Here is a 55,424-nt window from a genome sequence, read left to right as displayed (position 1 = left end):
CCCGCCCGCTGAAAGAGGAGTAACCCATGCGCGCCGCCCTGATTTGCATCGACAAGTCCGACCACCTGCAAACCCGGATCGACAACCGCGCCGCCCATCTGGAGCATATCCAGTCCAGCGGAATCGTTGAAATGGCCGGTCCCTTTCTGGATGTGGCGGGCGGGATGATCGGCAGTCTGGTGATCCTGACCGTCGACTCGATGGATCAGGCACAGGCCTGGGCCGAGGCTGATCCCTATGCCAAGGCCGGGCTGTTCGAAAGCGTGTCGATCCGCGAGTGGAAAAAGGTCGTGGGATGAACTATTGGCTGTTCAAATCCGAACCTGACGCCTGGAGCTGGGATCAGCAGGTCGCCCGTGGCGACACAGGCGAAGAATGGGCCGGGGTCAGGAACTATCAGGCCCGCAACAACATGCGCAGCATGAAAATTGGGGACCGGGGGTTTTTCTATCATTCGAACGTCGGCAAAGAGATGGTTGGCGTGGTCGAGGTGGTTCGTGAAAGCGCCCCGGACAGCACTACCGATGATCCGCGATGGGATTGCGTGGTCATCAAGGCGATCGCCCCGCTCAAGCGTCCGGTGACGCTGGATGCGTGCAAGGTGACACCCGGACTGGAAAACATGGCGCTGGTCAAAAGCACCCGCCTGTCGGTTCAGCCCGTGACCGAAGCGGAATGGGAGATTGTCTGCAAACTCGGCGGGATAGACGCCTGACAGCGCCGGACGACAGGGCCCCGGATTGAGGACCAATGGAAATGGAGGGCCCCAGTCAGCAAAGGACCCTCCATCCGCCCCACGTGTCCCCTAGCACCACACGTGTTCTGAAAAAGGGTCAAGGCATGCTGCCCGTACGATTGACACTAAGCCAAACCGGGCAGAGGCCGCAACCGGCGCATGATTAAAACTGTCTCAGATATGGCAAGATCTTGAAAAGGCTCCGCAAAGCGAAGCCTTTCGTTCAGGACGATACGTCAGGCGTATGCGGCTTCCTTGCCGAAATGTTTGACCAGCATGTAGTAAACCACGGCGCGATACTTGCTGCGGTTCGACCGGCCATAGGTGTCGATCACGGCGTTGATCGCCTCCATCAGCCGGGGGCTGTCGTCTAACCCCAGCTTCTTGATCAGAAAGTTTTTCTTGATCGTTTCCAGCTCGGCCGGATCGCTGCCAGCGACGGTCGAGGCGTCATCATTGTAGATCGCCGGACCGCAGCCGATTGTCACTTTGGTCAACAACGCCATATCCGGCGTCATGTTGCATTTGCCGGAAAGCTCTTCCGCATATTTCGCAATCAGTTCGTCACGTTTGCTCATGCTTACTGTCCCTGTCAGGCTTGGATTATCATCACCAGGGTGCCCGATCCCTTGGCTGTGAAAACTCTAGCCAGAAACGGCGAGCTGGACCAAGGGAAAAGTGGCTGCGTTCTCCCCCCACAACCGGGGCTGAAATCTGCTGAACTGAAAGACTGGCCCCCAAGGGTATGGGGGCCAGTCGCAGATCCGGTCAGATCAATAACGGTAGTGATCTGACTTGAACGGCCCTTCGACCGGAACGCCGATGTAATCGGCCTGCTCACGGCGCAGTTCTGTCAGCTTCACACCAATCTTTTTCAGATGCAGGCGGGCCACTTTTTCATCCAGCGCTTTGGGCAGAATGTAGACACCCGGCTGATACTCGTCGCCCTTGGTCCACAGTTCGATCTGGGCAAGCACCTGATTGGTAAAGGACGCCGACATCACGAATGACGGGTGGCCGGTGGCATTGCCGAGGTTCAGCAGACGCCCTTCGGACAGCAGAATGATGCGATTGCCGTTTGGCATCTCGATCATATCCACTTGTTCCTTGATGTTGGTCCACCTGTGGTTCTTCAGCGCGGCAACCTGGATTTCGTTGTCGAAATGGCCGATGTTGCCGACGATCGCCATATCCTTCATCTCGCGGATATGCTCGATGCGGATCACGTCCCGGTTGCCGGTGGTGGTGATAAAGATGTCGGCGCTTGCGACCACATCTTCCAGCAACACAACCTCAAACCCGTCCATCGCGGCCTGCAGGGCGCAGATCGGGTCGACTTCGGTGACCTTGACCCGCGCGCCAGCCCCTTGCAGCGAGGCAGCAGAGCCTTTGCCCACATCGCCATAGCCGCAGACCACGGCAACCTTGCCGGCCATCATGGTATCGGTGGCGCGGCGGATACCGTCGACCAGCGATTCCTTGCAGCCATACTTGTTGTCGAATTTCGACTTGGTCACCGAGTCATTGACGTTGATCGCCGGGAAGGGGAGTTCGCCCTTTTTGTGCAGATCATACAGACGGTGAACGCCGGTGGTGGTTTCCTCAGACACGCCTTTGATGGCGGCTTTGGTCTTGGTGAAGAAACCGGGGGTTTCCTTCATCCGCTTGACAATTTGCAGTTTGATGACTTCCTCTTCCTCGGATTGCGGAACGGGGATGATATCCTCCCCCGCTTCGGCCCGTGCGCCCAGAAGGACGTAAAGCGTGGCGTCACCGCCATCATCGAGGATCATGTTCGCGCCTTCCGGGAACAGGAACGAACGGTCGAGGTAATCCCAATGCTCGGTCAGGGTCTGGCCCTTGATCGCAAACACGGGCGTGCCGCCTGCCGCGATGGCCGCCGCCGCGTGATCCTGTGTAGAGAAGATGTTGCACGACGCCCAGCGCACATCGGCACCAAGCGCGGTCAGCGTTTCGATCAGCACAGCGGTCTGAATGGTCATGTGCAGCGAACCGACAATCCGCGCGCCTTTGAGCGGTTGGCTGGCGCCGAACTCTTCACGACAGGCCATCAGCCCCGGCATTTCGGTTTCCGCGATGGTCAGTTCCTTGCGTCCAAAATCTGCAAGCCCGATATCCTTGACGATATAGTCAGCCATATCCAAAAATCTCCTGTCTGTTGGACGTGGCTTTACCATCGAAGACCGCTTGGAACAACGCGGGAAAAGCGAACAAAATTAGCTGATCGGCCGGTTCTGGACGATGCTTTCCGCTGTCATTTCCTCGGTCCAGCCAAAACCTGACGACACGATGCAGGTCAGACCATCACCTTTCACTTGAAGCAGGGTCCAGGTGCCCATCAGGTCAGAGGTCCAAAGCTCGACATTGACGCTCTGCTCCTGCACCCACTGGCCTTCCAGTGTTTCGGCGAAATCATCGGTTAGGGAAACGGTGATCACCTCTTTGGTGTCACACAGCGGATCCTGAACCGATTCCGGCAATTTGCCCACGAAATCATGAACCGACAAATCGGGCGTCGCGGTGTACGCCGCAACGGTGGGCGCGAGTGTCAGGTCAAAGCTCTGGTCCACGCGGTCAATCGCACCGGCATATCCGACAGCAACGGCCCCAAGCGCCAACAAAGGAAGCGGATTGAACATTTTGTCTCTTCCGTTCTACTTCAATCGCCAAGTCAACGAGGCTTGCGGGATAATAGTTCCCTTGCATTCCCTCATTTGAATTTGATCCCGCCGTGACGCTGCGTTACGACCGCCGAGATTACCAAGGAGACCGGACGTGACAAAACCAAAGCGTGCGTGGCAACGGATGCTGTCGGGTCGGCGGCTGGATTTGCTTGATCCGACACCGATGGATATCGAGATTGAGGATATCGCCCACGGTCTGGCTTTTGTCGCCAGGTGGAACGGGCAGACCCGGGGCGATTGGGCCTATTCGGTCGCCGAACATTCTTTGCTGGTCGAGGCAATTTTCAGCCGTCAGAACCGCGACATTGCGCCAAAATGGAAAATGGCGGCTTTGCTGCATGACGCGCCAGAATATGTGATCGGTGACATGATTTCGCCTGTAAAAGCTGCCATTGGCCCCGGTTACAGCGCGCTGGATGAACGCCTGACAGCTGCCGTGCATTTGCGGTTTGGCGTGCCTGCGATGTTGCCGGCCGTGATTAAATCCCAGATCAAGGCGGCAGATCGCATTTCCGCCTGGATGGAAGCGGTAAGCATTGCAGGTTTCTCTGAGGCCGAGGCAGACAAGCTCTTCGGTCGGCTGAATGAACCCCTGATCACCGGGCTGGCCATTCAGTTGCGCCCGCCCGCGGTTGTGCGGGCAGATTTCATCCGTCGCCACGCTGATCTGCTGGCGGAACTTGGCTGATGCACCAAATGAAAAAGCCATCCCGAGGGATGGCTTTTGGTTCAGATCGCCAGATCTTCGGGCTTTTTGCCGTCTTTCAGCGCAGCCTCAAACCAGCGCGGTTTGCGCCCGCGCCCAGACCAGGTATCCGTCGGATCGGTCGGGTTGGCATATTTCGCCGTCGCCGGCGAACGTTTGCGCACAGGTGCGATACCTGTCAGCTCCGCAAGCGAAAAGCCCCGGGCCCGCGCAGTTTCTTCAAGCTCTGCCAGAGCTTCTTTCTTACGGCGATCTTCGAAACCGTTGATCGCTTTGGCAACTTGTGACTGAAGATCTTTCAACTCTTTAAGGGACAGTTCATTCAGATCGATGTCCACATTTCATATCCTTATTGGAACTCGCTATGTTCCAATAATCCGAAAATTCTGAATGTTCAAGAAAAGGCGCACACGCGCGTTATTTTGGGCTGCGCTTTGCAAGAATCCGCTGAAGCGTGCGGCGATGCATCGAAAGTCTGCGCGCCGTTTCCGATACATTGCGGTCGCACATTTCATAGACCCGCTGAATATGCTCCCAGCGCACGCGGTCGGCTGACATCGGGTTTTCAGGGGGCGCGGGCATTGACGCGCCCCTTGCCAGCAGGGCATTGGTCACATCATTCGCGTCCGCCGGCTTTGACAGATAGTCGGTTGCGCCAATTTTTACCGCCGCAACCGCCGTCGCAATGGCACCATATCCGGTCAGCACGACAATGCGGCAATCGGGCCTGCGTTCGCGCAATGCCTCGACGACATCCAGCCCGTTCCCGTCTTCCAGCCGAAGGTCAACGACAGCATAGGCAGGCGGGCGGGTTTGCGCGATGGCCTTGCCCGCAGCGACGCTTTCGGCCGTCTCAGGGATAAATCCCCGGCGTTCCATCGCCCGCGCCAGCCGTTTGACAAACGGCTCATCATCATCAACCAGCAAAAGCGAGCGGTCAGGGCCCAGGTCTGCCGTCACGTCTTCTGCCATTGTTTTTCCTCTTTGAAGTCTGCCGTCCTGCGGGGAAGGTAGGGTGTATACGGGTCCGGGTCAATTTTTCCAGATCACGATGCATTTGACGCGAAACACGCCACACGCTCTGCCATCTGCTCTGCCGTATCTTCGCGCCGGAAAAAGTCGACAAAGCCAACTCCCGGCAGGGTGAGGTAGGTAAAGGTCGAGTGATCGACAAGATAGAAATCCGGGTCACCGTCCTGTTTGCGATAGAAGGTCTTGTAGGCTTGCGAGGCCGCTTTGACCTGTTCGGGCGATCCGGTCAGACCAACCATTTTAGGGTGCAGATTCTCGGTGAACTCGGCCATCACCTCAGGCGTATCCCGCTCCGGGTCGATCGAAATGAACACCGGGGTGACATCAACGCCGAACTCTTCCAGAATATCCACAGCCTCGGCGTTGCGGGCAGCGTCCAGCGGGCAGACATCGGGGCAGAAGGTATAGCCAAAATAGACCAGCGATGGTTTGGTCAGAACATCGGCATCGGTGACGGTTGCCCCGGTTTCATCAACCAGCGTAAAGGCCCCGCCGATATCCCCCCCGCCAACCTGCCCGCCGCGGCATTGGGCAAAGGCGTCGTCGCCCTGTTGGAGAAAAATATAAAGCGCGGTTCCACCCAAAAGCCCGGCAACAGCCGCGGCGGCCAGTGCTGCATATGTCCTGGTCATCTTCACCACCTTGTCCTGCCTGATCCCTGCATTGATCCCGCGACCATGCAGGCCTAACACTGGCGGTGATAATGCCTTTGGACGAGGGATGCCATGCTTTCCCCTGCTGCCGGACTGCTTTCCCGTGACACGCGCAGCGACTGGGTTCGCCTGCGTACGTTGATCCTGTTGCGATGGATGGCCATTGCGGGACAATTGGCCGCAATCACCGTGGCCGACCGCTACTACGAAATGCAGCTGCCGCTGGGCTTGTGTTACCTTGCGGTCGGCGCGTCGATCATTGCCAACCTGATCTCGGCTTTCGTCTTTCCCGAAAACAAGCGGCTGTCAGAGACCGAGGCGATGCTGACGCTGCTGTTTGATTTGTCGCAGCTGTCGTTTCTGCTGTATCTGACCGGCGGTCTGGCAAACCCGTTTGCACTGCTGATCCTGGCGCCGGTCACCATTTCTGCTTCAGCGCTGGAGCTGCGCACAACGCTGTTTCTGGGCAGCCTGTCGATCATCTTCATCACGCTGATCTCGTTTGTGCATGTCCCGTTGCGCTATGCTGACGGATCTGTGCTGTCGGTTCCGGTGCTGTTCGAATTCGGGTTCTGGCTGTCGATCGTGATCGGCATCCTGTTCCTCGGTCTCTATTCGCGCCGGGTGGCGACCGAGATCCGGTCGATGTCCGACGCCTTGCTTGCCACCCAGATGGCGCTGGCACGCGAGCAAAAGCTGACCGATCTTGGCGGTGTGGTGGCTGCGGCGGCGCATGAGCTGGGCACGCCACTGGCCACCATAAAACTGGTCTCCGCAGAAATGATGGACGAGCTGGAGGGCCAGCCGGAGCTGCAGGAAGACGCACGGCTGATCCGCGAACAGGCCGACAGATGCCGCGACATCCTGCATTCGATGGGCCGTGTCGGCAAAGACGATCTGCACATGCGCACCGTACCGCTGGCCATGCTGGTGACCGAAGCCGCCGAGCCGCATCAGAGCCGTGGCAAACATCTGGAGCTGACCTTTCTGCCCGGACCGGGGGGCAACGAGCGTCAGCCCACCGTCAGCCGCCGCCCCGAGGTGATCCACGGTTTGCGCAATCTGGTACAGAACGCGGTTGATTTTGCAAAAACCACCGTGTGGGTTCATGGCGAATGGACAGACGAGACCATAACCATCCGCATTGTGGATGATGGAGAGGGGTTCCCGTCGCATGTCATTGGCCGGATCGGTGATCCGTTTGTCCGCAGCCGGAGGTCTTCTCAGGATCTTGCGATGCGGCCGGAATATGAGGGCATGGGGCTTGGTCTGTTCATCGCCAAGACCCTGCTGGAGCGTACCGGGGCAGAACTGACCTTTGCAAACGCTTCCGATCCGTTTCTGACGCCCGAAGAGCGGCCCGAGCGCAGTGGTGCCATTGTCGAGGTCGTGTGGCCCATGGACCGCCTTGCACAGGTCGTCGAGCACGGGTTGGGGCAGAATGAGCCTATCCAGGTCTGAATAAACGCACAGCGGTGCCTGTCGGCGACACACATCCTTTGACACCCGCCTTTAAATTAACGTTGTGTTAACGAACTACACCCTAGGTTGACTTTAGGGCTGTTTGCAGCGGGACACATATGGATACGCATGTCGCTTTAGGTCTCGGTCTGGGTTTTACAGCGATATTGGCAGCACTGGGCGGGCTGCTGCTGACAATCGCGTTTCAGCTGAACCGGAAACCTGTGCGGGACAGTATTTTTGATGAACGTCAGAAAGGCACGCTGTTCCTGTTTGACGGGGAAACTCTGGTCGATTGCACGCCGGGCGGGCAGGCGGTTCTTGGGGCTTCCCATGTTCCGGGCACACCATGGGTCAAACTGCTCGCCTATCTCTCTGCTCCATTCCCCCAGATTGATCAGCAACTTGCCCGGCTTGAAGAGGAGGGGGTGGTCACCCTTGCGTCAGAAGATTCCTCTGGTCAGCCGCTTTTGTTGATGGCCGAACAGCGCGGCGGCTTGTCCCGCATTACCCTGATCGACGCCGAAACCAAGGACCGGAGCCTTGTCCACGATCCGTTGGCCCACAGATCCATGACCGAAGATCTGGCGTTTCTGCGCTCTATGCTGTCACAGGCCCCGTTCCTTGCGTGGCGGGAAAAGGACAACGGCGATATCATCTGGGCCAATACCGCCTATCTGCTGCGCGCGGGCGATCTGTTTCCCGGGAAAGAGCTGACCTGGCCCCTGCCACGGCTGTTCGAGCGCACCGCCACGGTGCAGGGCGCCAGTGGCCAGCGGCAAAAGCTGACGTTTCCTGACCGATCTGTGTCGTGGTTCGACCTGATCAGCATGCCCGATGGCGACGGTCGGCGGGTCTACGCCCTGCTTGCAGATTCTGCCGTGCAGGCAGAGGCCACCTTGCGCGATTTCATGCAGACACTGACAAAGACCTTTGCGCACCTTCCCATCGGGCTGGCGATCTTTGACAGCCGGCGTCAGCTCCAGCTGTTCAATCCGGCGTTGCTGGATCTGACAGGGTTGCCGCCGGATTTCCTGTCGTTGCGTCCCTCGCTGCTGTCGGTGCTGGATGCGCTGCGCGATCACAACATGGTGCCCGAACCAAAGGATTATCGCGGCTGGCGCAGGCAGATCACCGATCTGGAACGCGCGGCTTCGTCCGGGGTCTATGAAGAAACCTGGAACCTGCCGGGCGGACAGACCTACAAGGTGATCGGCAGACCGCACCCCAACGGTGCGCTGGCCCTGATGATCGAGGATATTTCGACCGAGATCACCCGCACCCGCCGCTACCGCGCCGATCTGGAGCTTGGCCAGTCCGTCATCGACTCGATGGATGAAGCGATGGCCGTGTTTTCGGAAACCGGGATTCTGGTGATGACCAACGCCGCCTATGTGCAGCTCTGGGGCCATGATCCCGCCGAAAGTCTGACCAGCGACGGCATCACCTCGCTGTCCCGTCATTGGCGCAGCCAGACCGCGCCAAGCAAACTCTGGTCCGAAGCCGAAGAGTTTGTCGGCACCATCGGCGACAAAGAGGTGTGGAGCGATGAGGTGCGCATGCTTGACGGACGGCTGATCATCTGCCGGCTTGCGCCGCTTGCGGGCGGCGCAACGCTGGTCGGGTTCCGGGTGCAACAGGCGACAAAAGAGCCGTCGCCACTTTCTGCAGCCGAACGACGCTCTGCCTGACGGGTTCAGCTTGCGGCGGCGGCCTGCGGCAGTAAAACTGCGCGCATGTTGCAGCCAGAGCGTCATACCCTGTTCCTGCCCTCGGAAGAGGCAACCGATGCGCTTGGCCATCTGATGGCCAGCCATCTGGTACCGGGTGATACGGTGCTGCTGACCGGACCGATCGGTGCCGGAAAATCCCACCTGTCGCGCGCCATCATCCGCGCCCGGCTGGGCCGGATGGAGGATGTGCCGTCGCCGACCTTCACACTGGTCCAGACCTATGAGGATCCGGCGGGCGATATCTGGCATGCCGACCTGTACCGCCTGTCCCACCCTGATGAGGTGCTGGAACTGGGGCTGGAAGACGCCTTTGCCACCGCAATCTGTCTGATCGAATGGCCCGAAAGACTTGGGGCCTATGCGCCGCAGGATGCCATCCGCCTGTCCCTGACCCCCGAGGATGAGGGTCGCCGGGCAACGCTGTGCTTTGCCGGGCGTCCCGCATTGGCCGGGGCTCTCAATGGGTGATCGCAAGACCCTGTCGCGCGCGTTTCTTGCCGCCCATGGCTGGGACGAGGCGGATCGCTGCTTTCTCGCGGGCGATGCATCGGACCGCAGCTATGACCGGCTGACCCGGGCTGGTGAAACTGCTGTCCTGATGGATGCCCCACCCGGCACGGGTGATGATCCGGCAACCTTTGTCGCGATTGCCCTGCATTTGCGCGGCATCGGCCTGTCCGCCCCCCGACTTCTGGCGCAGGATCTGGAGCATGGGTTTCTGTTGATCGAAGACCTTGGCGACGCCCTGTTCGCCCGCGTTCTGGAAACCGCGCCAGAGCGGGAAGCGGCGCTTTACCGGGCGGCCGCAGATGTTCTGGCGCATCTTCACGCCCACCCGGCACCCGATGGTCTGCCTGACCTGACAGCAGAAGACTGGGCCAAAGCAGCGGCCTTTGCGCTGGATTGGTATGCCTTTGGGGCCACGGGCCACCGACCGGAGACGGCAGGCTTTGTCGCGGCCCTGACCGAGGCACTCCTGCGCCATGCCGACGGGCCGCGGGTGATGATCCTGCGCGATTATCACGCAGAAAACCTGCTGGACCTGCCCGGACGGCAGGGGGTGGCGGCGGTTGGTCTGCTGGATTTCCAACTCGCCCAGATGGGGCAGCCGGGATATGATCTGGTGTCGCTGTTGCAGGATGCGCGGCGCGATGTCTCGGCCGATGTTGCCAGCCGGATCACCGCCCATTTTGCCGGGACCACTGGCCGCGACCTTGCGGCATTTCAGGCGTCCTGCGCGGTTTTGGGCGCACAACGGTCTTTGCGTATTCTGGGCATCTTTGCGCGGCTCTGCCTTGTTGGCGGCAAGCCCGGCTATCTGCGCATGATCCCAAGGGTCTGGGCGCAGCTGCAAGACAGTCTCGCACACCCTGCCCTGTCCGAGCTTCTTGCGGTCTGTGCGCCGCTTTTGCCCGCACCAACCCCAGCCATCCTGCAAACGATCGGGGACAAATGCGCCACCCTTTCCCCCTGATGCTGTTTGCCGCCGGTTTCGGCACCCGGATGGGGGCGCTGACGGCCAAACAGCCCAAACCGCTGATCAAAGTCGCTGGTCTGCCGCTGATCGACCATGCCCGCCGCATCGCAGCGCAAGCAGGTGTGACGCATCAGGTCGTCAACCTGCACTACCTGGGTGAACAGCTGGCCGATCATCTGGCAGGCAGCGGCGTGGCGCTGTCGTGGGAGCGGGAGCGTATTCTGGAGACCGGCGGCGGGCTGAAAGCCGCCTTGCCGCTGCTGGGCGATGGTCCGGTGCTGACGCTCAACACCGATGCGGTCTGGACCGGACAAAACCCGTTGACCCGGCTGATGCAGGTCTGGGACAGCGCACGGATGGATCAGCTGTTTCTGCTGCTGCCTGCCGCGCAGGCGCGTAGTGCCACGGGCCGGTCGGATTTCGTGATGGACGATCAGGGCCGGGTGGACTGGGTCAAGGGGCGCGACGGCTATCTTTACCTCGGGGCGCAGATCATCCATCCCCGACTGTTGACCGAGACCGAGACCGCGTTTTCCCTGCATGGGCCATGGACGCGGGCCATGGCTGCGGGGCGCGCTTATGGGGTCGTCCACAACGGCGACTGGTGCGATGTGGGCCACCCCGGCGGCATCGCCGAAGCCGAGACGATGTTGCGCGATGCAAAGGAATGGCCGGATGTTTGACCCCCACGAACCCCGGCTTTTCGCCCTGCCTCCGGGCGCCGATTTCCCGGCGGCGCTGGTTGCCGGTCTGCGCGCGCGGATGCAGGGCGCGCCGCCCGAGGCGATGGCGCGGGTCACGCTGTATCTGAACACCACGCGGATGCGCCGACGGGTGGTGCAGATCTTTGGCCAGCACGGGGCGGGCTTTCTGCCGCGTATCCGGCTGGTCAGCGACCTTGCGGCCGATATGGTGGTGCCGGGTCTGCCGCCCGCCATCCCTTCGCTGCGGCGCAAGTTGCAGCTGACCGTCCTGATCGGGCGGCTTCTCGACACCCTGCCCGATCTGGCGCCACGCTCCGCGCTCGCCGATCTGGCCGAGAGTCTGGCGGCGCTGATGTCCGAGATGCAGGGCGAGGGCGTGGGGCCCGACCGGGTGGCTGCGCTGGATGTGTCGGACCATTCCGAACACTGGGCCCGCACCCGCGAGTTTCTGACCATCATCACCCCGTTCTTTACCGATGCAGAGGAACCCGACAGTGAGGGCCGTCAGCGGCGTCTGGCGCTGCTGCTGTCCGATCTGTGGGCAACAGCGCCGCCGCAGGATCCGGTGATCGTGGCCGGGTCCACCGGGTCACGCGGGACGACGGCGCTGTTCATGCAGGCCGTTGCCCGCTTGCCGCAGGGGGCGATTGTGCTGCCCGGCTATGACTTCGACATGCCGGATCAGGTCTGGGCCGGGTTGGACGATGCCCTGACCTCGGAGGATCATCCGCAATACAGGTTCCACCGGCTGATGGGGCTAGTGGGCGCCACGCCGCCCGATGTGCGCCTGTGGCACGACGCCGCCCCGCCCAGCGCCGCGCGCAACCGGGTGGTGTCCTTGGCGCTGCGCCCTGCCCCGGTCACCGATCAGTGGCTGGTTGAGGGGCCGGATCTGCCAGATCTGTCCGCTGCCATGCAGGACGTGACGCTGATGGAATCCACCACGCCGCGACAAGAGGCGCTGTCGATCGCGCTGATCCTGCGCGACGCGGCAGAACACGGCACGCCCGCCGCCCTGATCTCACCCGACCGGGTGCTGACCCGTCAGGTCGCGGCGGCGCTGGACCGTTGGAACATCCGCCCCGATGACAGTGCCGGGATTCCGCTGAACCAGACCGCGCCGGGCCGGTTCCTGCGCCATGTGGTGCGGCTGTTCGGGCACAAACTGACCTCTGACACGCTGCTGACCGTGCTCAAGCATCCGCTGACCGCATCGGCGATGGACCGGGGCCAGCACCTGTTGCTGGCGCGTGATCTGGAACTGAAACTGCGGCGGGAGGGGCCAGCGTTTCCCACCGGACCGGACCTGATCGCTTGGGCGGGCGCGCATTCCAACGCGCATGCCATTGGCTGGGCGACCGCTTTGGCCGGGGCGCTGGATGGGCTGGAGGATACGAGCACCCTGCCGCTGACCGGTCACATCGCGCGCCTGCGCCTGCTGGCTGAACGTCTATCGCGCGGGCCTGCGCCAGATGGCACCGGTGAGTTGTGGCAGGAAGCGCCGGGTGAGGCTGCGCTGGCCTTTGTCACCGGGCTGGAGGCCGAAGCGGTGCATGGCGGCGATCTGTCGCCGGGGGAGTTCCGCGATCTGTTTGACGGGCTGATCTCGGGCGAAGAGGTGCGCGCGCCGATGATCGCGCATCCCGGTGTGATGATCTGGGGCACATTGGAGGCGCGGGTTCAGGGCGCCGATCTGGTCATTCTGGCCGGGCTGAACGATGGCACCTGGCCCGCGCTGCCGCCACCAGACCCTTGGTTGAATCGCAGGATGCGGCTGGATGCCGGGCTGTTGCTGCCGGAACGGCGCATCGGCCTGTCAGCACATGACTTTCAGCAGGCGGTGGCCGCCCCCCGGGTTGTCCTGTCGCGCGCCCTGCGCAATGCCGAGGCCGAAACGGTGCCGTCGCGCTGGATCAACCGGCTGACCAACCTGATGGATGGATTGCCCGGTCGTAACGGGCCAGATGCCCTGCGCCAGATGCGGGCGCGCGGGAAAACATGGCTGGACCTTGCCGCCGCGATGGACCGGCCCCTGCCTGCGCCGGATGCCGGGCTGATCCCGGCCACGCGCCCTGCCCCGCGCCCGCCATTGGCGGCCCGGCCCACCTCGCTGTCGTTGACACGCGTTGAGGTGCTGATCCGCGACCCCTATGCAATTTATGCCGACAAGGTGCTGAACCTGCGCCCGCTGGACCCGATCCGCCAGACCCCAGATGCCCGCGACCGTGGCACGGTGGTGCACACCATTCTGGAGCGGTTTGTGCGCGAGCGACCCTTGGAAGAAAGCCGCGACGCTGCCCGCGCGCGGCTGATGGCTCTGACCGCTGACGTGCTGGACGATCAGGTGCCATGGCCCGCCGCCCGCGCGCTTTGGGCGGCGCGGATGGAACGCGCCGCCGATCATTTCCTGACCATCGACGCGGCCGAAGGCGGGCAAAGCGTGCTGGTCGAGGGGCGGGGTGAGCTGGCGTTGCAGGGCCTGAACTTCACGCTGTTCGGCACCCCGGACCGAATCGACCTGCTGCCCGGCGGCAAGCTGCATCTGATCGACTACAAAACCGGCAGCCCGCCCTCTGACAAAGAGCAGAAATCCTTTGCCAAACAGCTGCATCTGGCCGCGCTCTTGGCGACCGAGGGCGGCTTCAAGGGGCTGGGGCCGCAACAGGTGGCAAAGATCACCTATGTCGGCCTTGGCTCTGCCGGGAAGGTGACCGAAGATGAGATTACACCGGAAAAACTGGAAGGCGTGCGCGACGGGCTGTACCACCTGATCGGCTCTTATGCCCGGCAGGGACAGGGCTATACCTCACGCCGGGCGGTGTTTACCGAACGGTTTCCCGGCGATTACGACCATCTGGCCCGCTTTGGCGAATGGGAGATGACCGACAGACCTGACCCGCAGGATGTCGGGCTGGGGGACACGCCATGACGCATGATGCCAGCCTTGCACAAAGGGCAGCGGCGCAGCCCGGCCTGTCGACCTGGTTGTCGGCCAATGCCGGATCAGGCAAGACCCGGGTGCTGACCGACCGCGTGGCGCGGCTGCTCCTCAATAAGGTGCAGCCGCAGCATATCCTGTGCCTGACCTATACCAAGGCCGCCGCGACCGAGATGCAGAACCGGCTGTTCCGCCGCTTGGGTGAATGGGCGATGAAACCCGATGCTGACCTGCGCGCCGATCTGACCGATCTGGGCGAGGGCGAGCCACTGGATGCCGAGCAGCTGGCACTGGCACGGCAGCTGTTCGCCCGCGCGATCGAGACGCCGGGCGGTTTGCGCATTCAGACGATCCACAGCTTTTGCGCGACATTGCTGCGGCGCTATCCGCTGGAGGCAGGCGTTACCCCCGGTTTCAAGGAAATGGACGACCGCACCGCCCGCACCCTGCGTGAAGACATCGTGCAGGATATGGCTGACCGTCTGGCACCGGGTGCGGTGGCCGATCTGGCACGCCACTACACCGCCGAAGATTTCGGCGCGCTGATGGGCGAAATCTGCAGCCGGGCCGATGAATTTGCGAGGCCGCTGTCACGCGCCGAGGCGCTGGCCCGCTTTGACCAGCCGGAGTCGCTGACGCTGGAGCGCCTGCTGAGCGCGGTGTTTCTGGGGGATGAGGGCGACATTCTGGCCGAACTGACAGCGCGGCTGGCGGGCAGCGGGGTCAATGACCAGAAGGCCGGCAACAAACTGTCAGCGCTCGACCCGTTCACCCCCGATCTGCGCAGCTTGCAAGTGTTGGAAGGCGTGTTCCTGTTTGCCACGGGCGCGCGGGCCAATCAGGCCAAGGTCAACGATTTCCCCGCCAAAGACCTGCGCAACGCGCTGGGCCCGCTGGGCGAGCGGTTGCAAAAGCTGATGGGCCGGGTGGAGGGCGCACGGGCGGCGCGGGTGGCGCTGGAGGCGGCGGAAAAGACCCTCGCCTTGCACCGCTTTGCCGGCGTTTTCCTCCAGCTTTACGTCGCCCGCAAAGCCGAGCGTGGCTATCTGGATTTCGATGACCTGATCCGCAAGGCCGGGCAGTTGCTGAACGATCCCGGCCTTGCCGCCTGGGTGTTGTTCCGGCTGGATGGCGGCATTGACCACATTCTGGTGGACGAGGCGCAGGATACCTCGCCCGCGCAATGGGCGGTGATCGAAAAGCTGACCGCCGAGTTTACTGCCGGGCGCGGCGCCAGCGACAAGACCCGCACGCTGTTTGTGGTCGGCGACAAGAAACAGTCGATCTATTCGTTTCAGGGTGCCGATCTGTCGGCCTTTGACACCAAGCGGCACGAGTTCAGCGCGAAGTTTGCGGCCATTGCGCAGCCGATGCAGGATCGCACGCTGGACTATTCCTTTCGCTCATCGCCCGCGGTGCTGGATGTGGTCGATGCCACCTTTGGCAGCGAGTTTCCGGCAGCTCTCGGCGATCCGCCGCGCCATCTGGCGTTCTTTGATGGGCTTCCCGGGCGGGTGGATCTGTGGCCGCTGATCGACAAGGCCGACACCACATCGGATGAGGATGGCTGGAACCCGGTCGATCTGATTTCCGACAGTCACCATACGGTGGAACTGGCCCGCATGATCGCGACCGAGATCCGGGCGATGATCGACTCCGGTGTGCATATCCCGACCGCGCCCGGCAAAAGCCGTGCGGTGCAGGCCGGCGATGTGCTGATCCTGGTGCAGACCCGTGGCACCCTGTTTTCGCAGATCATCCGGGCCTGCAAACAGGCCGGATTGCCGATTGCCGGGGCAGACCGGCTGAAGCTGGGCGAAGAGTTGGCGGTCAAGGATCTGGTGGCGCTGCTGTCGTTTCTGGCCACGCCCGAAGACAGCCTGTCGCTTGCCGCCACCCTGCGCTCACCGCTGTTCGGCTGGTCCGAAGACCGGCTGTTCCGTCTGGCGCATGGCCGGTCAGAGCGGCATCTCTGGGCAACCCTGCGCAATACGGATGAGCCGGAAACGCTGGCGGTGCTGACCGATTTGCGCAATCAGGCCGACTTTCTGCGGCCCTACGAGATGCTGGAACGCATCCTGACCCGCCACAACGGTCGCCAGCGCCTTCTGACCCGGCTGGGGCCAGAGGCAGAAGATGGCATCGACGAGTTGCTCAATCAGGCTTTGGCCTATGAAAACAACGATGTGCCCAGCCTGACCGGTTTCCTGATCTGGCTGGAAAGTGACGTGGTAGAGGTCAAGCGCCAGCTGGACAGCGAGGGCGCGAACATAAGGGTGATGACGGTACACGGATCAAAGGGGCTGGAAGCGCCGATTGTCATCCTGCCCGACACCGCCGACCGCAACCCGCGTGACCATGCCGAGGTGATCAAGCTGTCAGACGGTCTGCCGGTCTGGAAAACCCCGGAAAAGGACAGCCCGCCGGATGTGGCCACCGCCCTTGGCCTGCGCAAGGCCAAGGTGGCCGAAGAAAACCTGCGCCTGCTGTATGTGGCGCTGACCCGCGCACGGTCCTGGCTGATCGTCGCCGGGGCGGGAGAGGCGAAGGTGACCAGCGGCAAAGAGGCAAAGCCGCGCGAAAAATGGGCCTGGTACCGGCAGGTCGAGGCCGGGTTGCAGTCCCTTGGAGCCCGGCCCGATGCGGCAGGACGGTTGCGGCATGCTTACGGCCTGTGGCCCGCCAATGCCGCTGCGGAGCAGAAAGCGGTCGCGTCCCTCACCCTCCCCGGCTGGATTGCACAGCCCACTCCCGAGGTGCCGCGTGTGCTTGGCCCGTTGTCACCTTCTGACCTTGGCGGAGCAAAGGCGCTGCCCGGTGAGGGGGATCTGGTGGAGGTGGCCAAGTTGCGCGGCACTGTGCTGCATGAGCTGCTGGAGCATCTGCCTGCCCATGCGCCCGATCTTTGGCCTGCCATTGCCCGCACGGTTACGCCAGAGGCGTTTGACCCTGATCTGATGCTGTCAGAAGCGGCCGGAGTGTTGTCATTGCCAGAGTTGGCACACCTGTTTGCGCCCGGTTCGCTGGCCGAGGTCTCGGTCACCGCCACCCTGAACGGACGGCAGATCGAAGGCACGCTGGACCGGGTTGTGATCACGGATGAAAGGGTGCTGGCGGTCGATTTCAAATCGAACCGCGTGGTGCCGGACAGGCCGGATCAGGTGCCCGACGGGATCTTGCGGCAGATGGGGGCCTATGCGCATGCTCTGGGTCAGATCTACCCCGACCGTCGCATCGACACGGCGATCTTGTGGACCGCCACGCCAAAGCTCATGTATCTTGATCCCGATGCCGTGACATCGGCGCTTGGGCGGGCCCCGATCGCTTGACCTTTCCAGCCACAGTGCCTAGCTTTGATAGCTGACACATTCCATTCAGGAGATATGAAATGGGCGCTGCGACCATTGCCGTCACCGACGCCACCTTTGACGCCGAAGTCCGCAAGTCGGATATTCCTGTCGTGGTGGATTTCTGGGCCGAATGGTGCGGCCCGTGCCGCCAGATCGGCCCCGCACTGGAAGAGCTTGCCACCGAATATGCCGGCAAGGTCAAGATCGTGAAGATCAATGTTGATGAAAACCCCGAAAGCCCGGCGCAACTGGGCGTGCGCGGCATTCCGGCGCTGTTCCTGTTCAAGAACGGCGAAGTTGTCTCGAACAAGGTCGGCGCGGCCCCCAAGGCGGCCTTGGCGACCTGGATTCAATCGGCGATCTGATTGCGGTTGGGCAGACAACAAAGGGCGGTCCTGCGGGGCCGCCCTTTTGTTTTGCATCGCGGTCGCCATATAAGGGGGCAAGTGACGGAGGCTCTGTAATGGCAGACGAAAAATTCCCCGGCTGGCACGGGACAACCATTCTTGCGGTGCGCCGCGGGGGTGAGGTGGTGGTGGCGGGCGATGGACAGGTCTCGCTTGGCCAGACCGTGATCAAGGGCACCGCACGCAAGGTGCGCCGGTTGTCACCCGGCGGGCATGATGTGGTCTGCGGCTTTGCCGGATCGACCGCCGACGCCTTTACCCTGCTGGAACGGCTGGAGAAAAAGCTGGAGGCGGCCCCGGGCCAGCTGGCGCGCGCCTGTGTCGATCTGGCCAAAGACTGGCGCATGGACAAATACCTGCGCAATCTGGAGGCCATGCTGATCGTGACCGACGGGCGCGAGCTGTACGTGATCACCGGCGCAGGCGATGTGCTGGAACCGGAGCATGAGGTGGCAGCCATCGGTTCCGGCGGCAACTTCGCGTTAGCCGCCGCGCGCGGGCTGATGGAAAGCGACTTGACCGCCGAGGACGTGGCGCGCAAAGCGATGGCCATCGCGGCCAGCATTTGTGTTTATACGAATGGCAATCTGACGGTCGAAACCATCAGGGCACCTTGACCTTTTGCGCCTGAACATAGGCCCGCAGGACAGCGTTCATGCGGGTCTGATAGCCTTTGCCGTTTGATTTGAAAAATTCCAGAACATCGGCATCCAGCCGCAGCGAGACCATCTGCTTGTTTGCAGGCTCGACCAGAACGGCCTTGTCCCAATCGACAGCGAACTCTTCGGGGCCGTCATAGTCGCCAGCCTCTCTGAGATAATCCCAGTCAGTTTCATCTTTCCTCGCCCGGATTTCGGAAAGCGACATACGCTTCAAACTGCTCTCGCTCATGATTTCGTGCCCTTCTTGCAGTGATGATGCGGATTGTGCCCCCGCGACGCGTGTGAACAACAGCGAGGACTTTGCCTTTCATCAGTCCTACGGCAATTCTACGCTCCTCGATATCGCTTCGCGCCGGAAGAAGCAGATGAGCATTGAGGAAGATTTCCACAGCGGCGACGAAATCAATGCTGTGTTTTTCAAGTGTCGCGAGTCGTTTGGTTTCGTCCCATTCAAAGTCCTGCATCGTGATGCTCCACAGGCAGTTGAACTGACCAAGGTGCACTTCCTGCGCAGTCTCAGATGTGTTTAACACTTGTCATGTATATGCAAAATGTCAATACAAAATTCCCACCCTTGGAACGCCTGACCAGAATGGCTATCTGTTCCGCATGAACCAGCGGGACCGCAAATGATCGACCCACAAGACCTTCGCGCCGCTGTGCAGCGCGGGCTGATTACCGAGGCGCAGGCGGCGGGGCTGGCGGCGATGGCCGAGGCGCGCAGGCAGGCGGTTGCCGGGGTGGAGCCGGGGGAAGAGCCGTTTGTGCTGTTCAAAGGCTTCAACGAGATCTTCATCGTCATCGGCCTGTCGATCCTGTTCATGGGCTGGATCGGCATTTCTGCCGCGCTTGGGGCCGAGGTGTTCAGCCCCGGCGGGCTGGATACCGTTCTGGTCGCCCTTGTGACGCTCGGTGGGCTGGCGGCGGTGCAGCGGTATTTCACGCTGACGCGGCGGATGATTGCGCCGTCCATCGCCCTGGCGGTCATGACGGCGCTGACGGCCTGGGTGCTGGGGCTGGCGCTCGCTGGACTGGTGGGCATGCAAGAGCTTGCCGCCTCGGCCCTGTCTTCTGCGGTGATTGCCGGGGTGATGCTGCTGCATTACCGCGCCTTCCGGGTGCCGTTTGACGCGGCGATCATTGCCACGGCGGTGTTCTCAATGGTCTGGGCGCTGCTGGCAGGCGGTGGCATTCTGCCTGCCGATGGTCTGGGGCTGCTGCATCTGTCGGGGACCGGGCCGCTGTCGGCGCTGTCGCTGGTGTTTGGCCTGCTGACCTTTGCGCTGGCGATGCGGTTCGACATGTCGGACCCGCTGCGCGTATCAACCCGCAACACCACCGGGTTCTGGCTGCACGTTGTTGCCGCCCCCGCCATCGTGAACACCACAGCCCTGCACCTTCTGGCAAACGGGCAGGCCGGGCAGCTTTTGCTGCTGGTGTTCCTGCTGGCCATTGCCTGTGTGGCAATGGTGATCGACCGGCGGTCGTTTCTGGTTTCCGGCGCGGGTTATGCCGTCTGGCTGATCGTGACGCTGTTTGACGGCTCGGCGCTGGTGATCCTGTTCCTCGGCTTTGGCCTTGTTTTTCTGGGAGCGCAGTGGGATCGCCTGCGCTCTGCCCTGATGCGCGCCCTGCCGGAGTTTCCGGGCAAGGACCGCCTTCCTCCTTACGCGAGCATAAAATGACTGACCTGACCCCGCGCGAAATCGTCTCTGAACTGGACCGCTTCATCATCGGGCAGAATGACGCCAAACGGGCCGTGGCGGTTGCGCTGCGCAATCGCTGGCGGCGCAAGCTGTTGGGCGATGATCTGCGCGATGAGGTGTATCCGAAGAACATTCTGATGATCGGGCCGACCGGTGTCGGCAAGACCGAGATTTCGCGGCGGCTGGCCAAGCTGGCGAAAGCGCCGTTCCTCAAGGTCGAGGCGACCAAGTTCACCGAGGTCGGCTATGTCGGGCGCGATGTCGACAGCATCATCCGCGATCTGGTGGATGCCGCCATGATCGACACCCGCGAGCGCATGCGCGAAGACGTAAAGGCGCGCGCCCAGGCCGCTGCCGAAGAGCGGGTGATCGAGGCTCTGGCCGGCAAGGACGCCCGCGAACAAACCCGCGAGATGTTTCGCGGCAAGCTGCGCCGGGGCGAGCTGGACAAGACGGTGATTGAGCTTGATATCGCCGACACCTCCAGCCCGCTGCCGATGATGGGCGCGCCGGGGATGGAGATGCAGATGCAAGGGCTGCAGGATCTGTTTAAGGCGTTTGGCGGGCGAACCGTGCGCAAAAAGGTGACCGTGGCCGACAGCTATGATCTGCTGATCGGGCAAGAGGCTGACAAGCTGCTGGATGATGACGCGGTCAAGACGGCGGCGCTGACATCGGTGCAGGAAAACGGCATCGTGTTTCTGGATGAAATCGACAAGATCTGCGCCCGGTCCGATGCCCGCGGGGCCGATGTGTCGCGCGAAGGCGTGCAGCGCGACCTGCTGCCGCTGATCGAAGGCACCACGGTTTCGACCAAATATGGCCCGGTCAAGACCGACCATATCCTGTTCATCGCCAGCGGCGCGTTTCACATCGCCAAGCCCTCGGATCTGCTGCCCGAATTGCAGGGCCGTCTGCCGATCCGGGTCGAGCTGAAGCCGCTGACAGAGGGCGATTTTGTGCGCATTCTGACAGAGACCGAAAACGCGCTGACCCGGCAGTATTCGGCCCTGATGGCAACGGAAAAGGTGACAGTGACCTTTACGACCGAGGGCATTTCAGCCTTGGCCCGCATCGCGGCCGAGGTGAACCAGTCGGTCGAAAACATCGGCGCACGGCGGCTTTATACCATTCTGGAACGTGTGTTCGAAGAGCTGAGCTTTTCTGCCCCGGACCGCTCGGGCGAAGCCGTGACCATTGATGCCGATTTTGTCGAGGCAAATGTGGGTGCCCTCGCGCGGTCGGCCGATCTGTCTCGTTACGTTCTGTGACACCGATCGGCAAGGATTCGTCGGTGCCGGAAATCATCCCGCTTGACGCTTGACGGTTAAGCGTCAATTGGAGTGGGCGGGATCTGGCGTGGGGTGGTGTTGTGCTGCGATCGGTAAAGTTTTCACTGCTGATTTGCATGCTCGCCGCCTGTGCGCCGCGCGGGCAGATGGCCTATGCGCCCGACGCCGCCCAGATCGGCTCGGTGCGTGAGGTTTTTGTCGCCACAACGCGCGGTCTGGATGAAAACGGCAACTACTCCGGCAAGCGGGTCGAAGCTGTCAGCTTTGGCCGCTATGGCATTTCGGTTCCCCCGGTTCGCGAGGCCGGCGAAATCAAATGGCCGCCCCGGTCTGGAAAAATTGATGCAGAGACCCAGTTTCTGACAACCTATGCCGGTCGCTATCAATCCAGCGGTGACTTCCGCAGCGGCCTGAACAAAGAGCTGCGCGCCAATGGTGGTGAGGCAGTCATCTTTGTGCATGGCTTCAACAACACCTTTTCCGAAGGGGTCTACCGCATCGCTCAGATGGCGCATGACCTCGATCTGCCCGGGACCATCGTTCATTATTCCTGGCCCTCGGCAGCACAGCCGCTGGGCTATGTTTACGACCGCGATTCCGCGCTGTTTGCCCGTGACGGGCTGGAGCGTCTGTTGAACGAAGTCGAAGATGCGGGCGCAAAGCGTATTGTGCTGGTGGCGCATTCGATGGGCAGTACCCTTGTGATGGAGGCGCTGCGCCAGATCGCAATCCGGCAGCGAAGCGACGTGCTTGACCGCATTGGCGGCGTGATCCTGATTTCGCCCGACATTGATGTGGATGTGTTCCGCGCGCAGGCGCTGGCCATTCCCGAACTGCCACAACCGTTCATCGTCTTTTCGTCCGAGCGGGACCGGGTGTTGCGGCTGTCGGCCACACTGACTGGCCAGCGGGACAGGTTGGGTACGTTGAAAGACATCTCGCGTGTCGGTGATCTGCCGATCACCTTCCTCGATACGGCGGCATTCAGCAGTGGGTCGGGCCACTTCAATCTTGGCAATTCGCCCAGCTTGCTAAGATTGCTCGACGGTATCCTGTCGGTGGATGCGTCGCTGGACGCGGATCGTATTGCGCGGACAGGTCTGTTGCCGGGCGCGGTTCTGACCGTTCAGAGTGCGACGCAGATCATTCTGAGCCCGGTTGTCGCCATCGGCAACGAGCTGCAGCGCTGAACGCTATCTGCCACGCCGGAGATAGACATAATACGCACCCGCGCCGCCATGGCGCGCATGCGCCTCGGCCACCTGAAGCACCAGCGGGCCAAGCGGCGGCAGGCGCAGCCATTGCGGCACCTGATGCCGCAGCGCGCCGATGCGCGACGGGATCGGGCCGTGGTCGGGCTTGGCCTTGCCCTTGCCGGTGATCACCAGAACCAGCCGGAACCCCTGTGCGTGGGTGCCAAGGATAAACCGGTTCAGCTCGGGGTGGGCCTCGGCCAGCGTCAGCCCATGCAGGTCAATGCGCGCTTCGGGCAGCAGCTTGCCACGCGTCATCCGGCCATAGGCCTTTGCGTCCATCTGAACAGGCGCGCCCGCCAAAGCCTGTGGCGGGCTGGGGGCAAGTTTGTGCCCCGGGTTGCTGCGCGCCTTTTCACCCAGCCGAAACACCGGCAACGCCGGGGCAACGGGATCTTTTACCGGAAGGGTGCCGGTGACCTTTGGTTCATCCTTGCCATGCAGAACCGCTTCGCCATTGGAGTGCATGGCGCGCGCCGTACGGGCGACCGCATACCAAAGGGCTGCTTCATCCGGGCGAAGGGTGCGACGACGTGCCATGGCTCATCCGTCTGACAAAAGCGCATAGGCGCGGTCGATGGGCAAAAGCTGGATCAACCGGCCGCCATCCTTGATCTTTCCGGCCTCTTCCCCGGCGGCAAATCCGGTGCCGTAAAAGATGTCGGCCCGCTGCGCGCCCTTGATCGCGCCGCCCGTGTCTTGCGCGATCATCAGCCTGCGCAGCGGCTGGCGCCCCTCCTTCTCGACCCAGACCGGCGCGCCCAACGGCACATGGGCCGGATCAATGGCAACAGACCGCATGCCCGTAATCGGTCGCCCCATGGCCCCGATCGGGCCGCTTTCAGGCGGCAGATCATCGAGCCTGCGAAAGAACACGAAAGATGGATTAGAGTTCAACAAGGCCCGACCGGGGCCGGGATTGGACCGGACCCAGGCCTTTATATCCTGCGCCGAGACATCGGCCATCGACGCGCCCCGGCGGATCAGCTCTTGCCCGATCGAGCGGTAGGGATGGCCGTTCTTGCCGCCATAGGCCACACGCAGCACCCGGCCATCGGGCAGGCGGATGCGGCCAGAGCCCTGAACCTGCAGGAAATACACCTCAACCGGATCATCCAGCCAGACCAGCTCCAGCCCGCGCCCACGCAATGCGCCGGACTCGATGGCCTCACGCGCGTGATACACCTGACCTTCGGTCAGTTCCGGCGGTTTGCGATACAGCGGATAGGTGAACCGGGGGGTGCGGAGCAGTGACCCGTTCAGCTCGGGTTCATAATAGCCGGTGAACAGGGCAGGCGGGGTGCCGACGATGACCGGACGAAACAGCAGCTCGAAAAACTGCCGCGCACTGGTGCTGCTGTCACCCGCATCGGCGGACAATTTGCACAAGGGCGACCAGAGCGGATCGCGGAGCAAAGCACATGTGTTGCGGAAAACGGCCAGTGCCGCGCGATGATCTTCCTGCGCCCAGCCGTCAAGCTCTTGAAATTCCAGCACTTGCGCCGGGGCAGCAGGCGCGGCCATCAGAGCCGCGCCGAACAACAGGGCGTGAACTGCATTGCTGACCCACCCCACCGGAAATCTTAGTCGCCCGTGGCAACAAGTTGCCAGTTCGGATCGGACGAACCCATGACGCGGGCATAGGTCCAGATGTCACGCTGGCGCTTGATTTCCTTGTGGTTTCCTTCGACCACCTCGCCGGCCTTGTTGCGGATCACCGAAGTCAGCTCGCCGACATAGCGGACCGAGATTTCGGCCCGCCGGGTGTCACGGTTGAAGGTCGCGTTGTGGAGCGCCAACTCGCGCAGACCGACAAAGGTGGCCTCGACCGTCAGCCCCTCTGCATCGCGCGCGTTGATGGCTTGCGCAAAGGCCGCCTCGATCTCATCGTCGAGGAACGGGCGGATCTGATCCAGCTCGCCCCGTTCAAACGACATCAGGATCATCTCATACGCGCCGCGTGCACCTTGCAGAAAGGTGTTCACCGAAAAGCCCGGCTCTGCCAGCTTCATCGCTGCCAGTGCCTTGGCGGCATCGGAGCCGTCGGCGACGTGATCGGTGATATCGCGGTCCGGCCCGCCATCAATCACCTCGAAATCACGGTTGACCCGTGGCCGCACATCTTCCAGCGGAACCGGTGGTTTTTCAAAACCATCGCGTGTGCCCAGAACCGAACGCAGCTTCAGGATCAGGAAAATCGCGATCCCGGCGAGAACGAGAAGCTGGATCAGGGAAGAGTTCATTCAAAACCTCGATCAGACGCCGTGAAAGGGCCGGCATGTATTGGGGGTTGGTAACTTGCACACTCGGCTCTTATGTAGGGCTGGCAGGGGGCGGTGTCTACCGTCCCACCGCCCGCATTTACCGTTGAAGGAGGCCAAGATGTGGCTTTTCGCCCTGTTCCTCATCGTACCGCTGATCGAAATCGCGCTTTTCATCACCGTGGGCGGCTGGCTGACGCTTTGGCCCACGCTTGGTCTGGTGCTGCTGACCGGCATTGTCGGCACTGCCCTGATGCGATGGCAGGGGCTAAAAGTGCTTGCCGAATTGCGCGGCGACATGGGGCAGCTCAAAAACCCGCTGTCACCGCTGGCGCATGGCGCGCTGATCGTTCTGGCCGGATTGCTGCTGCTGACGCCGGGGTTCTTCACAGATACGATCGGGTTTTTGCTGATGGTGCCCAAAGTGCGTGAAATGGTGATCGCCTTTGTCGGATCGCGCGTGCAGATCCAGACGTTTGGCGGGCCACCACCGCAATCGCGCCGCGAGGGGCCGACCGTCATTGATGGAGAGTTCTTTGAAGTCGATGAAAACCCGACGCCAAAGGGCCCTTCGGGGTGGACCCGGCATTGAGAACGCTTCTGTGACCTGATAGGAACGCACCCGAACCGTTCTCAGGGAGACAAGAGAGTATGGCCGAGGAAAATGGCGCAGCCGCGCAGCCACAGGCCCAGCCGCAGGTCAAGATGCAGGTGCTGGCGCAATTCATCCGTGACATGTCCTTTGAAAATGCCGTCGCGCAAAAGGGCCTGAACGGGGGCGAGGTTCAGCCGGATATTCAGGTCGCGGTCAGCCTTGACGCGCGCAAGCGTCCGCAGGACCACCAGTTTGAGGTGATCCAGAAGTTCCGGGTGACCTCGAAAAACCGCGCCACTGACGAAACGCTGTTCCTGCTGGAGATTGATTACGGCGGGGTGTTCCATATCGAAGGCGTGCCGGATGAGCAGATGCACCCGTTCCTGCTGATTGAATGCCCGCGCCTGCTGTTTCCGTTCATCCGCCGCATCATCAGCGATGTGACCCGCGATGGCGGTTTCCCGGCGCTGAACATCGACACCGTGGATTATCTGGCGCTGTACCGTCAGGAACTGGCGCGCCGCGCCCAGACCCAGGCACCGCAGACCCAACCGAACTGAGCTGGCACGCTGGCTTTTGAGGCCGGTCCCTCGGGGCCGGCCTTTTGCGTTCAGCCCCGTTTGAGCCAGATTGCCCCGTCGCCCAGCTTGGCCACAAAAGCCGCGTGAGCGGCAATCTCTTCTTCAGTGATGCGGGCGGGGAGCGGCACGGGACGGGGCCGGGCGCGCCAGTCTGTGCTTGTGCCTGTGGCTTGGGATTTCTTGCTTTGCGCTGCATCCGCCGCCAGCATGAAATCCGGCTGACGACCACCGATCAGTTCGAGGTAAACCTCGGCCAGAATTTCGGAATCGAGCAGCGCCCCATGTTTTTCCCGTGCGGAATTGTCGACGCCAAAGCGGCGGCACAGCGCGTCGAGCGAAGCGGGAGAGCCGGGGAATTTTTGCCGGGCGATCTGCAGCGTATCTGTGGCCTGACTGTTGGGCAGGGGGCGAAATCCGGCGCGCTGCAGCTCGAAGTTCAGGAATTTCATATCAAAGGCAGCGTTGTGGATGACAAGCTGCGCATCACCAACAAAGTCGAGAAAGGCCCGCCCGATTGCCTTGAACAGCGGTTTGTCTTTCAGAAAGTCATCGCCCAGCCCATGCACCTCGAACGCCTCTTTCGGCATGAGACGTTCCGGGTTGATGTATTGGTGATAGGTCTTGCCGGTGGGCAGATGATTGAACAGCTCTACCGCGCCGATTTCGACGATCCGGTGGCCTTCTGACGGCTCAAAACCGGTGGTTTCGGTGTCGAGAACGATTTCACGCATGGCCGCTCCGCAAATGGGCAATCAGCGCCTGCACATAGGCGCGGGTCTGGTCGATGGACAGGGTCTCAACAATATGGGTGGCGCGCGCGCGTTTCTCGGCATCCGGCATCTGGCGCGACAGGATCAGGGCAAACTGCGCCTCGGTCATTCCGGGGCGGGACAGAACCCGATCGCGCTGAAGCGCGGCGGGGGCTGTGACCAGAAGCGTGGCATCCATTTGGGCTTCGGTGCCCTTTTCGAACAAGAGTGGAATGTCAAAGACCACAATCCCATCGCTGACCCGCGCCGCAAAGGCATCGCGGTCTGCCGCGACCAACGGATGCACCACAGCCTCGAGCCGGGGCAGGGCGGTGGGGTCAGACGCGATCCAGTCGCGCAGGGCTGTGCGGTCAATGCTGTCGCTACGCAGGGCGGCGGGGCAGAGCGCGGCAACCGGAGCCACCGCCATGCCACCCGGCGCATACAGGCGATGAACGGCGGCATCGGCATCCCAGACCGGGATGCCTTCGGCCGCAAACAGAGCGGCGGTCGTGGATTTTCCCATGCCGATGGAGCCGGTCAGACCCAGTTGAAACCTGCTCATGCCGACAGTACGGCGCGGCGGGTTTCGTCATCCACCTCGGGCCGCCGACCGAACCAGCGTTCAAAACCGGGGGCAGCCTGATGCAGCAGCATGCCCAGGCCATCGACCACGGTGCAGCCCCTGGCCTGGGCTTCGATCAGAAACTGGGTCATCAGGGGGGTATAGACCAGATCGGTGACCACGGCATCAGACCGCAACCCATCCAGCGGCACCCGGAAATCGGACTTTCCGGTCATGCCAAGCGAGGTGGTGTTGATCACCGTTGTGGCACCATCCAGCATATTTGCCGCCTGAATCCATTCGCTGACCACCAGCTTGGCCCCGAAATCCGAGCGCAAGGCATCGGCACGCGGGCGGGTGCGGTTGGCGATGCGGATTTCCGGCACGCCCACTTCGATCAGGGCAGCCACCACGGCACGGGCAGCACCACCCGCGCCAAACACCACGGCTGGCCCGGCAGCTGCGTTCCAGTGTGGCGCGTTCTGGCGCAGGTTGGCAATGAAGCCGGAGCCATCGGTATTGTCGGCCTGAATGCGGCCATCCTTGCGGAAAATCAGCGTGTTGGCGGCGCCGATCAGGGCCGCACGATCGGTGATGACATCTGCAATGCGCAGAATGGCCTCTTTATGCGGGATGGTGATGTTCACCCCGACAAAGCCCATGCGGGGCAAAGCCTCCAGCATCTGAGGCAGATCGGACGGCGCGATATCCAGCGGGACATAATGCCCCCGGATGCCATAGCGCTTCAGCCAATAGCCATGCAGCGCGGGCGAGCGGCTGTGCGCGATGGGGTGTCCGATAACGCCGGCAAGGGGGATGCGGGGATGATCTGTCATGTCGGAATGTGACCTCTGTCACCCAGATAGCCCAAAACCGGCAAAAGCGGAAGACCGAGCACCGTGAAGTGGTCGCCTTCGATTGATGAAAACAGGCGTGCGCCCTCTTCCTCGATCTTGTAGCCGCCGACACTGTGGCGGATACTGTCCCAGTTCCGGGAAACATAATCATCAAGGTAGTTGTCCGAGACCGGCCGCATCACAAGGCGTGCTTCGGCCACAAACCGCCACACCGGCTTTGCGTCGTGGTAGATCACCGCAGCGGACCAGAGCTTGTGCGATGTGCCCCGCAGAAGCCGCAGCTGGACGCGGGCAACATCGGGAGTTTCGGGTTTTGCCAGCACCTCACCCTGAAAATCGAGGATCTGATCACAGCCGAGCACCATGCTTTCCGGGTGCCGCTCTGCCACTTTGCGGGCTTTCATCTCGGCCAGGGTATCGGCCATGTCGCGCGGGCGTGCGCCTTCGACCTGCAACGCCCGGCGGATCATATCCTCGTCTATCCGCGCTGGCTGAGCCGTAAAGGGCACGCCAGCGGCGGACAGCATCTGCTGCCGGATCTGTGAGGTGGAGGCCAGAATGAGGGTCATTTTGCCGGGGACAGCTCTGTGGATATGCTTGCTTTGTTCACGCGGTGCCAATTGTGCGCAGGAGGTCTGATCCGGCAAAGGGTGGCCAGCGGTGCCCTTTTGTCAAGATGACCACGGGAGATATCCCGCTGTGCATGACGCAGACCTGGTGCTGAGGAAAGATGAAGATTTTGTAAATTCTGGAAAAAGGTGTACAAAGAGCCTGAGCGGCAAGTCTTTCTCAACTTACTGAAAATAATGTATTTTTATGTTTTTTTCCACAGGAAGCTGCAGTTGTCCCCCGTGTTATCCAAAGGCACTTTCATGTGGATAGTTTCCGGGAAAAGCGCGTGCATTCTGTTGTCCACAGGCCCTACAACTACATTCCTTTCTTATAATTCTTTATTTAAAGAAGAGGGCAGCAGGAGAACGAGATGAGTGAATTTCTGGCGGACTGGTATTTCTGGGTGAAATCCCTGCATGTGGTGTCGGTGATCGCCTGGATGGCTGGCCTGTTCTATCTGCCCCGGCTGTTTGTGTATCATGTCGAGGCTGTTGCAGCAGGAACTGATACAGACACCCTGTTTCAGACCATGGAACGCCGGTTGCTGCGGGCGATCATGAACCCTGCGATGATTTCGACCTGGGGAATGGGGCTGGCGCTGGTTGCAACGCCCGGCATCGTTGACTGGTCGATGGTCTGGCCCTGGGTGAAGGCCGGATCGGTTCTGGCGATGACCTGGTTTCACATGTGGCTGGCGGGTCAGCGCAAGGAATTTGTTGCTGGAACAAACGCTGTGACCGGTCGGCGGTATCGGATGATGAACGAAGTGCCGACGCTGCTGATGCTGTTGATCGTGGTCTCGGTGATCGTCAAATTCTGAATTCTTGACTTTTGCCGGTTCTGGCCTTATCTGGCGCGGAACGGGGCCGTCCGGCCTTTGTTTTTTCCCCCTGATGCTGTGACGCTGCCTGTCGATGAGACAGGTGGTCAAAGGACCATTCCATGACCGTAGAACGTTTGAATCTTGCCGATCTGAAAGCCAAGACACCCGCTGACCTGTTGGCGATGGCCGAGGAATGGGAGATTGAGAACGCGCCCAGCATGCGCAAGGGCGAGATGATGTTCCAGATTCTGAAGGAACATGCGGAAGAAGGGTTCGAAATCGGCGGCGACGGGGTTCTGGAAGTGTTGCAGGACGGGTTCGGCTTTTTGCGCAGCCCTTCGGCGAACTATCTGTCGGGGCCGGATGATATTTATGTCAGCCCCGAGATGATCCGTCAGTTCAGCCTGCGGACCGGGGATTCGATTGAGGGGGTCATTCAGGCCCCGCGCGAGAATGAGAAGTATTTCAGCCTCATCAAGGCGACCAAGATCAACTTTGATGATCCTGAGCGGGCAAAGCACAAGGTGCATTTCGACAACCTGACGCCGCTCTATCCGGATGAGCGATTCAAGATGGAGGTTGAAGATCCGACGATCAAGGACCGCTCTGCCCGGATCATCGACCTGGTGGCGCCGATCGGCAAGGGACAGCGGGCGTTGATCGTCGCACCGCCGCGGACCGGCAAGACGGTGCTGTTGCAGAATATTGCGCATTCGGTGGCGACCAATCACCCCGAGTGTTATCTGATCGTTCTGTTGATCGATGAGCGGCCCGAGGAAGTGACCGACATGCAGCGTTCGGTGAAAGGGGAGGTTGTCGCCTCGACCTTTGACGAGCCGGCAACGCGCCACGTGGCCGTGGCGGAAATGGTGATCGAAAAGGCCAAACGGCTGGTGGAGCACAAGCGCGACGTGGTGATTTTGCTGGATTCGATCACGCGGCTCGGCCGGGCGTTCAACACGGTGGTTCCGTCGTCCGGCAAGGTTCTGACCGGCGGTGTGGATGCTAACGCGCTGCAGCGGCCGAAGCGGTTTTTCGGGGCTGCGCGGAACATCGAAGAAGGCGGGTCGCTGACGATCATTGCAACGGCGCTGATTGATACCGGCAGCCGGATGGATGAAGTGATCTTTGAAGAATTCAAAGGCACCGGTAACAGCGAAATCGTGCTGGATCGCAAGGTTGCAGACAAGCGGGTGTTCCCGGCCATCGACATTCTGAAGTCGGGCACGCGTAAGGAAGATCTGTTGGTTGAGAAGATTGATCTGCAGAAAACTTATGTTCTGCGTCGGATTCTGAACCCGATGGGGACGACGGATGCGGTCGAATTCCTGATCTCGAAGTTGAAGCAGACCAAGTCGAATGCTGAATTCTTTGAATCCATGAACACCTGACGGCAGTATAGGCATAGCCATGACTGACACAATTTTCGCCCTTGCCACAGCGCGTGGCAAGGCAGGTATTGCTGTGGTGCGGGTCTCTGGCCCTTTGGCTTTGACGTCTGCCGAAGCACTGGGAGTTTCCGGTTTGACGGCCCGTCAGGTCGCGTTTCGCAAGTTGATTGTTGATGGCGAGATTCTGGACAGCGGAGTGGTGCTCTTTTTCGAAGAGGGCGCAAGCTTTACTGGGGAGAAAATCGTTGAGTATCAGATACATGGCGGTGAGTCCGTTGTAGCGGCCCTGTTGAGGTTTCTGGGCGGCGTTTCTGGATTGCGCCTGGCAGAGCCAGGAGAATTTACCCGGCGGGCGTTGGAAAATGGCAGGCTGGATCTGACACAGGTTGAGGCATTGGCAGATCTGATTGACGCTGAGACCGAGGCACAGAGGCGACAGGCGCAGCGGGTATTGTCCGGTGCGATCGGACGGCGGGCGGCGGAATGGCGTAAGGACCTGATTCGTGCAGCGGCCTTGATCGAGGCGACGATTGATTTTGCCGATGAGGAAATTCCTGAGAACGTGATTCCTGAAGTCCGTGACATTGTGATCCGTCTTTCAGATGCTTTCAGGTCGGAAATCGATGGCAGCCGGTCTGCCGAGCGCATTCGTGCTGGTTTTGAAGTTGCCATCATTGGTGCGCCAAACGTTGGAAAATCTAGTCTTTTGAATGCTTTGGTTGGTCGGGACGCTGCGATTACATCTTCGGTGGCTGGTACCACACGTGATGTGATTGAGGTCAGGATGGATATTGCGGGCCTGCCCGTCACCCTGATCGACACCGCAGGCTTGCGCGAAACGGAAGATGAAGTGGAACAAATTGGGGTCGCACGGGCAAAAGAGCGGGCCAGTCTTGCAGATTTGCGGGTCTTGCTGCTGGAGCCAGGCGGTTCGCCTGAGGCGTGGGATGTTGAGGATGGAGATATCATTGCGTGGAGTAAGGCAGATTTATTCCCGGTTCTGAATGGTGTTTCCGGCGTTTCAGGCCATGGTCTTGACTGGCTTCTGAATGAAATAAAACTGCGCCTTCAGGACCGCGTTTCAGGATCAGGAGTGCTGATCCGGGACAGGCAGCGGTCTGCTCTGACATTGGCGAGCGAATCCATGGCTTCTGCTCGGGGATGGTTGTATAATCAGGACGTGTCACTGGAGCTTGTAGCGGCAGATCTTCGCGCTGCGAGCCATTCATTGGACCTGTTGGTCGGCAAGATCGGGGTTGAGAGACTGCTTGATGAAATATTCAGCAGCTTTTGCATCGGGAAGTAGGGGTTGTTTCACGTGAAACATTTTGATGTTATTGTGATCGGTGGCGGTCATGCAGGCACCGAAGCAGCCTCAGCGGCAGCGCGGGCCGGCGCACGGGTTGCTTTGGTCACCCAGAAGCTCCAATCTATTGGGGTGATGTCATGCAATCCTGCGATTGGAGGTCTTGGCAAGGGGCATCTTGTTCGTGAGATTGATGCTCTTGATGGAGTGATGGCAAGGGCTGCCGATGCTGCAGGAATTCAGTTCCGCTTGCTGAATCGTCGGAAGGGCCCCGCTGTACAAGGCCCCAGAGCACAAACCGACAGAGCCCTTTACCGCGCCTTTGTGCAACGGGATCTGGCGGGTCAGAGCGGCCTAGTTCTGATCGAAGGCGAAGTTGTTGATCTGATCGTTATGCAGTCGCAAGTCTGCGGAGTCGTCCTTGCAGACGGCCAGGATCTGGCCGCGCGCGCTGTTGTTCTGACAACCGGAACTTTCTTGAATGGCCTGATACATATCGGGGAGGAGCGCCAATCTGGTGGTAGAATAGGCGACAGTCCTTCCAATCGGCTCGGACATCGCTTGCTTGATCTTGGACTGAAGCGTGGTCGGCTTAAGACCGGCACTCCGCCACGTCTGGATGGACGGACAATCAACTGGTCTGTTCTGGATGTTCAGGAGGGAGATGAAGCTCCCACGATGTTCTCCTTTTTGAATGACCGACCCGCAGTACGTCAGATTTCGTGTGGCGTTACCCGTACAAATGAGCGTACGCACGAGATCATCCGGTCAAATCTATCACGATCAGCAATGTATGGAGGCCTTATTGAGGGTGTTGGCCCTCGCTACTGCCCCTCCATAGAGGACAAGGTTGTCCGTTTCTCTGATAAGGATAGTCATCAGATATTCCTGGAGCCTGAGGGCCTTAACGACCACACCGTCTATCCCAACGGAATTTCGTCATCCCTTCCGATAGACGTGCAACGCGCTTATGTTTCATCTATCGAAGGGTTGGAGAATGCAAAAATTTTGCAGCCAGCCTATGCTATAGAGTACGATTATTTTGACCCAAAAGCGCTGTCTTCCAGTTTGGAGTTGGGTGATTTGGGGGGCCTTTTTCTCGCAGGGCAGATCAACGGAACCACCGGATATGAAGAGGCGGCCGCCCAAGGCCTTGTCGCCGGTTTGAATGCTGCCCATCTTTCCCAAGATAAAGCGCCCGTTCTCTTTCACAGATCAGAGAGCTATATTGGAGTTCTGGTTGACGACCTTCGTACCCGCGGCGTTACAGAGCCATATAGAATGTTTACGTCGCGTGCAGAATATCGGCTTTCTTTGCGAGCTGATAATGCAGATCAGCGCCTTACGGATGCGGCGATTGATCTGGGTATCGTGTCTGAAACTCGGATCACTGAGTTTCGCACAAAGATGGATAGGCTATTTTCTGCGAAGAATGCTCTGCGTGCCAGATCCTTTACTTCACATGAATTGTTGGAAAGGGGAATTCAGGTAAGTTCAGATGGGTCGCGTCGCTCAGGGCTGGACATTTTGGGCGCATTTGCGATCGGACCAGAGCAGCAGGAAGCGTTGCTTCCTGAACTGCTCGAAATGGATGCCGCGATACGTGCTCAGGTGATCTGCGACGCTATGTATAGCCGTTACATTGGTCGCCAGGATGAACAGATCGCCCAGCTGAAAAGAGAAGAGCATACGATTATTCCAAAGGATTTTTGTTATGCCGGTCTTTCCGGGCTCTCAGGAGAACTGAAAGCAAAGCTGGAAAAGCTAAGACCTTCGTCGCTCGCGATGGCGCGTGAAATCGAAGGGATGACGCCTGCTGCTTTGGCGCTAATTCTGGCAAATTTGCGTAAATCCGCGTTGCTCCAGGACGCGGGTTGATGTGGTCAGAGGCAGGTCATCACGAGGTCTCGGGTGTTTCACGTGAAACATCTGACCGCATCCTTTTGCTTGAGCACCTTGTACGTAAGTGGAATCCAAAAATTAATTTGGTGTCCAATGACAGTTTACGTCACCTCCGAGACCGTCATATCCTCGACTCCATGCAGATTTTCGAGTTGGCAAACTTTGATTGTGGAAGTTGGTGCGACCTGGGCAGTGGCGGAGGCTTTCCTGGCTTGGTGGTGGCAATACTCGCCCACGAGGCCAACACGCAGGGTGATGTCAAACTTGTTGAATCCGACGGACGCAAGGCGGCGTTTCTCCGAGAGGCTGTAAGACAGCTTGATGTTAGGGCGAACATTATTCAAAGCAGAGTTGAAGACCTGCCGCCTCTTTGTGCCACTGTTTTGTCAGCCCGGGCACTTGCTGCGCTGCCAAAGCTCTTCTCATTTGCAGAGCGCCATTTGGCCCCTGGGGGCGTCGCGTTGTTTCCAAAGGGAGCGACCCACCAGCGCGAACTCGAGGATGCCAGACAAGAGTGGTCCTTTGACGTAACTTTACACCCAAGCAAAACCGAGCCGACTGCCGCAATACTCGAGTTCAGGAATATTCGCCATGTCTGATACGCCTCCATGGCAGCGCCCTAGAATTATTGCTATTGCGAATCAGAAGGGGGGTGTCGGGAAGACCACGACCACCATCAATCTTTCCGCGGGACTCGCAGAATTTGGGTATAAAGTCCTGGTTATCGATATCGATCCTCAGGGCAATGCGTCTACAGGGTTGGGTGTGCTTCCGGAGGCGCGCAGGCGGACGAGCTATGACCTTCTTTTAGATCAGGCTATGCTGATTGATCTTATTCAGGACTCGTCGGTGGCAGGAATATCAGTATGCCCTGCGAATGCTGACCTCGCATCAGCGGATATTGACCTTGTCAGTAGCGAGAAACGATCCTTCCTGCTGTCTGATGCGGTCCAGGAGGCGAGCTTTCTGGCCGCTGGCTTTGACTTTGTTCTGATTGACTGCCCTCCGTCACTGTCTCTTTTGACGGTCAACGCCCTCGTTGCCGCAGAATCAGTGCTTATACCCCTTCAAAGTGAGTTTTTTGCACTTGAAGGGCTTTCGCAGTTGATGCTCACAATCAGAGATATCCGTAAATCCGCAAACCCACGTTTGAGAATTGAAGGTGTCCTCGTTACCATGACGGACAGCCGAAACCGGCTCTCCCAGCAGGTAGAGGCCGATGCCCGCGCAAATTTGGGCGACATGGTGTTTTCTACGACGATTCCGCGAAATGTAAGGGTGTCCGAGGCGCCGTCATATGCGCTTCCTGTCTTGCAGTACGATCCGACATCGAAAGGGGCGGATGCCTATCGGCGTCTTTCGCTTGAAATCATAGCCCGCAGATCCACCGGGCAAGCTGCCTGAAGAGAAAGAAAAGTCATGGAAAGAAATCAGGACCGTAAGGGTCTGGGAAGAGGCCTGTCGGCGCTTATGGCGGATGTGAACCTTGCAAAGGGCGACGTCGATCAGAGTGATGGCCGTCCGGTCCAGGCAGACACCATGATGCCGATTGAGCGTGTACTTCCGAATCCCAACCAGCCAAGACGCGACTTTGATCCCGTCCTTTTGGAAGAGCTTGCAGCTTCAATCAAAGCGAAAGGAATTATTCAGCCTTTGGTGGTCCGCGCCATCAGCGGCGGTCGAACCTATCAGATTGTTGCGGGTGAGCGCAGGTGGCGTGCGGCTCAGATGGCGCAGCTGCACAGTGTTCCGGTGGTCATAAGGGACTTTTCTGATGAGGAAGTTCTTGAAATCGCTATCATCGAGAACATTCAGCGCGCCGATCTGAATGCTGTGGAAGAAGCCCTGGGGTTTCGCCAGCTGATGGAAAATTTCGGTCATACCCAGGAAAAATTGGCAGAGGCTTTATCAAAAAGTCGTTCTCATGTCGCGAACACAATGCGATTGCTGAGTCTGCCAGACGATGTTCTGACGATGATTCGTTCTGGGAAGTTGACGGCAGGACATGCCCGCGCCCTGATAGGGTCTCCTGACCCTCTGACCCTCGCTCTGAAGGTCGTTGGCGCCGGTCTCTCAGTCCGGGAAACAGAAAAGCTCACGCGAAATGTTGCGAATGCGGCCGGGCGGCAAAAAAAGCCCTCGAAGCCGGAAAAGGATGCTGACACACGCGCCATCGAATCGGATATCAGCGCCAATCTCGGCATGATGATCAATATTGACCACGACCCATCGGGAGAGGGCGGTACGCTTCGCATTCGCTATAGAGATTTAGACCAGCTCGACATGCTCTGCCAGGTGCTCTCGGTGGTGCCCAGGGATTTTGCGAAATAGCAAAGACGACTATCCCACCAAAAGCTGTTTCAGGATCCAGTTCAAAACCAGCCGCCCTGCTGGAGTTGTTTTAATCCTGCCACCGCTGACGTCAACGAGCCCTTGGTTGGACAAATTGCTGATGCGCAAAGCAGGGAGAGGTTCACCTGCAATGCGCTCGTATTCCATAAGGTCAGCGCCGGCGTTTACCCTAAGACCCATGATCAACAATTCGGTTGCCTGATCGTCGGCAGACAGGGCTTCCGGCTTCAGGTGCGTGCAAGACTGCACGGCCTTCAGCCATTCTGTCGGCATGGCGGGACTGTTGGTCGAGATTCTTCGCCCACTTTCATCGGTCAGCCTGCCGTGCGCGCCCGGACCGATGCCAACGTAATCTCCACAGCGCCAATAGATCATATTGTGACGCGATTCCTCGCCTGGTTTAGCGTGATTGGAAATCTCATAGGCCGACATGTTCGACGCGTCACACAAAGCCTGAGTGATTTCGTACATGTCCACCGCCAGATCTTCGTCAGGCAATCCAGGCAGTAGCCCCCGATCAAAGCGGGCGCCAAAGGCGGTGCCCGGTTCAATTGTTAGCTGATAAAGGGAAAGGTGATCCCCGGCCAGTGACAGCGCTTCGCGAAGCTCAGCCTCCCACGCACTTAAACTTTGGTCCTGCCTCGCATAGATCAGATCAAAGCTTGTCCGGTCGAACACTGTCTGCGAAACGCTGATCGCCGCGCGTGCCTCACTTGAATCGTGCAGGCGGCCCAAACGCCGCAAGTCGATATCGTTCAACGCCTGAATCCCGACGGAAACCCGGTTAACACCGGCCATCCGGAAATCACGGAAGCGCCCGATTTCCACAGACGTAGGATTAGCCTCAAGGGTGATTTCAATGTCGTTTGCGGGCGTCCAGAGACGCGTCGCCTCATCAATTATGGCTGCGACCGTCGCTGGCGGCATGAGAGAGGGCGTGCCTCCGCCAAAGAAGATGCTGCTCAGAACGCGGTTTGGTGTCTCCTCAGCGTACCGTCTCAGCTCCGAAAGGTAAGCCTCGCGCCAGACATCCTGATCAATCTGTGCTGTTACATGACTGTTAAAGTCGCAGTATGGGCATTTTGACTGACAAAACGGCCAGTGGATGTAGAGGCCAAATCCGGCAGATTGCCAGCGTTGCATCAGATCATCTCCGTATTTTGGCGCTCTGCCGGGGAAATCAGGGTGTTTCACGTGAAACAACTGGCCACAAGCTTGCGAAAGGCATTCGCGCGGTGGCTGATCTGACCCTTTTCTTCGACGGCCATTTCCGCAAATGTAAGGTTGTAACCGTCTGGCTGAAACATAGGATCATATCCGTGACCCTTGCTACCACGCATCGGCCACACCAGCCTCCCCGCAACGCTGCCCTCAAAGACCATGTCCCTGCCATCCGGCCAGGCGAGGACCAATGTGCAGCAAAACTGTGCCGCACGCGGGTGAGCGGCGCCCGCTGTCTCGCAGGCCTCCCAGGTGCGCGTCATTGCCATTTTGAAATCGCGACCGTCGGCCGTTTCGGCCCAATCTGCGGTGTAAACGCCGGGCGCACCCCCAAGGGCATCGACGCAAATACCCGAATCATCCGCAAGTGAGGGAAGGCCGGTTGCGCGTGCTGCAGCATGCGCTTTGATCCGTGCATTTCCGACAAAGCTGCTCTCGGTTTCTTCCGGTTCGGGCAGGCCAAACGCGGCCGCAGACACCACCTCGATGCCATAGGGCTGCAAGAGATCAGATATCTCTTCCAGCTTTCCCCTGTTGTGGGTCGCTATCACCAATTTAGGACCAATTTGAACACTCATGCTATGCACCCACGGCAGCTTTCTGGGCCGATACGAGCAGACCAGACCCGATCTCAGCCAGATCCAGCAACTGCAGCATTTCATTGCGTGAAAATGATGCTCCTTCCGCCGACATCTGAACTTCAATCAACCGGCCACGCCCGGTCAAAACAAAGTTTCCATCTGTACCCGCAGCTGAATCTTCCGGATAATCCAGATCCAACAGGGGCTGCCCTGCATAAATCCCACAGGATACGGCAGCCACGTGGTCAATGATCGGGTCGCTGATGATTGTGCCGGCCTTCAACAGCCGGTTGACCGCCAGACGCAAAGCCACCCAGCCGCCCGTAATTGACGCGCAGCGCGTCCCGCCATCCGCCTGAAGCACATCGCAATCGACAACGATCTGTCGCTCACCCAATGCGCTCCGGTCAACGCCAGCGCGCAAAGATCTGCCGATAAGCCTTTGAATTTCCTGCGTTCTTCCGCTCTGCTTGCCTGCCGCCGCTTCACGACGCGTCCGAGTGTTTGTCGCGCGGGGCAACATTCCGTATTCCGCGGTCACCCACCCCAAACCGGTATTTTTCAGAAAAGAAGGCGCCTTGTCCTCGATCGTGGCAGAGCACAACACATGCGTATCCCCCATCTTGATCAGGCAAGAGCCTTCGGCATGCAGCATCACACCTGTTTCAATCGAAATCGACCGCATTTGGTCAAGTTGCCGGCCAGAGGGGCGCATAGATATTCCTTTCCATGGATTTGAATCAGATATGCGTGGCGGTGGTCCCGATGCAACCCCGATTGACCCCCGCGCTGATCGGAATACTCTGGCCCGACAAAAGGAGTCACAAATGACCGACGGCACAAAGCTGCTTACCGAGATGAATGACCGCTCTCGTGAAGTATTCCGGCGTGTGGTCGAAGGGTACCTGAGTTCGGGTGAGCCGGTCGGCTCGCGCAGCCTGTCGCGCAGCATGACAGATAAGGTATCTGCGGCCACGATCCGCAACGTCATGCAGGATCTGGAGTTTCTGGGCCTTCTCGACAGCCCGCATGTCTCTGCCGGTCGCATCCCGACGCAACGCGGATTGCGGATGTTTGTTGATGGTCTGCTCGAAGTCGGGACAGTGGCTCAGGAGGACCGCGAAAAGATCGACGCGACACTGGGGGAGTCCGACCGCGATGTGGCCTCTTTGCTCGATCAGGTCGGCTCTGCCTTGTCCGGCATTACCCGTGGGGCAAGTCTGGTCCTGTCGCCAAAGCACGAAGCGCCGATCAAACATATCGAATTTGTCAGCCTCTCGCCGGAACGCGCCCTTGTTGTGCTGGTGTTCGCCGATGGCCATGTGGAAAACCGCCTGTTCACGCCTCCCGCCGGACAAACGCCGTCTTCGATGCGCGAAGCTGCAAACTTCCTCAACGCGCTGGCCGAAGGCCGCACCCTCTCGGACCTGCGCCGCACCATGACCCAGGATATCGCCCGCCATCGTCAGGAAATTGACGTGCTGGCGCGCGAACTGGTCGAAAGCGGCCTCGCGATCTGGGAAAATGGCGGCGAGCGGGGAGAGCGTCTGATCGTCCGCGGCCGCTCCAACCTGCTTGACGCGGCGACGGATGGGCTGGACGTTGACCGGATCCGCAGCCTCTTCGATGACCTTGAACGCAAGCGTGACATCGCCGATTTTCTTGAACTGACCGAAGCAGGCGACGGTGTACGCATTTTTATCGGTTCAGAGAACAAGCTTTTCTCACTTTCGGGTTCCTCTCTGGTGGTCTCTCCCTATATGAACGCTGATCGTAAGATCATCGGTGCCGTTGGCGTCATTGGTCCGACGCGGCTGAACTATGGCCGTATCGTTCCGATTGTAGACTACACGGCACAGCTTGTCGGGCGGATGGTGTCCGAACGCGGCAAGGGGTGATCACTGACAGGTTTGTGTAAGGAAGACGAAAAATGGCGCAGGAAAACCCGAGCCCCGAGAATACAGAGGTCGACGAGATCGAGGAGTTCATCGAAGCAGAAGAGCTGGACGCTCTGCGCGCCGAACGTGACGAGCTGCGGGATCGTTTCATGCGCGCCCTTGCGGATGCCGAAAACTCGCGCAAACGCGCCGACCGCGACCGGCGTGAGGCTGAGCAATACGGCAGCACCCGGCTTGCCCGTGATCTTTTGCCGGTATTCGACAACCTGAAACGGGCGCTGGACGCGACAACCGATGACACCCGCAGCCAGGCTTCCGCCCTGATCGAGGGCGTCGAGCTTACCCTGCGGGAACTGACACATGTGATGACAAAGCATGGCGTAACCCCGATTTCCCCCGCTCCGGGCGATGCCTTTGATCCGCAGCTGCATCAGGCCATGTTCGAGGCGCCGGTTCCCGGCACCAAGGCAGGGCATATCATTCAGGTGATGACCGAAGGCTTCATGCTGCACGACCGCCTGCTCCGTCCGGCCCAGGTTGGCGTGTCCTCCACGCCTGCCAACTGATCTGCTTCAATCTCGGGTGGCCGGCCCCTCAGGCCACCCGCTTTGCCACAGCCATATGCCTGCCGCTTATAACCAGCGCCGCCACTTGAAGAACAGATAGGTGCCGACAGCCGAGGCCAGCATCATGCCCAGTGCCATCGGATACCCCATCGCCCATTTCAGCTCCGGCATCACCTCAAAGTTCATGCCATAGGCACTCGCGATCACGGTCGGGGGCAGAAACACGACCGCCACAACCGACACGATCTTGATGGTCTGGTTCTGGCTCAGGTTGATCATGCCCATCGTCGAATCGCTGGCCAGTGCAACCCGCGCTGACAGGTGGTCGGCATGAACTTCCAGTGCATGCAGATCGCGCATCAGCCCTTTAACTGTGGTTTTCAGGGCGGTCCCCCGATGCTCCGAAATAAGGCTCTGACCAAAATAGCTCACCGCCCGCTCGATGGTCAGCAAAGACAGCCGCACCCGCGCAATCTGCTCCCCCTCACGCCCGGTCCGGCGCAGGGCGGCCTGTAGTTGTGTGCTGTCGGTGGTTCCGTTCTCGCTATAGACTTCCCGCGCCAGTCCATCCAGCGCCCGCCCTGAGCCTTCCAGCAGATCAGCCAGCCGGCCGGTAATCTCTTCGATCAGGCTCAGGAACAGCTTTGCACTGTCAGTGCAGCCGGGCCCAACCTTGTTTGCCCGCTCAGGATAGGTCTCAAACGGGCGCGGCGCATGGTGGCGCACCGTAAACAGCCGCTCGGGCGTCATGATGAACGTCACCGGCCCTGAAACCGGCTCATTGCTTTCCGACATCCCCGGCAGCACCACTGTCATGTAGTCGACGCCTTCTTCGCGATACAGCCGGTTTGAGATTTCGATCTCTTCCATATCGGCCAGCGTGGGCACCTCTACCCCCATAGCCTGCACAGCCTGAATCTGGCTGTCCAATGGCCGGTAAAGATCAATCCAGACCGCCGCGTCCAGCGGCTGACCATTTGCCAGCTTGTCCAGTTTCATATCAATCGCGCGATAGGCAAACAGCATGGATCACTCCTGCAAAATCGAAAATATCAGCCTCTGTGTACTGCCATCCTGCGGATCGTCCAGCACCTGATCTGCCACGCTTCGGGCGCCGGCTACAGCAGCTGTTTCAGATCATAAACCAGCCGCAGCGCGTCGATCGGGCTCAGCTCGTCGGGGCGGATGTCCTGCAGCCGCGCCTCCACCGCCGAGGCTTTGGCAGCTGGCCTCGGGGCGGCACTGGGCACTGCTGCACGGAACAGCGGCAGATCGTCGATCAGCGCCATCTGCTTGCCGCCGTCGCGGTCACCCTTTTCCAGCGCTTCCAGCACGGTCTTGGCGCGGTCCACCACCGATTGCGGCAGACCGGCAAGCTTTGCCACCTGCACGCCATAGCTGCGGTCGGCGGCCCCCTTGCGCACCTCGTGCAGGAAGATCACGTCGCCTTCCCATTCCTTGACCGCGACGGCGGCGTTTTCCACGCCCGCCAGCTTACCCGCAAGCGCGGTCATCTCATGGTAATGCGTGGCGAACAGGGCGCGGCAGCGGTTGGTCTCGTGCAGATGCTCCAGCGTGGCCCAGGCAATCGACAACCCGTCATAGGTCGCGGTGCCACGCCCGATTTCATCGAGAATCACCAGCGCGCGGTCGTCAGCCTGATTGAGGATGGCGGCGGTCTCGACCATTTCCACCATAAAGGTGGACCGCCCCCGCGCCAGATCATCGGCGGCGCCCACGCGGCTGAACAACTGGCGGACCAGCCCGATATGGGCGCTGATGGCGGGCACAAAGCTGCCCGCCTGCGCCAGCAGGGCGATCAGCGCGTTCTGACGCAGGAATGTGGACTTACCCGCCATGTTCGGGCCGGTCAGCAACCAGATCGCCGGGGTAGAGGCATCGGTCAGCGCACAGTCATTGGCGACAAACGGGCCAGCGCCTTGCCGCTTCAGCGCACGTTCAACAACCGGGTGCCGCCCGCCGGTGATGCGAAAGGCGTGGCTGTCATCGACGGTGGGCTCAGACCAGTCTTCGGCCATCGCCAGATCGGCAAAAGCGCTGGCAAGGTCGATTTCGGCCAACGCACGGGCAGTCGCCCCGATCGGGCCGGATTGGGCCAGAATAGCGGCTTTCAGCCCATCATAGTGTCGTTTTTCAATCTCCAGCGCGTGGTTGCCCGCATTCAGAATCCGGGTTTCCAGCGCATTCAGCTCCACCGTCGTGAACCGGACTTGCCCTGCCGTGGTCTGACGGTGGATGAACAGATCGGGCTTGGCGCGCATCCGGTCTTCATGCGTGGTGGTCACTTCAATAAAGTAGCCCAACACGTTGTTATGCTTGATCTTCAGCCCCGGCACGCCGGACGCCTCGGCATAATCCGCCTGCATCTTGCCGATGACAGAGCGGCCCTCATCCCGCAGCGCCCGGGTTTCATCCAGCTCGCTGTCGTAGCCGGTGGCAATAAACCCACCGTCCCGGGCCATCAGCGGCGGTTCAGCCACCAAGGCGGCCTCCAGCAAATCCACCAGCTCCTCATGCCCCAACAGCGCCGTCGCGGCTTCAGCCAGCAGATCCGGCGCATTCTGGAGCAGGGGCTGCATCGCGCTGGCCTGCGCCAGCCCGGCGCGGATCGCGGCCAGATCGCGCGGGCCGCCCCGGTCCAGCGCAAGGCGCGACAGGGCGCGGTCAATGTCGGGCACCCGGCGCAGATGGCTGCGCAGATCCTCGCGCAATCGACCCTGTTCCAGCAGAAACCGCACCGATTCATGACGCGCGCGGATGGTGGGCAGATCGCAGGACGGGGCCGAAATGCGGCGTTCCAGCAGCCGCGCGCCTGCCGGGGTCACGGTGTGATCGACAGCGAGCAAAAGCGAGCCTTCGCGCCCGCCCGACAGCGCTTGTGTCAGTTCCAGATTGCGGCGGGTGGCAAAATCAATCTGCATCGCGCCGCCCGCCGCTTCACGCACGGGCGGGCGCAGCAGCGGAAGCTTGCCGCGCTGGGTCAGATCCAGGTAATCCACCAGCGCGCCCATCGCCGACACCTCGGCCCGGTCAAAGCTGCCGAACGCATCGAGGGATGACACGGCAAACAGCGCGCAAAGCCGCTTTTCCGCCGAAACAGAGTCGAAACTGCCACGTGACAGCGGCGTCAGCGCCGCGCCCATATCCGCCGCAATCGAGGCAAGCTCGCGGTCGTGGCTGTCGCTGACCAGCACCTCACGCGGCGCAAGCCGCGCCAGTTCCGGCGACAGCCGCGACAGCGGGCAGGGGGTCACGCGCAGCTCACCCGTGGAAATATCGGCCCAGGCGAGGGCCGCAGACTCGCGCACCTCGGACCAGGCGCACAGGTAATTGTGCCGCCGCGCGTCCAGCAGCGCATCTTCGGTCAGCGTGCCGGGGGTCACCAGACGCACCACATCGCGTTTCACAACCGACTTCGACCCGCGCTTTTTCGCCTCGGCCGGGTCTTCGAGCTGTTCTGCAATGGCGACGCGAAAGCCTTTGCGGATCAGCGTCAGCAGATAACCTTCAGCGGCATGCACCGGAACGCCACACATCGGGATCGGCTCACCCTGATGAAACCCGCGTTTGGTCAACGCAATATCGAGCGCCTGCGCTGCGGCGAGGGCGTCGTCGAAGAACATCTCGTAGAAATCGCCCATGCGGTAGAACAGCAGGGCCCCGGGATTGGCCTGCCGGATCTCCAGATATTGCGCCATCATCGGCGTCACTTGATCGTCTTGCGCCACGCACGGCCCCCCTGCTGCGGGCCTGACCCTACAAAACCGGGGCGGTGGGGGAAAGGCCTATCCCGACTGGACCTGTCTTGCGCCCGTGCTAGGGTGCGGCTGACGGTGGAGGGCAGGGTGCGCAATCAGGTAGATCACGCGACAGAGCCAGAGGCGCTGTTTCTGGACCCGGCGCGCGATGCCGGCGTGGGCTTTGTCACGGCCCCGGCATACTGGTGGCGGCTGCGCCCGGCTGCGGTGATCGAAGGCTTTGCCGCCTCGGGCTCGGACGCGATGAATGCGCGGATAGAGACGCATTTGCGGCAGGTGAAACGGCACCGGACCTTTGCGCGGGTGGCCGAATTCAACGTGGTGCCAGTGGTGCTGACCGGGGCGGCGTTCCGCAAGTCGTTTGCGATGGCGGGCGGAAAGTGTCTGCTGAACGGCGCTGCCGGGGCGCGGCTGCTGAACCGTTTTGGCTATGAAGCGCGGGCAGGGCAGGATGCCGAGGCGGTTCTGGCGCGGTATTTCTCCGGGTGTCGTGCGGCCAATGGCGCCGCGCGTTTGCCTTTGGCTGCGGTGCCACAAGGGGTGGATTTTGCGGTCGAGTGTCGCAATACCTTCAACTACTTCCACTTCCTGACCGAAACGCTGCCTCAACTGACGGTGCTGGATGGTATGGATTTCCGGGGCAGGGTCTTTCTGCATTTCCCCAACCATCCCGACAAGACGCGCGCCTTTGTGCGCGGGTTCATCGAGGCGCTGTTTCCTGAACTGGCCGCGCGGCTGGTGCTGGAGCGGGCACCGAAAGACTACGCGTCGGTGCTGTCGGCCTACAGCTTTCAGTGGACCTATTTCCAGATGCCGCCTGCGGTGATCGGCTCGCTGGATGGGCTGGCCCCGTCGGATCTGTCCTGGCACGGGCATGGCGGGTCGCGCACCACGCGGGCGGTGCTGGCGATGAATTCGGTGGAAAGCAGCCTGCTGGCTTTGCGCGCGCGGGCGCTGCGGGCGGTGGCGGATGGTGATTTCAGCCATCTGCCCAAGCGGGTCTATATCGCCCGCGCGCCGGGGCAGGCCCGCGACCGGCAGATGCAGGGCGAAGCAGAGCTGGTAGAGCTGCTGGAGGCGTTCGGTTTTGTCCGGTTGGCGTTCGAGGATCTGACTCCGCTGGAGCAGATCGCGCTGATGGCACAGGCCGAGGTGGTGGTGTCGGCGCATGGGGCGGGTTTTGCCAATATGCTGTTCGCCAACCCCAAGGCGACGGTGATCGAGATCGGCACCTTGCAGACCGCGCAGATCAGGGGCGGGGATTTCTGGCCGCTCGCCCATGCCTCTGGCTGCCGCTATGTCTCATTCATTGCTGATCACCACAGCGATGCACCCGAAGAAATGCCCGAGTTTACGACCGATGGCATCGTGCCGGTGCATCTGACCGAGCGCGGGCTGGGCCGGATCATGGCGTTCGTGGCGGCACTGTGTGGTCATGTGCCCCGGCTGAACCGGGCCGAAGACGTGGCGCGACTGGCCGGGCAATTGCTGCGCAGCGGGCACCTGACTCCAGCAGAGGCGGTTCTGAACCGGCATCGCGATTTGGTGTCAGCCAGCGCAGATCTGTGTCTGTTGCAGGCCGATCTGCACAAGGCGCGGGCGGAATGGGGCGCCGAGCTGGTCGCACTCTATGCGGCGCGGCAGGCCGACCCCGGCCGCTGGCAAACGCTGGCGCAGGTGCTGTGGTGCGCCCGTCGTCTGGGCAAGACCGAGGTGCAGGTCTGGGCCATCCGCTTGTTGCAGGCCGAATTCCCCGACCGGATCGCAGGGCTGGCCAAGGGGCGCGACTGGGTGCAGCAACTGCTTTGACCGCGCCACGTGCCGATTGTGCGGTGCGCTTCGCCCCGTTATGACGGAACAGACCCATCAAGGAACATATGGCCCATGTCCTCGAAAAACCGTGTTACCCCCGAAGAAGCGCTTGCCTATCATCTCGAACCGCGCCCCGGCAAATATGAGGTGATCGCCTCGACCCCGATGGCAACGCAGCGCGATCTGAGCCTCGCCTATAGCCCCGGTGTGGCTGTGCCGGTGCAGGCCATCGCCGACAATCCGGCACTGGCTTATGACTATACGGTCAAGGGCAATATGGTGGCGGTGATCTCGAACGGCACCGCCATCCTGGGTATGGGCAACCTTGGCGCGCTGGCCAGTAAGCCGGTGATGGAGGGCAAGGCGGTGCTGTTCAAGCGCTTTGCCGATGTGAACGCCATCGACATCGAGCTGGATACCGAAGACCCGGAAGAGATCATCAAGGCGGTGTCCTTGATGGGCCCGACCTTTGGCGGCATCAACCTTGAAGATATCAAGGCGCCCGAGTGTTTCATCATCGAACAGCGGCTGAAAGAGATCATGGACATCCCGGTGTTTCATGACGACCAGCACGGCACGGCGGTGATCTGTGCGGCGGGGCTGATCAATGCGCTGGAGATTTCGGGCAAGAAGATCGGCGATGTGCGGATCGTGCTGAACGGCGCGGGGGCGGCGGGCATCGCCTGTCTGGAGCTGCTGAAATCCATGGGCGCGAAGCATGACAACTGCATCATGTGCGACACCAAGGGCGTGATTTATCAGGGCCGAACCGAGGGCATGAACCAGTGGAAATCGGCCCATGCCGCCAACACGCCCTTGCGCACGCTGGAAGAGGCGATGCGGGGCGCCGATGTGTTCCTTGGCGTCTCGGCCAAGGGTGCTGTGACGCCGGAAATGGTCTCGAACATGGCGGAAAACCCGGTGATCTTTGCCATGGCCAACCCCGACCCCGAGATCACGCCGGAAGAGGCGCATGCCGTGCGGCCCGATGCAATCGTGGCCACCGGGCGCTCGGATTACCCAAATCAGGTCAACAACGTACTGGGCTTCCCCTATCTGTTCCGGGGCGCTTTGGACATTCACGCTCGTGCCATCAATGACGAGATGAAGATCGCCTGCGCCCGCGCGCTGGCCGCGCTGGCCCGCGAAGACGTGCCGGATGAGGTGGCGATGGCCTACGGGCGCAAGCTGTCGTTTGGCCGCGATTACATCATCCCCACGCCGTTTGACCCACGGCTGATCTATGTGATCCCGCCCGCCGTGGCCAAGGCGGGGATGGATACCGGCGTGGCGCGGCGGCCGATCATCGACCTGAAAGCCTATGAACAGAGCCTGAAATCGCGGATGGACCCGACCGCCAGCATCCTGCAGGGCATCCATGCCCGCGCCAAACAGGCGCAGGCCCGGATGATCTTTGCCGAGGGCGATGACCCGCGCGTGTTGCGCGCCGCCGTCGCCTATCAGCGCGCCGGTCTGGGCAAGGCCATCGTCGTCGGGCGCGAGACCGATGTGCGCGACAAGCTGGAGGCGGCGGGTCTGGGTGACGCGGTGCGCGAGCTGGAGGTGGTGAACGCCGCCAACACCCGCCATCTGGAGACCTACAAGGACTTTCTCTACAAACGCCTGCAACGCAGCGGCCATGACGGCGAGGATATCCACCGCCTTGCCGCCCGCGACCGGCATGTGTTTTCGGCCCTGATGCTGCAACACGGCCATGGCGATGGGCTGGTGACCGGCGTGACCCGCAAATCCGCGCATATCCTGTCACTCATCAACCATGTGTTCGATGCAACCGCCGCCGACGGCGCGGTCGGAGTGACAGCGCTGCTGCACAAGGGCCGCATTTTGCTGATCGCCGATACTTTGGTGCAGGAATGGCCGGAACCCGAGGATCTGGCGACCATTGCGATCCGCTCGGCGGGCGTGGCGCGGTCATTGGGGCTGGAACCGCGCGTGGCCTTTGTGTCGTTCTCGACCTTTGGCCATCCGGTCTCGGAACGGGCGACAAAAATGCACGCAGCGCCGCGTGTGCTCGACCAGATGGGCGTCGACTTTGAATACGAAGGCGAGATGACCGTCGACGTCGCCCTGAACATGGAGCAGATGAAGAATTACCCGTTCTGCCGCCTGAGCGGCCCGGCCAATATTCTGGTGGTGCCAGCGCGGCATTCGGCCAGCATCTCGGTCAAGCTGATGCAGGAAATGGCAGGGGCGACGGTGATCGGGCCGATCCTGACCGGCGTGAAAAAGCCGATCCAGATATGTTCCACGAATTCGACGGTGAACGACATTCTGAACATGGCGGTGATGACCGCCTGCAAGATCGGCCAGTAAGGCAAAAGGCTCGCCCTTTCGGGCGGGCCTTTGATCACTTGGCAAAAGCCGCCTGATTGCCCCAGATCTGTTTCACGCGCGCATCGCGGCCGCAGGCCTGACGGTAAAACGTATAGGCGTTCTTTTTCTGCTTCGGCCCGGCGCGGGTCAGGATAATGTCAGAGCTTTTGTAGTAATCCTGATGATAGGCCTCGGCCTTCCAGAAGGTGCTGGCGGGCAGCACCGGGGTCACGATCTTTTTGCCCAGAACACGCCCGGCCTCGGCCACCGCCGCCTCGGCAGCGGCCTTTTGCGCATTGTCAGAGACGAAAATCGCCGTGCGGTAAGCCGGGCCACGGTCACAGAACTGGCCGCCATTGTCGGTCACATCGACAGATCGTAGGAACAGCGCGATCAGCTGGTCATAGCTGATCTTGCTGTTGTCAAAGGTGATCTCGACTGCCTCATAATGCCCCTCATGGTTCGGATAGGTCGGGTTCTGCATCGTGCCGCCGGTATAGCCCGACACCACAGACCGCACCCCCGGCACCTTTTCAAAATCCGACTCGACGCACCAGAAACAGCCCCCGGCCACAATTGCCTTTTCCGTCGCGGCGCGGGCGGTGCCGGTTGCTGCCAGCATCACCATCAGGCCCACGCCTGCCAGAATGGATATCACCCGTTGCATCGCACTCTCCATTATTCTGCGCTGACAGGATCATCCTTGCCCCCCTGCGTCCACACACCGCCGCGTGATGTCACGCATTGGTGATCCTGCCCCTTCCCCTTGCCGCGCGCCCGCCGTAGCCTGAGCGAAAACCCGGAGAACGCGATGACAGATGACGTGTCCACCCATCAGGCCGAAGATGACGCCCGCAACGAAGAGATCCTGATCTGGGTCAACGGCACGCTGAAGCCACGCGCGCAGGCGCTGGTCTCGGTCTACGATTCCGGCTTCATGCTGGGCGATGGCGTGTGGGAGGGGATCAGGCTCTATTATGGCCGCTGGACCTTTCTCGACGAACATATGGACCGGCTGTTCGAGGCGGCAAAGGCGATCGACCTTGATATCGGCATGACCCGCGATCAGATCATCACCGCCGTGCTGGAAACGCAAACAGCCAACGCAATGACCACCGATGCCCACGCCCGGCTGATGGTGACGCGGGGGGTAAAGACCCGGCCATTCCAGCATCCGAAACTTTCACAGCGCGGCCCCACGGTGGTGATCATCATGGAGCATTCGCGCCCGAAACTGCCGCGCCCGATCCGGCTGGCCACGGTGCCGCATCTGCGCGGGCTGCCGATGACCCAAGACCCAAAACTCAACTCGCACTCCAAGCTGAACTGCATCCTCGCCTGCATCGCCGCCGAAAAGGCCGGCGCGGATGAGGCGCTGATGCTGGATGTGCATGGCTTTGTGAACACCACCAACGCCTGCAACTTCTTTGTCGTGAAAAAGGGCCAGGTCTGGACCAGCACCGGCGACTATTGCATGAACGGCATCACCCGAGCCAAGGTCATCGACCTGTGCCGCGCCAATGGCATCCCGGTGTACGAGCGCAACTTCAGTCTGGTCGATACCTACTCCGCCGATGAAGCCTTCCTCACCGGCACCTTCGGCGCGCAAACCCCGGTCGGTGTGATAGATGGTCGGCAGATCGGCACCGGCCAGATCGGCCCGATGACCGAACGCATCCGCGCGTTATACAAGACCCTGGTCGGCGCATGAACGTATGGCTGCAAGCCATACGCGGGCCACACATCAACCATACGGAAACCAGCCATGAAAATCGCGATGTGGTCCGGGCCACGCAACCTGTCCACCGCCATGATGTACGCCTTCGCCGCGCGGGGCGATTGCGCGGTCTGGGATGAACCGTTCTACGCGGCCTATCTGCGGGAAACCGGAATCGACCATCCGATGCGCGACCAGATTGTCGAAGCGCATGAGGATGACCCGGCCCTGATCGCCGCCGCCTGTATTGGCGAAATTCCGCAGGAACAGAGCCTGTTTTACCAAAAACACATGACCCTGCACATGATCCCGCAGTTCGACCGCCAGTTCATGCGCAGCCTGACCAACGTGTTCCTGATCCGCCACCCGGCGCGGGTGGTCGCGTCTTATGCGAAAAAGCGCGAGGGGCCGACGCTGGCGGATATCGGCTTTGTTCAGCAGGCAGAGCTGTTCGCGCAGGCCGCAGACTGGCTGGGCGAGCCGCCCTTGGTGATCGACAGCGCCGACATCCGCGCCAACCCCCGCGCCGCCCTGAGCCGGCTCTGCGCGGCGCTGACAATTCCGTTTACAGACAACATGTTACACTGGCCCGCCGGACCAAAACCGTTTGACGGCGTCTGGGCCCCGCATTGGTATGGCGCCGTCCATCGGTCAACAGGGTTCGAAGACCCGGAGGGATCCTTGCCGGAGTTGCCCCCCGAGTATCAGGCCATCGTCGATGAAGCGCTACCGTTTTACGAAAAACTAACCGCGCATAAGATATGAAAAAGGGCCGGATGACCGGCCCTTTTCGCGGCAAGAGAGCCGGTTTTCAGCCCTTGTCCGCCACCCGTGCGTTCCGTGTGGCAATCAGTTTCAGGCGCAGCGCGTTGAGGCGGATGAAGCCAGCGGCGTCTTTCTGATCGTAGGCACCGGCGTCGTCTTCAAAGGTCACATGTGCCTCGGAATACAGCGAGTGGTCCGACCAGCGGCCAACGCAGGTGGCGGAACCCTTGTACAGCTTCAGCCGCACGGTGCCGGACACATGTTCTTGCGATTTGTCGATCAGCGCCTGCAACATCTCGCGTTCCGGGCTGAACCAGAAGCCGTTGTAGATCAGTTCCGCATAGCGCGGCATGATCGAGTCCTTCAGATGGCCCGCACCGGCATCCAGCGTGATCTGTTCGATACCGCGATGCGCCTCCAGCAGAATGGTGCCGCCGGGGGTCTCGTAGATGCCACGGGATTTCATGCCGACAAAGCGGTTTTCCACGAAATCGAGCCGACCGATGCCATGCTTGCCGCCCAGTTCGTTGAGCCGGGTCAGGACGGTGGCGGGCGACAGGGCTTCACCGTTGATGGCAACCGCATCGCCCCGTTCAAACGAAACTTCAATGTATTCAGGTGTATCCGGCGCAGCCTCGGGCGAAACCGTGCGCTGATACACATATTCCGGCGCCTGCTCGGCCGGGTTTTCCAGCGCCTTGCCTTCGGAGGAGGTGTGCAACAGGTTGGCATCGACCGAGAACGGCGCTTCACCGCGCTTGTCCTTGGCGATCGGAATCTGGTTCACCTCGGCAAACTCGATCAGCTTGGTGCGGCTGGTCAGATCCCATTCGCGCCAAGGGGCGATGACGCGGATCGACGGGTCAAGCGCATAGGCCGACAGCTCGAACCGGACCTGATCATTGCCCTTGCCGGTCGCGCCATGGGCCACCGCTTCGGCCCCATGCTTATGGGCCAGATCGACCAGATGTTTGGAGATCAGCGGCCGCGCAATCGAGGTGCCCAGCAGATACAACCCCTCGTACAGCGCATTGGCGCGGAACATCGGGAACACGTAGTCGCGCACGAATTCTTCACGCACGTCAACAATGTGGATGTTCTCGGGCTTGATGCCCAGCAACTCTGCCTTGGCGCGGGCAGGCTCCAGCTCTTCGCCCTGACCCAGATCGGCAGTGAAGGTGATGACCTCACAGCCGTATTCGGTCTGCAGCCATTTCAGGATGATCGAGGTATCCAGACCGCCGGAATAGGCGAGGACGACTTTTTTGGGCTTTGCGATGGGCTTGGTGGTCGACATGGGCACGCTCCCTTGGGGATTTGCGCGGGCATAAGGCGAAATGCAGGAAAGGGCAAGAAACATGACAGAGTTGGGCTGATGACGGGGCACCTGATTATGTCGCCGCAAGGTGGTATCAGAATGAGCGGGTCAGGCCGATGGATGCGGTCAGGTTCTGATAGCTGTTGATAACGATCGAAGATCGCCGCCGTTCGACTCCGATCTTCAAAACCGGCGAAAAGCCCCGATGCGACCAATTCTGATTGTTGATCTGCACCATTGCCGCCGACTTGTGGTCTACCCGACGCACCCCGAACAGGGGATGAACCCCGACAAAACTGTCGTGTTCATAGCTCAGCATCAGGCCAGCCCGCAGTCCGCCCGAAAAGCTGTATTGCCCGCCAAGACTCAGGCCAAAGGCCTGTCCGGCGGCGAGCTGATTTGCGCTATGCCGCCGTTCGGCGCGGGCGGCGGCCAGAAGCTGGATTTGAGGCGTTGCGATGTGGCTGACCTGAAAGCTGATCGCGGTTCTGTTCACATCATAGCTTGGCTGAACATAGCTGAGCCGTTCGTGTACGAATAAGGTTGTCACATTGGTCTTGGCACCAACCAGCCGTGAATGGCGCAGGTCTATGCCATGACTGCGGGAATACACCGACGTGTCCAGCCAGCGGTGAGCGGCAAATACGTCTGCCGAAAACTGTCGTCCACGGTCCCCGAAATGCAACAGGCCGGCCCCGATACGCAAGGTCACATCCTCGGGCGCGCGGCCGTCAAATGTACGTCCCTGAACGTCAAAGGCCAGACGTGCGCGCAGATTGTCAGACAGTTTTGGCAAAGCGGCAAGGCCAAAGCCCAGCTCGGCCCCGACCGCCGATTGCGCTTGTGCGCCGGGTTGCAGGCGAAAGGTCAGCCCGCCCAACGAGACCGTCTCGGCTGCGGTGCGGCGCGCAGCGTTGCTTTCCGGCACGAGCGCAAAGCGAAGGTAGCCCTGCCAGTCCTTGCTGGTGTCGATCTTGTCAATTTCAGCCTGAACACGCGCCTGCAGGGCCGGCTGCAACCCGGCCCCGCTGGCAAGCGTAAAATGATAACGGGCTCGATCTGACTGCCCGGCGCGCAGCAGCGCAAGGGCAAGTTCAAGCCGGAAATCAGCCTTTGCCGGCGCCAGGGCAACCAGTCTGTCGAGCGGCGCGATGGCGGCGCGGGGGCGATTCAGGCGGTTGTAGGCAACACCCAGAACCCAGAGCTTGCGGATTGACCCGGCCCGATCTGTCGGCTGGTAGGCATGAACCAGTGCCAGCGCTTTTTCAGTCTGGCCGGACTGCATCGCCTGCTCGGCTGAATCCAGCGGCGAAGTCATTGCGACGAACGGAAAAAGGCAGAGGATAAGAGCCAGCAGCGACAGTTTCATACACAGGCTTTCGGGAATAAGGGCGGGGCTGACCGGCCCCGCCCTGAAGGTCATTTTATTACTTGTTTAAATAAATGACGCCGCCGATTCCTGCATCAAAGATTGCCGGATTGCTGCTGCCTTCTTCTTTGAAGCCACCAGAGACGACGCCGACCATGCTTTCGGCACCGGGGCCGTGGAAGTTGCCACCGACCAGAACCGTAGCTTCGATATTGCCTTCTGAACCAGACAGGTCGCCGGACATCCCGAACTGGAATGAGCCGGTGTTGAGTTCAGGAATGGTCACGCCCGCCACGACCGATGATGGCACCGATGTCCGTGCAATGGTTCCGCCAATGCCAGCGTCAACACCCAGTGTACCGGTCAGCGTTTCGCTGGCACCCGAAACCACGTCTGTCACCACGATATTGCTGGCTGTGCCGGAAAATGGGTTGGTGGTCTGACCATCGGCCCAATCGACGGTCACCTTGACATCGCCAATGACCTCAACATTCTGATTGATCTTGCCAATAGAGCCGCTGTTGACCCCGGCTTTGAACTGACCGTTGTACTCGGCAGCCAGACGCGTGGGCATGTCTGTGGTCGGACCTTTGTTGCTGGCCGCGTCATAGGCCGCTTCAAATCCTGTGGAGCCGCCACCACCGCCGCCTGCACCACCGCCGCCACCACCAGCGCCGCCTGCGCCCGCGCCTCCACTATTGCCCAGACACCCAGACAGGGCTGACATAACGCCAAGACACAATACCGATTTCAAAATGGTCTTACTGTTCATCCGTAGCTCCAGATCACTTTCACTTTATGGCGCTACTTTGTCTGACAGTCCTGAATGCGTCTCCCCCCTGTTCAGGGGGTATGCACAAAAATATTGCTAATACATGTCAGAGAGTGCGAACAAAGATTATTCAGATTTCAAGCAAGAAGCAGGATCAGAATGCAAAGGAAACTTGCACCGGGCATTCTTCTCGTCGGGGCGCTGATCATGGCACTTCTCTTTGCGGGGCTTTGTATCAAAGCTGCGGTTAGCCGCCCGTGGCTTGGGCTTGATCTGGGGATTCAGGCAGACACTGTTATAATTGAAAAAGTCGAGGAAGGTCATTCGCTCGCGGGCAATTCCGGTGCAAAGCTTCTGGCCATTGGTACGCCGGGCAGTCCGGCAGTGGCTCTGGAGCCGGAGGATCTGGTCGAAGAGCCGGATACACTTGGGGACAGCACACGCCTGCGCCGGTTTTATGACCGGCAGGCCCAACTTGATACG

56 protein-coding genes (2 of these 56 running past the window's edge) are annotated in these 55,424 nt (G+C 60.7%); 32 read left to right on the top strand and 24 right to left on the bottom strand.

Translation table 11 applies throughout. The annotated features are described in order from the left end of the window. The 3 genes in view from J2X53_RS06695 to J2X53_RS06685 are tightly spaced (at most 3 nt apart) and all read left to right on the top strand, a layout consistent with a single transcriptional unit that may run on beyond the window. Positions 1–23: the end of an NAD(P)H-dependent glycerol-3-phosphate dehydrogenase gene (locus J2X53_RS06695; protein ID WP_349036697.1), read on the top strand. It extends 952 nt beyond the left edge of the window; the window shows 23 of its 975 coding nt (coding positions 953–975); its start codon lies off the left edge, out of view; the stop codon is at positions 21–23. 3 nt (positions 24–26) lie between these two features. After that, positions 27–299, top strand: coding sequence for a YciI family protein (locus J2X53_RS06690; RefSeq protein WP_349036696.1), 273 nt, complete (start codon positions 27–29; stop codon positions 297–299). Beyond that, positions 296–715, top strand: a complete 420-nt coding sequence (locus tag J2X53_RS06685; protein WP_349036695.1) for an EVE domain-containing protein — start codon at positions 296–298, stop codon at positions 713–715. Before J2X53_RS06690 ends, J2X53_RS06685 begins: the two co-directional genes overlap by 4 nt. Before the next feature lie 257 nt (positions 716–972). On the opposite strand, the gene J2X53_RS06680 is transcribed toward J2X53_RS06685, so the two are convergent. The 3 genes from J2X53_RS06680 to J2X53_RS06670 all read right to left on the bottom strand — a co-directional run bounded on the left by J2X53_RS06680 (position 973) and on the right by J2X53_RS06670 (position 3,396). Next, positions 973–1,314: a DUF2853 family protein gene (locus tag J2X53_RS06680; RefSeq protein ID WP_349036694.1), complete on the bottom strand. Its 342-nt coding sequence runs from the start codon at positions 1,312–1,314 to the stop codon at positions 973–975. Between the two features lie 195 nt (positions 1,315–1,509). Then, a complete protein-coding gene (ahcY, locus tag J2X53_RS06675) occupies positions 1,510–2,895 on the bottom strand; it encodes an adenosylhomocysteinase (protein ID WP_349036693.1) in 1,386 nt (461 codons plus the stop codon). 78 nt (positions 2,896–2,973) lie between these two features. Beyond that, positions 2,974–3,396 carry a hypothetical protein gene (locus J2X53_RS06670; RefSeq protein ID WP_349036692.1) on the bottom strand — a complete coding sequence of 141 codons (423 nt, stop codon included), beginning with the start codon at positions 3,394–3,396 and terminating at the stop codon, positions 2,974–2,976. 166 nt (positions 3,397–3,562) lie between these two features. Here J2X53_RS06670 and J2X53_RS06665 point away from each other — a divergent pair, with 166 nt between their 5' ends. Continuing rightward, on the top strand, positions 3,563–4,129 hold the full coding sequence (locus tag J2X53_RS06665) for an HD family hydrolase (protein ID WP_349036857.1): 567 nt from the start codon (positions 3,563–3,565) through the stop codon (positions 4,127–4,129). 41 nt (positions 4,130–4,170) lie between these two features. Here J2X53_RS06665 and J2X53_RS06660 read toward each other — a convergent pair whose 3' ends face one another. The 3 genes from J2X53_RS06660 to J2X53_RS06650 form a co-directional block, all read right to left on the bottom strand. Beyond that, the gene (locus J2X53_RS06660; RefSeq protein WP_349036691.1) at positions 4,171–4,485 is read right to left on the bottom strand and encodes an H-NS histone family protein; all 315 of its coding nucleotides are present in this window, start codon (positions 4,483–4,485) and stop codon (positions 4,171–4,173) included. A 79-nt stretch (positions 4,486–4,564) separates the two neighbouring features. Further along, positions 4,565–5,119: an ActR/PrrA/RegA family redox response regulator transcription factor gene (locus tag J2X53_RS06655; protein WP_349036690.1), complete on the bottom strand. Its 555-nt coding sequence runs from the start codon at positions 5,117–5,119 to the stop codon at positions 4,565–4,567. A 74-nt stretch (positions 5,120–5,193) separates the two neighbouring features. Continuing rightward, positions 5,194–5,811 (bottom strand): SCO family protein, encoded by a 618-nt coding sequence (locus J2X53_RS06650; protein ID WP_349036689.1) that lies wholly within the window; start codon positions 5,809–5,811, stop codon positions 5,194–5,196. A gap of 93 nt (positions 5,812–5,904) precedes the next feature. Between J2X53_RS06650 and regB the strand changes: the two genes are divergently transcribed. From regB to hslV, 9 genes are all read left to right on the top strand, one after another. Next, complete coding sequence (regB, locus tag J2X53_RS06645) at positions 5,905–7,293, top strand: sensor histidine kinase RegB (protein ID WP_349036688.1); 1,389 nt, start codon at positions 5,905–5,907, stop codon at positions 7,291–7,293. A gap of 119 nt (positions 7,294–7,412) precedes the next feature. Further along, entirely contained in the window at positions 7,413–8,984 is a 1,572-nt protein-coding gene (locus J2X53_RS06640) for a PAS-domain containing protein (protein WP_349036687.1), read from the top strand. A 45-nt stretch (positions 8,985–9,029) separates the two neighbouring features. Then, complete coding sequence (gene tsaE, locus J2X53_RS06635; RefSeq protein WP_349036686.1) at positions 9,030–9,494, top strand: tRNA (adenosine(37)-N6)-threonylcarbamoyltransferase complex ATPase subunit type 1 TsaE; 465 nt, start codon at positions 9,030–9,032, stop codon at positions 9,492–9,494. Beyond that, positions 9,487–10,500, top strand: a complete 1,014-nt coding sequence (locus tag J2X53_RS06630) for a phosphotransferase (protein WP_349036685.1) — start codon at positions 9,487–9,489, stop codon at positions 10,498–10,500. The genes tsaE and J2X53_RS06630 overlap by 8 nt, the downstream gene beginning before the upstream one ends. Then, a complete protein-coding gene (locus tag J2X53_RS06625) occupies positions 10,479–11,186 on the top strand; it encodes a nucleotidyltransferase family protein (RefSeq protein WP_349036684.1) in 708 nt (235 codons plus the stop codon). The genes J2X53_RS06630 and J2X53_RS06625 overlap by 22 nt, the downstream gene beginning before the upstream one ends. Then, positions 11,179–14,136: a double-strand break repair protein AddB gene (addB, locus tag J2X53_RS06620; protein ID WP_349036683.1), complete on the top strand. Its 2,958-nt coding sequence runs from the start codon at positions 11,179–11,181 to the stop codon at positions 14,134–14,136. Before J2X53_RS06625 ends, addB begins: the two co-directional genes overlap by 8 nt. Beyond that, positions 14,133–17,474, top strand: a complete 3,342-nt coding sequence (gene addA / locus J2X53_RS06615; protein ID WP_349036682.1) for a double-strand break repair helicase AddA — start codon at positions 14,133–14,135, stop codon at positions 17,472–17,474. Before addB ends, addA begins: the two co-directional genes overlap by 4 nt. A 59-nt stretch (positions 17,475–17,533) precedes the next feature. After that, positions 17,534–17,860 carry a thioredoxin gene (gene trxA / locus J2X53_RS06610; RefSeq protein ID WP_349036681.1) on the top strand — a complete coding sequence of 109 codons (327 nt, stop codon included), beginning with the start codon at positions 17,534–17,536 and terminating at the stop codon, positions 17,858–17,860. 98 nt (positions 17,861–17,958) lie between these two features. Then, the gene (gene hslV, locus J2X53_RS06605; RefSeq protein ID WP_349036680.1) at positions 17,959–18,519 is read left to right on the top strand and encodes an ATP-dependent protease subunit HslV; all 561 of its coding nucleotides are present in this window, start codon (positions 17,959–17,961) and stop codon (positions 18,517–18,519) included. On the opposite strand, the gene J2X53_RS06600 is transcribed toward hslV, so the two are convergent. Both J2X53_RS06600 and J2X53_RS06595 read right to left on the bottom strand, forming a co-directional pair. After that, entirely contained in the window at positions 18,506–18,769 is a 264-nt protein-coding gene (locus J2X53_RS06600; protein ID WP_349036679.1) for a BrnA antitoxin family protein, read from the bottom strand. The genes hslV and J2X53_RS06600 overlap by 14 nt on opposite strands. Beyond that, positions 18,735–19,028 (bottom strand): BrnT family toxin, encoded by a 294-nt coding sequence (locus J2X53_RS06595; RefSeq protein ID WP_349036678.1) that lies wholly within the window; start codon positions 19,026–19,028, stop codon positions 18,735–18,737. The genes J2X53_RS06600 and J2X53_RS06595 overlap by 35 nt, the downstream gene beginning before the upstream one ends. A 165-nt stretch (positions 19,029–19,193) precedes the next feature. On the opposite strand from J2X53_RS06595, the gene J2X53_RS06590 reads away from it, so the two are divergent. The 3 genes from J2X53_RS06590 to J2X53_RS06580 all read left to right on the top strand — a co-directional run bounded on the left by J2X53_RS06590 (position 19,194) and on the right by J2X53_RS06580 (position 22,752). Then, on the top strand, positions 19,194–20,249 hold the full coding sequence (locus tag J2X53_RS06590; protein WP_349036677.1) for a hypothetical protein: 1,056 nt from the start codon (positions 19,194–19,196) through the stop codon (positions 20,247–20,249). Continuing rightward, positions 20,246–21,541, top strand: coding sequence for an ATP-dependent protease ATPase subunit HslU (gene hslU / locus J2X53_RS06585; RefSeq protein WP_349036676.1), 1,296 nt, complete (start codon positions 20,246–20,248; stop codon positions 21,539–21,541). Before J2X53_RS06590 ends, hslU begins: the two co-directional genes overlap by 4 nt. 137 nt (positions 21,542–21,678) lie before the next feature. Continuing rightward, positions 21,679–22,752, top strand: coding sequence for an alpha/beta fold hydrolase (locus J2X53_RS06580; RefSeq protein WP_349036675.1), 1,074 nt, complete (start codon positions 21,679–21,681; stop codon positions 22,750–22,752). Positions 22,753–22,755: 3 nt separating this feature from the next. Here the strand turns inward: J2X53_RS06580 and J2X53_RS06575 are convergent, their stop codons facing one another. Genes J2X53_RS06575 through J2X53_RS06565 form a run of 3 tightly spaced genes read right to left on the bottom strand, consistent with a single transcriptional unit; the run spans position 22,756 to position 25,058 of the window. Further along, on the bottom strand, positions 22,756–23,355 hold the full coding sequence (locus tag J2X53_RS06575; protein WP_349036674.1) for a Smr/MutS family protein: 600 nt from the start codon (positions 23,353–23,355) through the stop codon (positions 22,756–22,758). 3 nt (positions 23,356–23,358) lie between these two features. Further along, a complete protein-coding gene (locus J2X53_RS06570; RefSeq protein WP_349036856.1) occupies positions 23,359–24,339 on the bottom strand; it encodes an MltA domain-containing protein in 981 nt (326 codons plus the stop codon). Between the two features lie 59 nt (positions 24,340–24,398). Then, positions 24,399–25,058, bottom strand: a complete 660-nt coding sequence (locus tag J2X53_RS06565) for a Tim44/TimA family putative adaptor protein (RefSeq protein WP_349036673.1) — start codon at positions 25,056–25,058, stop codon at positions 24,399–24,401. A gap of 139 nt (positions 25,059–25,197) precedes the next feature. On the opposite strand from J2X53_RS06565, the gene J2X53_RS06560 reads away from it, so the two are divergent. Continuing rightward, positions 25,198–25,668 (top strand): FxsA family protein, encoded by a 471-nt coding sequence (locus tag J2X53_RS06560; protein WP_349036672.1) that lies wholly within the window; start codon positions 25,198–25,200, stop codon positions 25,666–25,668. Between the two features lie 59 nt (positions 25,669–25,727). Continuing rightward, a complete protein-coding gene (gene secB / locus J2X53_RS06555; protein ID WP_349036671.1) occupies positions 25,728–26,231 on the top strand; it encodes a protein-export chaperone SecB in 504 nt (167 codons plus the stop codon). Positions 26,232–26,281: 50 nt separating this feature from the next. On the opposite strand, the gene dnaQ is transcribed toward secB, so the two are convergent. From dnaQ to J2X53_RS06535, 4 genes are read right to left on the bottom strand one after another with little or no spacing between them, the layout of a single operon-like run. After that, a complete protein-coding gene (dnaQ, locus tag J2X53_RS06550; RefSeq protein ID WP_349036670.1) occupies positions 26,282–26,983 on the bottom strand; it encodes a DNA polymerase III subunit epsilon in 702 nt (233 codons plus the stop codon). Next, positions 26,976–27,566 carry a dephospho-CoA kinase gene (coaE, locus tag J2X53_RS06545; protein WP_349036669.1) on the bottom strand — a complete coding sequence of 197 codons (591 nt, stop codon included), beginning with the start codon at positions 27,564–27,566 and terminating at the stop codon, positions 26,976–26,978. Before coaE ends, dnaQ begins: the two co-directional genes overlap by 8 nt. Further along, entirely contained in the window at positions 27,563–28,402 is an 840-nt protein-coding gene (locus J2X53_RS06540) for a shikimate dehydrogenase (RefSeq protein WP_349036668.1), read from the bottom strand. Before J2X53_RS06540 ends, coaE begins: the two co-directional genes overlap by 4 nt. Then, positions 28,399–28,992, bottom strand: coding sequence for a nucleoside triphosphate pyrophosphatase (locus tag J2X53_RS06535; RefSeq protein WP_349036667.1), 594 nt, complete (start codon positions 28,990–28,992; stop codon positions 28,399–28,401). Before J2X53_RS06535 ends, J2X53_RS06540 begins: the two co-directional genes overlap by 4 nt. 413 nt (positions 28,993–29,405) lie before the next feature. Between J2X53_RS06535 and J2X53_RS06530 the strand changes: the two genes are divergently transcribed. The 7 genes from J2X53_RS06530 to J2X53_RS06500 all read left to right on the top strand — a co-directional run bounded on the left by J2X53_RS06530 (position 29,406) and on the right by J2X53_RS06500 (position 36,788). Then, positions 29,406–29,855, top strand: a complete 450-nt coding sequence (locus J2X53_RS06530; RefSeq protein ID WP_349036666.1) for a CopD family protein — start codon at positions 29,406–29,408, stop codon at positions 29,853–29,855. Positions 29,856–29,977: 122 nt separating this feature from the next. Continuing rightward, positions 29,978–31,249, top strand: a complete 1,272-nt coding sequence (gene rho, locus J2X53_RS06525) for a transcription termination factor Rho (protein ID WP_103335031.1) — start codon at positions 29,978–29,980, stop codon at positions 31,247–31,249. 19 nt (positions 31,250–31,268) lie between these two features. Then, a complete protein-coding gene (gene mnmE, locus J2X53_RS06520) occupies positions 31,269–32,555 on the top strand; it encodes a tRNA uridine-5-carboxymethylaminomethyl(34) synthesis GTPase MnmE (protein ID WP_349036665.1) in 1,287 nt (428 codons plus the stop codon). A 12-nt stretch (positions 32,556–32,567) separates the two neighbouring features. Next, positions 32,568–34,433: a tRNA uridine-5-carboxymethylaminomethyl(34) synthesis enzyme MnmG gene (gene mnmG / locus J2X53_RS06515; RefSeq protein ID WP_349036664.1), complete on the top strand. Its 1,866-nt coding sequence runs from the start codon at positions 32,568–32,570 to the stop codon at positions 34,431–34,433. After that, a complete protein-coding gene (gene rsmG / locus J2X53_RS06510; protein ID WP_349036663.1) occupies positions 34,433–35,056 on the top strand; it encodes a 16S rRNA (guanine(527)-N(7))-methyltransferase RsmG in 624 nt (207 codons plus the stop codon). Before mnmG ends, rsmG begins: the two co-directional genes overlap by 1 nt. Further along, on the top strand, positions 35,049–35,861 hold the full coding sequence (locus J2X53_RS06505) for an AAA family ATPase (RefSeq protein ID WP_349036662.1): 813 nt from the start codon (positions 35,049–35,051) through the stop codon (positions 35,859–35,861). Before rsmG ends, J2X53_RS06505 begins: the two co-directional genes overlap by 8 nt. A 15-nt stretch (positions 35,862–35,876) precedes the next feature. Then, positions 35,877–36,788: a ParB/RepB/Spo0J family partition protein gene (locus J2X53_RS06500; protein ID WP_349036661.1), complete on the top strand. Its 912-nt coding sequence runs from the start codon at positions 35,877–35,879 to the stop codon at positions 36,786–36,788. Between the two features lie 9 nt (positions 36,789–36,797). Here J2X53_RS06500 and hemW read toward each other — a convergent pair whose 3' ends face one another. The 3 genes from hemW to rph are packed head-to-tail and all read right to left on the bottom strand — an operon-like array spanning position 36,798 to position 39,326. After that, positions 36,798–37,952 carry a radical SAM family heme chaperone HemW gene (gene hemW / locus J2X53_RS06495; RefSeq protein WP_349036660.1) on the bottom strand — a complete coding sequence of 385 codons (1,155 nt, stop codon included), beginning with the start codon at positions 37,950–37,952 and terminating at the stop codon, positions 36,798–36,800. 47 nt (positions 37,953–37,999) lie between these two features. Beyond that, positions 38,000–38,608: an RdgB/HAM1 family non-canonical purine NTP pyrophosphatase gene (rdgB, locus tag J2X53_RS06490; protein ID WP_349036659.1), complete on the bottom strand. Its 609-nt coding sequence runs from the start codon at positions 38,606–38,608 to the stop codon at positions 38,000–38,002. Between the two features lies 1 nt (position 38,609). Next, positions 38,610–39,326 carry a ribonuclease PH gene (rph, locus tag J2X53_RS06485; protein ID WP_349036658.1) on the bottom strand — a complete coding sequence of 239 codons (717 nt, stop codon included), beginning with the start codon at positions 39,324–39,326 and terminating at the stop codon, positions 38,610–38,612. A gap of 112 nt (positions 39,327–39,438) precedes the next feature. Between rph and hrcA the strand changes: the two genes are divergently transcribed. Together hrcA and J2X53_RS06475 are read left to right on the top strand one after the other, a co-directional pair. After that, positions 39,439–40,509: a heat-inducible transcriptional repressor HrcA gene (hrcA, locus tag J2X53_RS06480; RefSeq protein ID WP_349036657.1), complete on the top strand. Its 1,071-nt coding sequence runs from the start codon at positions 39,439–39,441 to the stop codon at positions 40,507–40,509. Between the two features lie 32 nt (positions 40,510–40,541). Beyond that, positions 40,542–41,075 carry a nucleotide exchange factor GrpE gene (locus J2X53_RS06475; protein ID WP_349036656.1) on the top strand — a complete coding sequence of 178 codons (534 nt, stop codon included), beginning with the start codon at positions 40,542–40,544 and terminating at the stop codon, positions 41,073–41,075. Between the two features lie 66 nt (positions 41,076–41,141). On the opposite strand, the gene J2X53_RS06470 is transcribed toward J2X53_RS06475, so the two are convergent. Both J2X53_RS06470 and mutS read right to left on the bottom strand, forming a co-directional pair. Further along, the gene (locus J2X53_RS06470) at positions 41,142–42,101 is read right to left on the bottom strand and encodes a magnesium transporter CorA family protein (RefSeq protein WP_349036655.1); all 960 of its coding nucleotides are present in this window, start codon (positions 42,099–42,101) and stop codon (positions 41,142–41,144) included. A gap of 92 nt (positions 42,102–42,193) precedes the next feature. Next, positions 42,194–44,797 carry a DNA mismatch repair protein MutS gene (gene mutS, locus J2X53_RS06465; protein WP_349036855.1) on the bottom strand — a complete coding sequence of 868 codons (2,604 nt, stop codon included), beginning with the start codon at positions 44,795–44,797 and terminating at the stop codon, positions 42,194–42,196. 144 nt (positions 44,798–44,941) lie between these two features. Between mutS and J2X53_RS06460 the strand changes: the two genes are divergently transcribed. Both J2X53_RS06460 and J2X53_RS06455 read left to right on the top strand, forming a co-directional pair. Further along, positions 44,942–46,663, top strand: a complete 1,722-nt coding sequence (locus J2X53_RS06460) for a glycosyltransferase family 61 protein (RefSeq protein WP_349036654.1) — start codon at positions 44,942–44,944, stop codon at positions 46,661–46,663. 75 nt (positions 46,664–46,738) lie between these two features. Continuing rightward, on the top strand, positions 46,739–49,000 hold the full coding sequence (locus tag J2X53_RS06455) for an NADP-dependent malic enzyme (RefSeq protein ID WP_349036653.1): 2,262 nt from the start codon (positions 46,739–46,741) through the stop codon (positions 48,998–49,000). 34 nt (positions 49,001–49,034) lie between these two features. On the opposite strand, the gene msrA is transcribed toward J2X53_RS06455, so the two are convergent. Next, positions 49,035–49,628: a peptide-methionine (S)-S-oxide reductase MsrA gene (gene msrA / locus J2X53_RS06450; RefSeq protein WP_349036854.1), complete on the bottom strand. Its 594-nt coding sequence runs from the start codon at positions 49,626–49,628 to the stop codon at positions 49,035–49,037. 183 nt (positions 49,629–49,811) lie between these two features. Here msrA and J2X53_RS06445 point away from each other — a divergent pair, with 183 nt between their 5' ends. Beyond that, positions 49,812–50,711: a D-amino acid aminotransferase gene (locus J2X53_RS06445; RefSeq protein ID WP_349036652.1), complete on the top strand. Its 900-nt coding sequence runs from the start codon at positions 49,812–49,814 to the stop codon at positions 50,709–50,711. Between the two features lie 54 nt (positions 50,712–50,765). Beyond that, on the top strand, positions 50,766–51,482 hold the full coding sequence (locus tag J2X53_RS06440) for an HAD family hydrolase (RefSeq protein ID WP_349036651.1): 717 nt from the start codon (positions 50,766–50,768) through the stop codon (positions 51,480–51,482). A gap of 46 nt (positions 51,483–51,528) precedes the next feature. Here the strand turns inward: J2X53_RS06440 and J2X53_RS06435 are convergent, their stop codons facing one another. From J2X53_RS06435 to J2X53_RS06425, 3 genes are all read right to left on the bottom strand, one after another. Beyond that, complete coding sequence (locus J2X53_RS06435) at positions 51,529–52,779, bottom strand: argininosuccinate synthase (RefSeq protein ID WP_349036650.1); 1,251 nt, start codon at positions 52,777–52,779, stop codon at positions 51,529–51,531. A 115-nt stretch (positions 52,780–52,894) separates the two neighbouring features. Further along, positions 52,895–54,223, bottom strand: coding sequence for a surface lipoprotein assembly modifier (locus J2X53_RS06430; RefSeq protein WP_349036649.1), 1,329 nt, complete (start codon positions 54,221–54,223; stop codon positions 52,895–52,897). Positions 54,224–54,227: 4 nt separating this feature from the next. Further along, entirely contained in the window at positions 54,228–54,941 is a 714-nt protein-coding gene (locus J2X53_RS06425) for a hypothetical protein (protein WP_349036648.1), read from the bottom strand. Positions 54,942–55,100: 159 nt separating this feature from the next. On the opposite strand from J2X53_RS06425, the gene J2X53_RS06420 reads away from it, so the two are divergent. Beyond that, a protein-coding gene (locus J2X53_RS06420; protein WP_349036647.1) for an ATPase crosses the window boundary here: on the top strand, positions 55,101–55,424 show its beginning. It continues 1,854 nt past the right edge of the window; only the first 324 of its 2,178 coding nucleotides appear in the window; its start codon is at positions 55,101–55,103; its stop codon lies off the right edge, out of view.

It is taken from the genome of Pseudotabrizicola sp. 4114, assembly GCF_031457365.1.
Classification (GTDB): domain Bacteria; phylum Pseudomonadota; class Alphaproteobacteria; order Rhodobacterales; family Rhodobacteraceae; genus Pseudotabrizicola.
This window is presented reverse-complemented; position numbering and strand designations above follow the sequence as displayed.

Excerpts from the sequence above, each read along its gene's own strand:
- J2X53_RS06690 (WP_349036696.1), top strand. The coding sequence starts at position 27 with ATGCGCGCCGCCCTGATTTGCATCGACAAGTCCGACCACCTGCAAACC.
- J2X53_RS06685 (WP_349036695.1), top strand. The coding sequence starts at position 296 with ATGAACTATTGGCTGTTCAAATCCGAACCTGACGCCTGGAGCTGGGAT.
- J2X53_RS06680 (WP_349036694.1), bottom strand. The coding sequence starts at position 1,314 with ATGAGCAAACGTGACGAACTGATTGCGAAATATGCGGAAGAGCTTTCC.
- ahcY (WP_349036693.1), bottom strand. The coding sequence starts at position 2,895 with ATGGCTGACTATATCGTCAAGGATATCGGGCTTGCAGATTTTGGACGC.
- J2X53_RS06670 (WP_349036692.1), bottom strand. The coding sequence starts at position 3,396 with ATGTTCAATCCGCTTCCTTTGTTGGCGCTTGGGGCCGTTGCTGTCGGA.
- J2X53_RS06665 (WP_349036857.1), top strand. The coding sequence starts at position 3,563 with ATGCTGTCGGGTCGGCGGCTGGATTTGCTTGATCCGACACCGATGGAT.
- J2X53_RS06655 (WP_349036690.1), bottom strand. The coding sequence starts at position 5,119 with ATGGCAGAAGACGTGACGGCAGACCTGGGCCCTGACCGCTCGCTTTTG.
- J2X53_RS06650 (WP_349036689.1), bottom strand. The coding sequence starts at position 5,811 with ATGACCAGGACATATGCAGCACTGGCCGCCGCGGCTGTTGCCGGGCTT.
- regB (WP_349036688.1), top strand. The coding sequence starts at position 5,905 with ATGCTTTCCCCTGCTGCCGGACTGCTTTCCCGTGACACGCGCAGCGAC.
- J2X53_RS06640 (WP_349036687.1), top strand. The coding sequence starts at position 7,413 with ATGGATACGCATGTCGCTTTAGGTCTCGGTCTGGGTTTTACAGCGATA.
- tsaE (WP_349036686.1), top strand. The coding sequence starts at position 9,030 with ATGTTGCAGCCAGAGCGTCATACCCTGTTCCTGCCCTCGGAAGAGGCA.
- J2X53_RS06630 (WP_349036685.1), top strand. The coding sequence starts at position 9,487 with ATGGGTGATCGCAAGACCCTGTCGCGCGCGTTTCTTGCCGCCCATGGC.
- J2X53_RS06625 (WP_349036684.1), top strand. The coding sequence starts at position 10,479 with ATGCGCCACCCTTTCCCCCTGATGCTGTTTGCCGCCGGTTTCGGCACC.
- addB (WP_349036683.1), top strand. The coding sequence starts at position 11,179 with ATGTTTGACCCCCACGAACCCCGGCTTTTCGCCCTGCCTCCGGGCGCC.
- addA (WP_349036682.1), top strand. The coding sequence starts at position 14,133 with ATGACGCATGATGCCAGCCTTGCACAAAGGGCAGCGGCGCAGCCCGGC.
- trxA (WP_349036681.1), top strand. The coding sequence starts at position 17,534 with ATGGGCGCTGCGACCATTGCCGTCACCGACGCCACCTTTGACGCCGAA.
- hslV (WP_349036680.1), top strand. The coding sequence starts at position 17,959 with ATGGCAGACGAAAAATTCCCCGGCTGGCACGGGACAACCATTCTTGCG.
- J2X53_RS06600 (WP_349036679.1), bottom strand. The coding sequence starts at position 18,769 with ATGTCGCTTTCCGAAATCCGGGCGAGGAAAGATGAAACTGACTGGGAT.
- J2X53_RS06595 (WP_349036678.1), bottom strand. The coding sequence starts at position 19,028 with ATGCAGGACTTTGAATGGGACGAAACCAAACGACTCGCGACACTTGAA.
- J2X53_RS06590 (WP_349036677.1), top strand. The coding sequence starts at position 19,194 with ATGATCGACCCACAAGACCTTCGCGCCGCTGTGCAGCGCGGGCTGATT.
- hslU (WP_349036676.1), top strand. The coding sequence starts at position 20,246 with ATGACTGACCTGACCCCGCGCGAAATCGTCTCTGAACTGGACCGCTTC.
- J2X53_RS06580 (WP_349036675.1), top strand. The coding sequence starts at position 21,679 with ATGCTCGCCGCCTGTGCGCCGCGCGGGCAGATGGCCTATGCGCCCGAC.
- J2X53_RS06575 (WP_349036674.1), bottom strand. The coding sequence starts at position 23,355 with ATGGCACGTCGTCGCACCCTTCGCCCGGATGAAGCAGCCCTTTGGTAT.
- J2X53_RS06570 (WP_349036856.1), bottom strand. The coding sequence starts at position 24,339 with ATGGCCGCGCCTGCTGCCCCGGCGCAAGTGCTGGAATTTCAAGAGCTT.
- J2X53_RS06565 (WP_349036673.1), bottom strand. The coding sequence starts at position 25,058 with ATGAACTCTTCCCTGATCCAGCTTCTCGTTCTCGCCGGGATCGCGATT.
- J2X53_RS06560 (WP_349036672.1), top strand. The coding sequence starts at position 25,198 with ATGTGGCTTTTCGCCCTGTTCCTCATCGTACCGCTGATCGAAATCGCG.
- secB (WP_349036671.1), top strand. The coding sequence starts at position 25,728 with ATGGCCGAGGAAAATGGCGCAGCCGCGCAGCCACAGGCCCAGCCGCAG.
- dnaQ (WP_349036670.1), bottom strand. The coding sequence starts at position 26,983 with ATGCGTGAAATCGTTCTCGACACCGAAACCACCGGTTTTGAGCCGTCA.
- coaE (WP_349036669.1), bottom strand. The coding sequence starts at position 27,566 with ATGAGCAGGTTTCAACTGGGTCTGACCGGCTCCATCGGCATGGGAAAA.
- J2X53_RS06540 (WP_349036668.1), bottom strand. The coding sequence starts at position 28,402 with ATGACAGATCATCCCCGCATCCCCCTTGCCGGCGTTATCGGACACCCC.
- J2X53_RS06535 (WP_349036667.1), bottom strand. The coding sequence starts at position 28,992 with ATGACCCTCATTCTGGCCTCCACCTCACAGATCCGGCAGCAGATGCTG.
- J2X53_RS06530 (WP_349036666.1), top strand. The coding sequence starts at position 29,406 with ATGAGTGAATTTCTGGCGGACTGGTATTTCTGGGTGAAATCCCTGCAT.
- rho (WP_103335031.1), top strand. The coding sequence starts at position 29,978 with ATGACCGTAGAACGTTTGAATCTTGCCGATCTGAAAGCCAAGACACCC.
- mnmE (WP_349036665.1), top strand. The coding sequence starts at position 31,269 with ATGACTGACACAATTTTCGCCCTTGCCACAGCGCGTGGCAAGGCAGGT.
- rsmG (WP_349036663.1), top strand. The coding sequence starts at position 34,433 with ATGTGGTCAGAGGCAGGTCATCACGAGGTCTCGGGTGTTTCACGTGAA.
- J2X53_RS06505 (WP_349036662.1), top strand. The coding sequence starts at position 35,049 with ATGTCTGATACGCCTCCATGGCAGCGCCCTAGAATTATTGCTATTGCG.
- J2X53_RS06500 (WP_349036661.1), top strand. The coding sequence starts at position 35,877 with ATGGAAAGAAATCAGGACCGTAAGGGTCTGGGAAGAGGCCTGTCGGCG.
- hemW (WP_349036660.1), bottom strand. The coding sequence starts at position 37,952 with ATGCAACGCTGGCAATCTGCCGGATTTGGCCTCTACATCCACTGGCCG.
- rdgB (WP_349036659.1), bottom strand. The coding sequence starts at position 38,608 with ATGAGTGTTCAAATTGGTCCTAAATTGGTGATAGCGACCCACAACAGG.
- rph (WP_349036658.1), bottom strand. The coding sequence starts at position 39,326 with ATGCGCCCCTCTGGCCGGCAACTTGACCAAATGCGGTCGATTTCGATT.
- hrcA (WP_349036657.1), top strand. The coding sequence starts at position 39,439 with ATGACCGACGGCACAAAGCTGCTTACCGAGATGAATGACCGCTCTCGT.
- J2X53_RS06475 (WP_349036656.1), top strand. The coding sequence starts at position 40,542 with ATGGCGCAGGAAAACCCGAGCCCCGAGAATACAGAGGTCGACGAGATC.
- J2X53_RS06470 (WP_349036655.1), bottom strand. The coding sequence starts at position 42,101 with ATGCTGTTTGCCTATCGCGCGATTGATATGAAACTGGACAAGCTGGCA.
- mutS (WP_349036855.1), bottom strand. The coding sequence starts at position 44,797 with ATGATGGCGCAATATCTGGAGATCCGGCAGGCCAATCCCGGGGCCCTG.
- J2X53_RS06455 (WP_349036653.1), top strand. The coding sequence starts at position 46,739 with ATGTCCTCGAAAAACCGTGTTACCCCCGAAGAAGCGCTTGCCTATCAT.
- msrA (WP_349036854.1), bottom strand. The coding sequence starts at position 49,628 with ATGGTGATGCTGGCAGCAACCGGCACCGCCCGCGCCGCGACGGAAAAG.
- J2X53_RS06445 (WP_349036652.1), top strand. The coding sequence starts at position 49,812 with ATGACAGATGACGTGTCCACCCATCAGGCCGAAGATGACGCCCGCAAC.
- J2X53_RS06440 (WP_349036651.1), top strand. The coding sequence starts at position 50,766 with ATGAAAATCGCGATGTGGTCCGGGCCACGCAACCTGTCCACCGCCATG.
- J2X53_RS06435 (WP_349036650.1), bottom strand. The coding sequence starts at position 52,779 with ATGTCGACCACCAAGCCCATCGCAAAGCCCAAAAAAGTCGTCCTCGCC.
- J2X53_RS06430 (WP_349036649.1), bottom strand. The coding sequence starts at position 54,223 with ATGACCTTCAGGGCGGGGCCGGTCAGCCCCGCCCTTATTCCCGAAAGC.
- J2X53_RS06425 (WP_349036648.1), bottom strand. The coding sequence starts at position 54,941 with ATGAACAGTAAGACCATTTTGAAATCGGTATTGTGTCTTGGCGTTATG.